Raw genomic sequence first — 57,671 nt, 5'->3', positions numbered from 1 at the left:
ATTGGTTTCACCTTCACGAAGGTTCATTCGCATAGTTCTGTTTACGCCATAAAATATAAAGAACACATTCAGGACACGTAAATAAAATAAATGGGCTAAACCTAAAACGTTCATCAATAAAAAATAAATGCCAATACCAAGGAATATCAAAAAACCATTGGTTATTTCTTTAGGTAGTTTCATAGTGGTTATTTTTAAAGAAGTTAATAGTAAATATTTGATAAACAGTGTTGTATATCAAATTTACTAAAAAAATAACTACGATGATTTAAAAAAGGCAAAAAGTATTTTAAGGTTTTATTTTAAAGCTGTTCAATAAAAGTTAAAGCCTCTTTTTTATCTTGATTTAATTGAGCAATAAGTAAGTCTAATGAACCAAATTTTTGTTCTTCGCGAAGATATTGTAATAATATAATCTCGATTTTTTGACCATAAATATCAGCATCAAAGTCAAAAAGATTTACTTCGATAGTTTGTTTTTGACCGTTTACCGTTGGATTAAAACCAATATTCATCATCCCAAAAACTTCTTTTTGGTCGATAATTGCTTTAACCACATAGGCACCATTTCTTGGAATTAATTTATAGTCTTCTTCGATTTGGATATTTGCAGTTGGAAAACCAATAGTTCGTCCTAATTGTTTTCCTTTAACAACTTCACCAGACAAAAAATAATCGTAGCCCAAATATTCATTGGCTAAATCCATATTTCCTTCGTTCAGCGCTTTTCTGATTTTTGTTGAACTCACAGAAACATCTTGAATTTCCTGAGCCGAAATTTGTTCAACTTCAAAACCATATTCAGCTCCAAAAGCAATTAAATCGTCAATATTGGCCGTTCTGTTTCTTCCGAAACGATGATCATGTCCAATAATAATTTTTTGAATATGAAATTGTTCTACTAAAATAGAATGTACAAATTCTTCGGCAGTTAATCTGGAGAAACTTTCGTTAAACGGATGGATAACAAGATTTTCTATTCCGGTTGCTTCCAGAAGTTTCGTTTTTTCAGCAATGGTATTCAAAAGTTTTATTTCTGATTTTTCTTGCAATACCATTCTTGGATGCGGAAAAAATGTGAGTACTAAACTTTCGTATTTTCCGTTTTCTGTGTTTTGAGTAATTCGTTCCAGAATTTTTTTATGTCCAATATGTACGCCGTCAAAGGTGCCAAGAGTTAAAATTGTTTTCTTGGTTGACTGAAAATCGTTTATAGAATGAAAGAGCTTCAAAACAAATAATTTAAGATGGTGCAAATTTATACTATTCTATTTTAAATTTAATGCTAAGCTTTATTGATTTTTTGACTGCAACTGGTTTCTTTTTGTTAAAACAAGTTAACTCGTCGATCAAAAAGTAATAATTGTCTTGTTTATGTAAGAATTTCATTTAATTCGCTTAATTTTGATAAATCAATTGTTGACTAGAGTATGAAAGAAAAATTACTTTTTTTATTTTTATTTTTTTGTTGTGCGGCTATTCACGCTCAAAGTGACGACTTGTGGCAAAAAGTAAGTCCAACTTCAGTCAGTAAAAAAGTAAATTCATCAGATTCTGAAACACTTTATTATAAACTAAATATTGATTTTTTAAAGGCAAAACTTTCCGCCACAACAAGTAAGTCAACTATTACATCAGAAATTACAATCCCAAATTCAAAAGGTATTTTAGAAAAATTCACTGTTTGGGAATCTTCAAATTTTGAACCGGAACTACAAGCAAAATATCCGGAAATTAGAGCCTATGAAGGAAGTGGTTTAGATGATAAATCGGCTAGAATTTATTTTAGCGTTGCACCAATCGGAATGCAAACAATGGTGTTTCGTGCCAATAAGCCATCGGAATATATTGAACAGAATCCTAACGATAAGTCTGGTTATGTTTTGTTTACCTCCAGGAATAATTTAGAATCTACTTCGCGAATGGTTTGTGGAGTTAAAGATGTTTTAGATAAAAATACATCAACAAGTAAAACGGCAAAACCAGCGGCAAATAATAAAGTATTTAAAACATTTCGTTTAGCACTTTCATGCACAGGAGAATATGCCGCTTTTTTTGGCGGAACAAAACTTGGCGCATTGGGAGGAATGAATGCTACTTTGTCAAGAGTAAATGGCGTTTTTAATAAAGATCTGGCTTTAAGAGTAGTTTTAATTGCTAATAATGATAATGTAATATACACTGATCCTGGAACAGATCCCTATTCGATTGCCAGTATTGGAACATCAGTTGATAAGACTGACGGTAATGATTTTTGGAGTAAAGAAGTTCAAAGTACACTTACAAGTGAAATTGGAGAAGCTAATTATGATATTGGACATTTATTTGGAGGTTCCGGCGGCGGCGGTAACGCAGGATGTATTGGTTGTGTTTGTGATAGCCCAACTGCAACGAATGCTATAGGAAAAGGAAGTGCTTATACATCACCTTCAGACGGAAGACCGCAAGGAGATAGTTTTGATATTGATTATGTAGCTCATGAAATGGGACATCAATTTGGAGCTGCTCATACGTTTTCATATAACTCACAAGAACGAACCAATGTAAATGTAGAGCCAGGAAGTGGTTCTACTATTATGGGTTATGCCGGTATTACAAAGGATTATGATGTTCAGAATTTTTCTGATGATTACTTTGCTTATGCTAGTATTCTTCAAATTCAAAATAATCTTTCGGCAAAAACTTGTTCCGTTAATACACCAATAACTAATAATCCTCCAACGATTGATGCCGGAATAGATTATACAATACCAATAAGCACTGCATTTGTTTTAAAAGGAACTGGCTCAGATCCAGATGGAGACACTGTCACTTATAATTGGGAAGAATATGATAGTGCAATAACAACTTCTTTTTCAACCAGTATTGCATATCCAACAAAACCAGACGGGCCTTTGTTTAGGTCAGTGCTTCCAAGTAGTTCACTAATTCGATATATGCCAAGTTTGAGTACAGTACTTCAGAATAAGTTAACCACAACTTGGGAATCTGTTTCCTCTATTGCAAGAACATTGCATTTTACATTAACAGGAAGGGATAATGCGGCGCAAGGAGCAGCACAAACTAACTCTGATGCAATGATTGTAAATGTGGTTGCTACTGCTGGGCCATTTACTGTTACTTCTCAAAATACAGATAATATAAGTTGGCCAAAAGGCTCAAGTCAAACTGTAACTTGGAATGTTAATAATACTAACACTTTGCAAGGTTCTTCAAATGTAAATATCAAATTATCTATCGATGGAGGTTTGACGTTTCCAATAACCTTAGCTTCAAGTACAGCAAACGATGGGTCAGAAGCAATTCAGGTTCCAACAAGCGTCGAAGCTTCAATAAATTGTAGGCTTTTGATTGAGCCAACCGAAAATATTTATTATGCAATAAATAGTAAAACCTTTGCTATAGGTTATACATCGACCACAACTTGCGATTCGTATAGTTTTGGAAACGCATTTTCAATTCCTTTTGGGTCAGCTTTTACCACAAAAACAGTCAATGTGCCGGCTTCTACAGGAATAGTCTCAGATGTAAATGTTATGGTGAATTTTACCCATGAAAGACTTTCTGATGTTGAAATTCAAATCGTAAATCCACAAGGAACAATTGTAAACTTGTATAGTAAAAGTTGCGGAGATATTCAATCTACCTTAATACTTCAGTACGATGATTCGGGAGTCAATTTAGATTGTTCAAAAACAACCAGTCAAATTGTGATTCCAGTTAACTTATTAAGTGCTTTTAATGGTCAAAATCCGCAGGGAACTTGGACTTTTAGAGTTCGTGACGCCGTTACAGGAAAATTTGGAACAATAAATTCGGCATCGTTAAATGTTTGCAATCAAACGTATACATTAGGAAACCCTGATGTTGAAAATGTTGCTTTTATATTATATCCAAATCCAAACAAAGGAAATTTTACAATTCAATTTAAAAGTGATTCAATAAATAGAGTTCAGATTTATGTACACGATGCTTTAGGTAAAAAAGTATATTCAAACTCATTTGATAGTACGGATTATTTTAATCAAAATATTCAATTGTCAAATGTGTCTTCGGGAATTTATCTAGTTACCGTTATTGACGGTGACAGAAGAACTGTTAAGAAAATAATTGTGAATTAAAACGGTTGTAATCCAAGCTTTAAGAGTTCGCAATTGCCATACAAACAATACTAATTTTTGCGCCCGGAATCTTTCGTAAAGCGCGGGAACAAGCTTCAAGAGTCGCTCCAGTAGTGAGAACATCGTCTATAAGTAAGAAATGTTTGTTTTGATTTTCTTTTGTTGAATGGATATCAAATATGCTTTCGATGTTTTCAGATCTTCCCAGTAAATTCTTTTTTGATTGAGTTTTAGAATATTTCTTTCGGAATAAAATAGTATCATCATATTTTAGATTTAAACCATTTGCCAGAGTTTTTCCAAAAATGGTAACTTGATTGTATCCTCGTTCCTTAAGTTTTCTAGGGTGGAGCGGAACAGGAATTACAATATCGAAAGCGTTTTCTAATTTTAAGCCTTTTAAATCTTCAACATACCAATTTCCCAAAACAGTACCAATTTCTTCATGACCTTTGTATTTTAGATTATGAATTAGTTCCTGAACGATTCCTTTTTTATTAAAATACAATAAAGCCGATGCATATTCGATGTCAATTTTGCCATAAAATTTCTTGACCGCTTGATTTTTTGGGTCTAAATGATATTGAGTAAGAGGCATTTCATGGCGACAAGTAGTGCATAAAACAGTTTCATTTGTAATTAGAATAGCGCGGCATCCACTGCAAATCTTAGGAAAAAAGAGATTGATTATAAAATTAAACACAAATAGAAAGAATTTAGTTACAAAAATAATCAAATCGATTCTTCAATCTTTGTTTTTTTTCTTTTTTTTAAACGTACTTTTTATATTTTTGCATCACTATGGCAAAACAAGAAGATATATTTAAGAATGTGGTTTCGCACGCAAAAGAGTACGGATTTATTTTTCCGTCAAGCGAAGTATACGATGGATTGAGTGCAGTGTATGATTATGCACAAAATGGTGTCGAGTTAAAAAAGAATATCCGTGAATATTGGTGGAAATCAATGGTTCAGATGAATGAGAATATTGTAGGCCTTGATGCTGCAATATTAATGCATCCAACAACTTGGAAAGCTTCAGGCCACGTTGATGCTTTCAATGATCCATTAATTGATAATAAAGATTCGAAAAAGAGATATAGAGCTGACGTTTTAGTCGAAGATTATGCTGAAAAGTTAAATCAAAAAGCTCAAAAAGAAATTGAAAAAGCAAGAGCTCGTTTTGGCGATGCATTCAATGAAGAAGAATTTGTTACAACAAATGCTCGTGTTATAGAATATCTTTCAAAATACAAAGAAATTTTATCAAGACTTGCAAAAGGAATGAGCGAAGATCTTCAGGATGTAAAAGCTTTAATAGAAGAATTAGAAATTGCTGATCCTGAAACTGGTTCTAGAAACTGGACAGATGTAAAGCAATTCAACTTAATGTTCGGTACTAAACTTGGTGCTTCTGCAGATTCGGCAATGGATTTATATTTACGTCCGGAAACAGCTCAAGGTATTTTTGTGAATTTCCTAAACGTTCAGAAATCTGGTCGTATGAAAGTTCCATTTGGAATTGCTCAAACAGGTAAAGCATTTAGAAATGAAATTGTTGCAAGACAGTTTATTTTCCGTATGCGTGAATTTGAACAAATGGAAATGCAATTTTTCGTTCGTCCGGGTGAAGAAATGAAATGGTACCACCATTGGAAAGAAACACGTTTAAACTGGCACTTATCTTTAGGATTAGGAAAAGAGAATTACCGTTTTCACGATCACGAAAAATTAGCGCATTATGCAAATGCCGCAGCAGATATTGAGTTTAACTTCCCATTTGGTTTCAAAGAATTAGAGGGTATTCACTCAAGAACAGATTTCGACTTAAAAGCACACGAACAATATTCAGGTAGAAAATTACAGTATTTTGATCCTGAATTAAATGAAAACTATGTACCATATGTAGTAGAAACTTCAGTTGGTTTAGATCGTATGTTCCTGGCTGTTTTTGCAACATCATTACAAGAAGAAACTCTTGAAGATGGTTCTACAAGAACAGTTCTTAAATTACCTTCGGTTTTAGCGCCAACAAAAGCAGCTATTTTACCGTTGGTTAAAAAAGACGGTTTACCTGATATCGCTAGAAAAATCATCGAAGATTTAAAATGGGATTTCAGTGTGGCTTATGATGAAAAAGATGCAGTAGGTCGTCGTTACAGAAGACAAGATGCACTTGGAACTCCGTTTTGTATTACTGTAGATCATCAGACAATCGAAGATCAAACAGTAACAATTCGTCATAGAGATACAATGAAGCAAGACAGAGTTAAAATTTCTGAATTAAAAGATATTATTGAAAACGAAGTTTCAATGAAAAATTGGTTGATGAAAATGTAGTTTTCTCCATTATGACCCTATAAATCCCAAATTCCTTAACGGAGTTTGGGATTTTTTTAATTTTAAATTAATGTATTTCATCGGACTTTTTTGCATTTCATCTTTATGTGTTAACATTTGAATGCAATGTATTAACAATGAAATAGTAGAATAGTTGAAATTCGTATTTTTAATTGCGAATAAAATGTCAAAAAAAAATTTTTCAAAAGTATTGATGAAGCTAGAGAGATAGTTGTCGGGGATTCATGAAAAAGCAATAGAAACTAAAATTGAAAAAGTATTCGTATATTATTATTGATGATGATGCTGAGAGTATTTTGAAAACCAGAACAATTGCAGAAGGTTTTTCAGAATTAACTTTTCTGGGATCGGCTACGAATTACCAACAAGGATTGCATTTAGTTTTGGAACATAAACCGTGCGTTGTTTTTTTAGAAATTGATCCGAATGAAATATCTAGTAATCTATCGCTTTTATTTATAAATGAACTTTATAGGTTCTTATCCTTTTTGCCCAAAATAATAATAACAACAACTTATAAAGAACTAGCCTTCGAGGCAATTCAATATAATGTTTTCGATTATATATTAAAACCTGTCCAATCAATAGATTTGTTGAAGACAGTACTAAAACTGGAAAAAGTTTTACATGAAACAGATTCAGTTGAGGTGCATAAAGAAGCGCCATGCGCGCTTCCTGCTGTGCAAGCACCAAAAAATATCGAAAGTCCGCTCATAATATGTATAAAATCATATGGAGATTATCGATACATAAATTCGGCAGATATTTGTTATTTCCAAGCCGATAATAATTCGACAGATATTTATTTAAATTCTGGCGATATGATAACAGCTTTTAAAACATTAAAGCATTTTGAGAGTATTTTGACTCATCCGTTTATTCGAATTCATAATAGTTATATCATCAATAAAAATTATATTTCGAGAATTCATAACGGAAGCTCAGTTTGTTACATAAAAAACTCTCCCAAAAAAATACCTTTCTCTAAAACCTACAAGTCAAATGTCGATCTAATTATTGCGGCATTTACAGAAGGTAATTATCTAGAAGTCTAAAAATTAGATATTTACATTGATTTGATACCCATTGACTACCAATTGGGTATGATTTACCATAAACTGGTTTTTTCGTATAAATTTTTTTCAATTGTAGAATTAGTTTTACACCATGATTCGCAGCAAGCAATCATTTTGAACCCTTAAAAAAAAATCATACATAAAAACCTCAAATCATGAAAAAAACAGCTTTAACATTCGGATTATTCTCTTTAGTATTAGTGACAACTTCATTTGTAACTCCACAAACAGTTTCACATTCTTATACTAATGGAGCAATGGATATTGATGGTGGACAAAGAGGAAATGACAGAAAAAAAACTGATGATTTCGCAATGTCTACAGATATCGATGGTGGACAAAGAGCAAATGACAGAAAGAAAACTGATGATGTTGTATTGATCGCAGATATCGATGGTGGACAAAGAGCAAATGACAGAAAGAAAACAGATGATATCGCAATGGTTTCAGATATCGACGGTGGACAAAGAGCAAACGACAGAAAGAAAACAGACGATTTTTCAGTATTGTCTTAAATTAAAAAGTTTTACATTGATAACCAATCTGTTGGTGCAATTGTAAAACTAGAATAAGAAATAAACAGAATAAAAGTAAAAGGTTACCAATTTTTTGGTAACCTTTTTTTGTATGTATAGTTTTAGTATTTTTGATGAAATTCCAAAAAGATATTGAAAAATAAGTACACTATATTGTTCCTTTTATTTGTTATCTTTTTTGGATGTACCAAGAAAGGTAAAGGATCAAAAGATTTAGCTTCACCAGAAGATAGCCTGGCTATTTATTTATCATTGGCAAATGATGATGACTTACCGTTTGAATCAAAGCAGAAATACAATAAAAAAGCATTTGATGTAATTGTAAATCAAGAAGATGATTCGCTTACAAGAGTGAATTTGTTTAAGGTTGCCAACCGATATTACAATATGAATGATTGGAAAGGTTACCAAAACACGACCAAACTTATTTTGCAAAAATCTAAAATGAGTAAAGATTCTGCCGGTACAGCTAAAGCTTATATTTATTTGGGCGATTTTTATAGGTCACAGGTAATTTCTGATAGCGCGTTTATGAGTTATTTTAATGCAGAGAAAATATTCTCACGTATTAATGACAAATTTAATCTCGCTAAAACATTTTTAAGCAAAGCACAATTACAATTTGACGAAGGTGATCTTTTTGAAAGTGAGATTACAGTTTTTAAAGCATTACGAATTTTAAAACAACAAAAAAATGTAAGCAATCAGCTTTATGATTGTTACAATCTTTTAGGAATATTATTCAATGAACGCGAAGAGTTTGACAAAGCCTTAGAGTTTCATAACAATGCTTTAACGACCCTTAACGACAAATCAATACCAAGCTGGCTTCAATTAAAGGCAAGTTCCTTAAATAATATAGGATTTGTATATTTAAATAAACATGATTACGCTAAAGCAAAAAAGTATTTTCAAAATGGCTTAGAACAAAAGAATTTATTAATAGATGACCCTACTTTATATGCTATGTTACTTGATAATTTGGCATATTCTAAATTTAAATTGAAAGAAACTCAAGGGCTTCCTAATCAATTTTACGAAGCATTAAAAATCAGAGATAGTTTAAAATTGACTTCGGGTATAATATTAAATAAAATACATTTGTCCGAGTATTATGCAGCAAATAACGATACTTCTAAAGCTGTTCAGTTTTCCAGACAAGCTTTGCAATTATCCAGAAATTCAAAAAAATTAAGAAATACATTAGAAGCCCTTAAGCAAATTACGGTTGTTGACCCACATAATGCGCCGGCTTATTCTAACGAGTATATTCAGATTAATGAAAAATTGCAGAAGGCTGAACGAAAAATGGGCGAAAAATTCTCGCGTATTGAGTATGAAACCAACGAGATAAAAGATCAAAATTCAAACCTGCAGGAAAAAAATAAAACATTAGTTTATATTTTTAGTATTTGTACTTTAGTTGGATTGTTTTTTTATGTTTATAAAACGCAACAAGCAAAAAACAGAGAATTACTTTTTAAACAACAACAGCAAATTGCAAATGAAGATATTTATAATTTGATGATTTCTCAGCAAAATGATATCGAATTAACAAGAATCAGAGAAAAGAAAAAAGTGGCTCAGGAGTTACATGATGGGGTTTTGGGCCGAATGTTTGGAGTGAGGATAAGTTTGGATAGTTTAGATAAAATAGATGAAGTACAAGCCGCGCCAAAAAGGAAAAAATACTTAACAGAACTTAAACATATAGAAGAAGATATACGTGAAATATCGCATGATCTAAACAGAGAGAAATCAGAGTTAATTAATAATTTTGTGGCAATTTTAAACAAATTGTTTGAAAACCAACAAAGCACTTATGATTCAGAATTAATAACATTTTTTGATCCACACATTAAGTGGGAATTAGTCAATAATACCGTTAAAATTAATTTATATAGAATTGTTCAGGAAGCACTTCAAAATTGCAATAAATATGCAAATGCCAACATCATTAGAGTAGAATTTAAAAGTGAAATTGATTATTTGTTTTTATCTATTTTTGATGATGGACTTGGCTTTAATGTAAAGAGAACAAAAAGTGGTATAGGAATACAAAATATTCAATATAGAGCTGCAGAATGTAAAGGTAACGCTACTATAAAATCTGCCAAGGGAGAGGGGACTCTTCTAATAATTAAAGTTCCAATCGATCAAAAAATTAACCTGCAAAACAATGACAATTGATTCACAAAATCCTATTCAGCAATTAACTAAACGAAATGTTTTAATTGTCGATGATCATCCTTTTATTATAGAAGGATACAAAAATGCGATAACGCGTTATAATCCGAAGGAATATGAGTTTCTTATTTCGCAAGCTCATGATTGCAAGTCAGGTTATGATTTAATTGAGGACGAGCAAACACCAGATTTTGATGTAGCATTTTTAGACATTAGCATGCCTGCTTACGAAGATAGAGATATTTTTTCCGGAGAAGATTTGGCAAAGCTCATTTTGAAAAAAATGCCAAATTGCAAAGTTATTCTATTAACGATGTACACGGAATTGCTAAAAATCAAAACAATTATTAGAACCATAAGCCCAAATGGTTTGATAATTAAAAACGATCTTACTTTTGACGAATTGCTTTTTGCATTTGATAAAGTAATGAAAAGTGATAAATACTACAGTCAGTCAGTTCAAAAAATGCTTAATCAATCAACGCATAATTCAATTGAAATAGATGAGTTTGATAAGCAGATTTTATTCCATTTGTCAAAAGGAACACTTATTGAAGATATGCCTCAGTACATTCCGATTTCGTTGAATGCGATTAAAAAGCGTAAACTTAGTCTCAAAGAATTACTCAAAGTAAAGGCTGGTACTGATGAAGAATTAGTAAAAGAAGCAAAAAGCAAAGGGCTTTTTTAATATAAAAAGTCAATAAAAAAAATCCAAATTCCAACGACATAATATGTATTGGAATTTGGATTTTTTTTATTGACTTTTTAAATAGATTATTCGCTTAAAGCATCCCAGCCACGAGCTTTCAAGGCAATTTTTGTGCTGGCGCGGGTAACTAAATGTATACCTTCACTTTCGTCTGCCATATGCCCAATGATCGAAAAGTTTGGATTTCCTTTAATTTTATCAAAATCATTAATGTCAATCGTAAATAAAAGTTCATAATCTTCACCACCATTAATAGCCACAGTTGTACTATCAATATTAAATTCTTCGCAAGTCGAAATAAACTGTGGATCTAAAGGAAGTTTATCTTCATATAAATTACAACCTACTTTAGATTGTTTGCAAATATGAATAATTTCAGATGATAATCCGTCTGAAATATCGATCATAGATGTTGGTTTAATTTCAAGAGCATGTAATAACGTTCTAACATCTTTACGAGCCTCAGGTTTCAACTGACGTTCGATTAAGTAGCTGTACATATCTAAATCTGGCTGACTATTTGGATTAACCTGAAAAACTTGTTTTTCACGTTCTAAAACCTGTAATCCCATGTAAGCAGCACCAATATCTCCTGTTACTACAAGAAGATCTGTTTGTTTTGCACCATTTCTATAAACTATTTCCTCTTCATTAGCTTCGCCAATTGCAGTAATACTAATAATCAATCCTTTTTGCGATGAGGTAGTATCACCACCAATAACATCAACTTTATATTCTTTTGCAGCGTGTGTAATCCCTTCAAATAATTCTTCTAAGGCTTCTAGTGGAAAACGGTTAGAAACGGCTACAGAAACGGTTATTTGCGTTGGTTTGGCATTCATCGCGCAAATATCAGATAGATTTACAACAACAGATTTGTAACCCAGATGTTTTAGTGGCATATAAGCCAAATCAAAATGAACACCTTCAATTAATAAATCAGTAGAAACTACGACTTTTTTATCCTTAAAATCAAGAACAGCAGCATCGTCGCCAATACTTTTTAGAGTGGATTCCTGAGTAACATCAAAATTTTTGGTTAAATGTTCAATTAAGCCAAACTCGCCTAATTGAGCTATACTGGTACGTTGCGGATTTTTATCTTCGATCATTTTTTCTATATTCCAATGTTTGTAAGTTGCAAAGGTACGAAGTTGATGATTTAATAACTATTATTAAAAAGGATTAGAACCATTTTTAGAGTTTATAGTAAGCGAATACAATTATCTTTTTAAGCTAAAATGAGATTTGAAAACATGCGATACACCATTTTGAGTGTAAAATGTTTGAAACCAATAATCTGAAGATGGGAGAGGGCCACCATTATAATTCCCATCCCATCCTGGACCAGAAGGACTTAATTGTTTGATGAGTTTTCCGTAACGATCAAAAATATTAATAACGGCATCATGCTGAAAAGCAAGATCTGTAATATTCCAAGTATCATTGTAACCATCATTGTTGGGCGTGAAAAATTTAGGATATTTGAGCACATTGGCAATTAAAATCTGATCGTCACATTTTCCTTTAATATCTCTTATAGAAATGGCGTGTTGCCCAGAATCGACATCGTGAAAGATATTATCAGTTTGAAAATTACCATCGTCCAATTGATATTCATAAATTCCAAAACCATTTGTCAAATTTACAATAATGTCAATAGTATCTGTAAAAGCATCCGTAACGGTTACCGTTGCAATAGCTGGACTTGATTTTTCGACTTTAACCGTAGTGGGATTGTAACCACAATCGTCACCAATATTCGGGGTGGTTTTTGTGGAAACAACAGTATAAGTTCCTTCTTGTGTGGCGGAATAAGTTGAACCCGAACTTACTTTGTTGCCCTCTAAAAACCAATCAATTGTATAATTGCTAGAATCAAGCCCAGAGTTTAATAGAGCAGGACTTAGTAGAACACCAGTTTGGTAATCGATACAAATTATTCCGTTTTGTAACTGTAAATTTTTCAAAGGATAAATTGTAATAGAAAAATCGTCTTGCGAAGTACAATTAGAATTTGTGGCAGACGTTGCATAGATATACATTCTTTGGCTCGTATTTATAGAAGTTCCAGCCAAGAAAATTGTTCCGCCTCCATTCGGTTCGCTGTAATAATCGCCAATAGCCAAAGCAGGCAAAGTATAACTCTGACAAATAGCAACATCTGGAGTATTTGTTAATACGGGAGCTGTAGAAATTGTGACTAAAAAACTTTTCTCGCTGGAGCAAGTCGATCGATTACCTGCACTGGCATAAACATAAAGGGTTTGAGAAGATGTTATTAAAGTTCCAGCGGGAATAACAGAACCTTGTCCTTGTGGTTGCGAATAATAATTGCCCAGTTTTAAAGCGGGTAACGTATAACTGTCGCAAACATTTATATCAGCAAAATCGCCAACATCTATACCATTGATATTAACGTTGAAAAAAGTTTCATTACTACACTTTGCAAAATCAGTCCATTCGTTATAAATGTATATCGTTTGATTGGTGTTTATGGTAATTCCTTCATTAAGTTGATTTCCTGAACCATTTGGACCTCCGGTTGCAGTATAATATTTTCCAGTTTTTAACGGTGGTAAAATAAAATCTGTACAAGTCACAACATCTGTAAAATTATCAATTGGCGGAAGAGGTCTTATTTCTACAACAAAATTATGTTCGTTTGAGCACTCAGCTCCTACAGCATAAATGTAAATTTTTTGAGTTTCGGTAATTACATCTCCGGCTTTGAGCATTAGTCCACCGCCATTAGTATCAGTAAAATAATTGCCATTTATTAAAGGAGGTAAAGTATAACTTTCGCATTCAAGCCTATCATTGGGTTTGTCTACTAAAGGCAATGGTTTTATAGTAATTTCGTATTTTAAGTTATTGGTACAATTAGGAAAAGTTGTGGTATTAGCATAATAATAAATAGTTTGTGATGTAGTAATAACCGTTTCGGTAGGAATATTTTTACCCTGACCATTTGGGCTGTCATAATAACCGCCTACTTCGATTGGAGGTAAGGTAAAACTGCCGCATTGCGTAATTTGAACAAAATTCGAAGAGTTGATAATATCAATTTTAAAAGAATATTCATTAGAACATCTTCCATCATTGGCAAAAACAAATACCGTTTGGCTCGAAGTTATTTGGTCTCCCGCATTCAACTGATTTCCTGAGCCGCCAGAGGATGCATAATAATTTCCATTTGTCAAAGGAGGTAAAGTATACAAATCGCATGTAACCACATCAGTGGGTTTGTCAATTAAAGGCAAAGGATGCACCACAAAAGGAACAGCTTCGTCGCGACAGACAACTCCATTAAATGCTGCATAATAATAAATAGTTTGACTGGTTGTCAAAGCTGTTCCCTCTGGGATCTGATCTCCCTTTCCTCCAGATTCTGTAAAAAATGCACCTGCAATTACGCGCGGAACAATGTAGGCGCCACAAGCGTCATTTCCGAATTGGAGTTCATAAATTAAAATTACATTGAAATAATTTTCATTCGAACAAATATTAGGAGCCGTTGCGCTATTGTAAATATAATAGACACCACCTGTTGTAATAACATCACCGGCATTCAGTTTAGTTCCCGTTCCATTTGGCCCAGTATAATAGTTTCCAAATGTAATTGGAGGCAAAGTATAACTATTGCAGGCAACAACATCTGAAAGTGCATCTACAACAGGAAGTGAATAAACGATGACATTAAAATTAGTTGTAGTGTAACAAATAGAACTAGCGGCACTTTCAATTCGTACCCAAATGGGTTGAGGTGATTGTGATAAAGTAGTGATAAAAGATTGCGGATTTGAGATTCTATTACTTCCTGTATTTGCACCTGCTTGAGTGGTGTAATAACTAAAATTAAAATCGGAAGGATTTAATCCGTCAAGAATAGTAGTTTCTTGCACTGTTAAATTGACCGAAACTCGCCCAGACTCCGTATTACAAACACTCAAATCTGCTGGTTTTTTAATAGTGATGGGTGGCGTTACCAACAAATCAAAAGAGATCAAATTGTTGCAATAAAAAGTTTTATTGTAAAGCGGTACCACTTTAATGTATATTTTTTTATTGCCAACACTGGTAAAAGAGTTTAATTGAATTTCTGGAATATTAGGACTGTTTGCATTAGCAGCTGCCAAAGATTCAAAATAATAGAGCATATACTCATTAGGATTAAGCCCCAGTTCGGCTAAATTATTTTGAGTTAAATCGTACTGATAAATTCCATTTGTAGTATAGCAAGCCGTTAGATTTTTTGGAGATTTTATTATCAAATCATTCACAATAACCTCGTCTTTTATAACACAGCCCGAAAGTGTTGCCGTAACGCCATAAGTTCCTGCTTTATTAAGCGTTAAAGAACTATTGGTTTCATTAGGAATTGCAACGCCATCAAGAGTCCATTCGTATACATAATTACCCACTAATCCAGATTGAAGCGTTATTTTTTCGCCCTCGCAAATGGTTCTGTCCGGACCCAAATCCATTGATGTTATAAAACTGCCACCTTTTATAAAAACTGCCGAATCATAATTACTGTCATTATAATCGCCAATTGCCAGCTTTATACTATAAGTCCTGTTTGGGATTACCGTCGATGATGCCGTTAAAACTTTAGTTTCGCCCCGCATATTAATTGCCGACGCTCCGGGATTGGTTACATTAAAATGGTCAAATAAATTGGCGTTTGATGACAAGCAAGACGAATTATATTGCTGATCTCTTATGTTCTTGACAGAAACAGGCGTATCTGTACCCGGAAGCACAGCAAGATTCTTAGAAAGTCCCGTAGTTAAATCAGTTAATATAAAGGCAAAAACATCGCTAAAACCGCATTGAAATTCCCCATATTCGTTGGAAGCAAAAAGAAAATCGAAACTAAAGTTACTCGACAAAGGCGTAAAATCAAATTGAATATAACTTACATCTCGAATAGGAACAAGTTGCCCATTACTGTCACTGATGTTTTGCAAATCAGGATCAGAAGTATTGTTTAGTTGGCTACTTTCATTTGCGCCTGTATAAGCGCCTTCGGTATATTTGGCGATTCCGTTTCGGATAATGATTCCGTCTGAGATAGGGAAATTAGGCGAATTACTGGTGAATTTACCAATACCCTGATGCGACGAAAATTTAAAATTAGTCTCGTTTGCGCAAGCATTTTGCATTAATTCTTGGCGAACTAGTTCCGGAATACTCAAAGTTGTGGTGTCTACTATAACTCCTTGAGATAAAGATATAGTCGAATAAAATAAAAAAAATAGAAGTAGAGGTAGTCTCATAATTCTGATTTTAATTATAGGGGGAGTTTAAAGGTACGAATGATTTTGCTTTTAATTATTGAAAACCAGTGTTTTATGTGTTTAATTGATGCGTATTTTAAAAAAATAAGTTTTAATAAGTTAGAGATTTAGATATAACCCGACAGGTTTGGTTCCGCATGATTAGTCCTGCAAGGTTTAACTCGTACAATAAATATTTAAAAGTTTTTTTTCCTGCTGACAAACTGTTGTCACCAACCCTCGATACTTTTGAAGTATTAAACAATTAAAACTTTTAAACCATGAAAACATTAGCAGCCCAAGTAATTACTCCCGAAGATTTGTTGAAGCACTGGCAAGGTCATCGTACTTTAACACGCAATACAATTGAAGCTTTTCCTGAAAAAGATTTTTTTGAATTTTCAATAGGTGGTATGAGGCCGTTTGCCCAATTAATTAGTGAGCTTTTAGCCATTGCAGTTCCTGGACTCAAGGGAATTGTAAATAGAGAAGTGGAGCCATTTAGCGAAAAAGCAACAGAAAAATTGATTTTTAAAGCGCAATATCTTGAAAAATGGGATGAGGCAACAGAAGAAATTAATAAGTATTGGGAAAAATTATCTATAGAAGATTTTAATGAAAATTTTAATCTTTTTGGTCAATACGAATTTCCAATAAATCAGAATATTTTATATTTTATTGATAATGAAGTGCACCACCGCGGACAAGGATATGTATACTTAAGAGCCTTAGGAATTCAGCCTCCTTTTTTCTGGGAAAGATAAAATCTTGAACCTTTGAAGTAAAAAAAACTCCTGAAAATTATTTTCAGGAGTTTTTTTATAAAAGTCTTTTTCTGTTGATTTCCAGTAATTCTAAAGCCCGTGTTTTTAATCTTTCCGGTTCCAGAATTGTGGCGTAATCTCCAAACATTAAAAACCAACGTGGAAAACCACTTTCGATATCACGACAGATAAAAGTCATTTCTATTTTTCCGTCGATTTCTTTTTCAGAAATATAGCCGTGATATTTTCGTTCTGTTGCCAGATAACGTGCTATTTTTTTTTCGATTAAGATTCTAACTTTGGTAGTTGGACAGGTTTCTGTTTTTTTTAAATAGGTCTCTAAAGAATCGTGTTCGATTGTGAAATCACATTCAGTTTTTTGAATTCCCTGAATTCTATCGGTTCTAAATTGGCGATAATCTTGTCGCAAGTGACAATAACCCAGAAAATACCAATTGTTGTTGTCATGAAAAACCCCAACAGGTTCAATGTTTCTATCGCTTGCCTGCTCTGCTTCGAGAGTCTTATAAGACAAAAGAATTTGTTTTTTCTCTGCAATACTTTCAAAAAGTACAGATAAAGTATTTGGCGAATTATCATTAAACAAAGGTTCTGTGTTTTGCATCACAACTTTCGATTCAATATTCGAAAGCCAGTCTTTATCTGTACTTTTTAATACCGATTTCAATTTAAACATTGCCGTTGCATAATGATTTCCCAGTGAAGGATCAGTAAATTTTTGCATCAATTTTTCGGCAGCAATAAAACTACTTACTTCTTCACGTGTAAACATAACAGGCGGTAATCTATAACCATCCATCAATGCGTAACCAACGCCAGCTTCGCTATAAATTGGAACTCCAGAGGCTTCAAGCGTTCGAATATCTCTATATATAGTTCTTAAACTAACATCAAAACGATCTGCTAATTCCTGAGCTTTTACAATTTTTTTAGATTGCAATTGAATAAGAATAGCGACAATACGGTCAAATCGTTTTGGAGTTTCGTCAAGCATTTTTTCTAGAGTCAAGGGTTTTGAGGTTCAAAGATACAAAGGTTTAAAGTTTGTAAAAACAAGAAAGCTGTCCCAAATTGGGACAGCTTTTTAGAGTAAATCGTTAAAACGAATTAGAATCTGTACAAAAGTCCAAATTTTGGTTGATCAAAGATGTTTTCAAATAAGTTAATGTTTAATTGAAACGTATTTGATGATGGGCCATTTTCTGGAGAAACACTATTATAAGATAAAATGTTGGCAAGCGTAAAAGTCACCGCAATGTTTTTGGTTAAAAAATAATTTAATCCAACATTAATATTGGCGGTAAGACTATTAGTGTCGTTGGAACCTGCATTGTTTTCGACCTTGTTTCTACCATATCCTAAGCCTGCTTCACCATATGCTTTAAAGCGTTTTTTGTCTAACTCTAAAACGTAGTATCTGGCAAATCCACCAATACCAAAGACATTGGTTTTGGTATTTGTAGATTCAAATTTGTCGCTTGAAAAATTTAGTTGTCCTCCAACAGCAAACTTGTCACTAAGAAAATAGCCAAATTTTGGATTAAAAGCATAAAAGTCCTCATCTCCGCCAGTAGTAATTTGTATAGAACCTTCTATAAACATATCACCATGAGCAAAAGTGATTCCTTTTGCAGTTTTCATTTCAGAATCGACTTGGTTCTCTTGTTGAGCATTTGCAAATGAGAATGTTAACATCGATAAAATAATAAATAATCTCGTTTTCATAATATTTGGTTTTTAGTGTTGTAAGATTAAAGTTATATTTTTTATGTTAAAATTTACTTTATATAATGCAAAACATGCTAAAAATCAAGCTATTATCTTTTTATTTTTTATTTTGTAAGTATTTACTTTCTGTTTTTAGGGCTTTAAAAAGTTATTTTTTTGTAGTTGGAGCATTACATAAAGGTTCGTGATGAAGGATAATATATAAAAACAAAAAACCCGACAACGTAAGTCATCGGGTTAAATCTATATTCTTTGCTCTTTATTCTATTTTCTAAAACAAGATCTAGTCATTCAATTTCAAAACAGCCATAAATGCTTCTTGAGGAATTTCAACATTTCCTACCTGACGCATACGTTTTTTACCTTTTTTCTGTTTTTCAAGAAGTTTACGCTTACGCGAAATATCTCCACCATAACATTTAGCGGTAACGTCTTTACGAAGTGCTTTAATAGTTTCGCGAGCAATAATTTTTGCTCCAATTGCAGCTTGAATCGGAATATCAAATTGTTGTCTCGGAATCAATTCGCGTAATTTCTCGGTCATTTTTTTACCAATGTTATAAGCGTTGTCTTCGTGAATTAATGCAGAAAGTGCATCAACCGTTTGAGCATTCAAAAGAACATCCAGTTTTACCAATTTCGAAGTTCTCATTCCAATAGGAGAATAATCAAAAGAAGCATAACCTTTAGAAACTGTTTTTAAGCGATCGTAAAAATCGAATACAATTTCGGCAAGCGGCATATCAAAATTCAATTCAACTCTTTCAGTCGTTAAATAGGTTTGATTGGTAATTTGACCACGTTTTTCGATACACAAACTCATTACGTTTCCTACGAAATCAGCTTTTGTAATGATAGTTGCTTTAATATAAGGTTCTTCAACTCTGTCTAAACGAGATGGTTCAGGTAAGTCAGAAGGATTGTTTACTACAAAAGGAGTTTCAGGATCTTTTTTGGTATAAGCCAAATACGAAACGTTAGGAACTGTAGTAATTACAGTCATATCGAACTCACGCTCTAAACGTTCCTGGATAATTTCCATGTGAAGCATTCCTAAGAATCCGCAACGGAAACCAAATCCTAACGCTGCAGAGCTTTCAGGTGTAAAAACTAACGAAGCATCATTTAATTGCAATTTTTCCATAGAAGAACGCAAATCTTCATAATCTTCAGTGTCTACAGGATAAATTCCGGCAAATACCATTGGTTTTACATCCTCAAAACCAGTAATCATATTAGTAGTTGGCGTTTTAGCATCTGTTAGTGTATCACCAACTTTTACCTCTTTGGCTTCTTTAATTCCAGAAATTAAATAACCAACGTCACCAGCAGAAATTACATTTTTAGGAACCTGATTTAATTTTAAAGTTCCAATTTCGTCAGCAAAATATTCATTGCCGGTAGCCATGAATTTAATTTTTTGCCCTTTTCTAATTTCTCCATTTACAACTCTAAAGATTACTTCAATTCCACGAAACGGATTGTAATGTGAATCAAAAATCAAAGCTTGTAATGGCTCATCCACATTTCCTGATGGAGGTGGGATTTTTTCGATAATGGCAGCTAAAATATTTTCAACACCAAAACCTGTTTTTCCAGAAGCATGAATAATATCTTCTAATTTACAGCCTAGTAAATCGATAATATCATCACTAACTTCTTCTGGGTTAGCACTTGGTAAATCTACTTTATTTAAAACCGGAATAATTTCAAGATCATTCTCAAGAGCCAAATATAAGTTAGAGATTGTTTGTGCCTGAATACTTTGTGCAGCATCGACGATCAAAAGAGCACCTTCGCAGGCGGCAATAGATCGAGAAACTTCGTATGAAAAGTCAACGTGACCAGGAGTGTCAATTAAATTTAAAATATATTCCTCGCCTTTATAAGTGTATTCCATTTGTATGGCGTGACTCTTAATGGTGATTCCACGCTCGCGCTCCAGATCCATGTTGTCAAGCAATTGTGCTTTTTCTTCACGAGCTGTAACGGTTTGTGTAGCGCCCAATAAGCGGTCTGCCAGTGTACTTTTACCGTGGTCAATGTGTGCAATAATGCAAAAGTTACGTATCTTCTTCATTTTAATATGTCAATTCTCTAAACGAGTTTAAGTAATTTCCGGGTATAAATTTGCGCTAGAGCAATTGCCTTAGAGCATGTTATTAAGGCGCAAAGATAGCGCAAAGTTTTGGATTCTGGAATGTAGATACACGATAGTTAGATTCTGAAATCATAAACCACCGTTAAAATTCAAAATTAAACCCTTTTTCTGTTAATTTCTTGTAGATATCCTGATCGAATTTATACAGTTTTGCGGCTCTGTGTGAGACATCTTGTTGTTTTTCGTCGAGAGCAACCAGTAATTTCATGTGCAAAATTTTTCTGCGAAAGTTAGATTTATCCAATTCGATACCTAAAATTTCTTCATACAAATGCATTAATTGTAAAAGTGTAAACTTTTCGGGCAACAAATTAAATCCAATTGGAGCTTGCTGAACCCTGCTTCGCAGCTGCATCAAACTAAAGTTAAGAATTTCGTTATGATCAAAAATTAAATTCGGGATCTCATTAATCTTATGCCATTTACATTCTCTAACCATTAAACTGGCTTTTATATTGTAGTCTTCTCGATTTACCAATGTATAATAACCAATCGTTACAACTCTTCTTTCGGGCACACGATTTGGATTTGTAAAAGCTTTTAGTTGTTCCAGATAAATATTGTCCAGACTTGTAAGTTCATATACAATTCGGTGTGCAGCGTCATCGGCACTTTCTTCTTTCTTCATATATCCACCCAAAAGTCCCCATTTTCCAATACTTTCCCCTTCGGCATGCTGAACCAAAAGTACTTCGAGACTTTCTTTATTAAAACTAAATATAACACAGTCAATAGTGATTCCATCAATAGCCGTTGAGGTACTATTATGATCTGTTTCAGTATTGTTTTTAGAAGATGAGAATGTCATTTGTTATGATTATAAGCAAGTATTAAAATTCAAAACTAAATCCTTTTTCGGTTAGTTTTTTATAGATTGTTGGGTCAAATTGGTACAATTTTGCGGCTCTGTGCGAAACATCTTGTTGTTTCTCGTCTAGCGCGACCAATAATTTCATGTGTAAAATTTTACGTCTAAAGTTTGATTTGTCCATTTCAATTCCTAAAATTTCTTCGTACAAATGCATCAATTGTAATAAAGTAAATTTTTCAGGCAAAAGATTAAATCCTAAAGGAGCCTGACGTACTCTGTTGCGAAGATGTTGCAGACTATAGGATAAAATTTCGTTATGATCGTAAATCAAATCCGGAATAGTATTGATTTTATACCATTTAGCGTCAGATGCGGTAAAACCCGCTTTAATGTTATAATCTTCTCTTTTTACCAAAGCATAGTATCCGATAGTTATAACACGTCGCAAAGGAAAACGATCCGGATCACCAAATGCTTTTAGCTGTTCCAGATAAATATTGTCAAGTCCGGTAAGTTCATTCAATAAACGATGAGCAGCATTGTCAGTACTTTCTTTTTTATAAATCCAACCTCCCGGAAGTCCCCATTTTCCTTTACTTATTCCTTCTCCATGTTCTACCAAAAGCACTTCTAGACTTCCTTCATCAAAACCAAAAATAACACAGTCAATTGTGATCGCGTTCATTGCGGTTTGCTCTGTTTTTAAAGCTGAATCGTCGGATACATTTTTGACCATATGTTACTAAAATTTTGACAAATTAAATAAATTAAATGACGCGTTGCCTTTGCAAAAGCTTTATATTTTTTCTAAAGAAGCAATTTTCTGACAATCAATCATTTATAATTCTAGTGAAAAATCTGCTTTTAAATGATAATCCTTAAATAACTGATTGTCAAACTGCTAATTCTTTATTTTTTTGATATTTTTTTATTCTGTTTAGTGGGATATTTTGCTGTATTGATAATAGTTGACTCTGTTTAATTTGAAAAACAAAATAATACCCCTAATATTTTGCTAATATAGAAAAAATGTTTTACACTTGTAGTCAAAATAACCATAAGATAAATTCAATTTGACTATAAGTTTTAAAACGACCAAATATTTCTCGCCTGAGAAAATTATAGTACAGCTATTTTTGAGAGTATTGGGAGTTTATAAAAGTTGAGAATTCAACAAAAAAAAGACGGTCAAGCTGATCAAATTATCTTCAATAAGAATGAATAAACTTAAATACAACTAACTATAAATTTAACCAATTCTTAATTATTATGAAAAGCAAATATTGTATAAAAACAACAATGCTTCCGTTTTGTATGGCGCTGCTGCTAAGCGTCTTTGCAATGCAGTCTGGTTTTGCGCAGGAACAATCCCAGTTTGTAAGCGGAAATGTAAAATCGGCAGATGATGGTATGGGAATTCCGGGTGCTTCCATAGCAATCGAAGGAACGAAAACGGGAACATCAACAGATTTTGATGGAAATTTTAAACTGGAGGCAAAAGCGGGCAACGTAATTGTAATCAGTTTCATGGGATTTAAAACACAACGCATTACAGTTGGAACTCAAAAAACAATTAATGTTACTTTATTAACAGAAGCGGCAGACTTAAAAGAAGTTGTCGTGATAGGTTATGGTTCTCAAAAGAAAACACTGGTAACCAATGCCGTTACTCAGGTTAGCGGAGATAATCTTGCCAAAACGAATACTACAAATGCATTGCAGGCACTTCAGGGTCAAGCGGCGGGACTTCAAATTACTTCTACTTCAGGGCAACCGGGAGAAGCTTTGAAAGTAGTGATAAGAGGAGTTGGTTCTGTAGCGGGGAGTAGCCCGTTGTATGTAGTTGACGGAATTCTTACGGGTGATATTTCTTATTTAAGTAACTCTGATATCGAATCTATTTCTGTACTTAAAGATGCTGCTTCTGCTGCAATCTACGGTTCTCAAGCTGCAAATGGAGTTGTTTTGGTAACTACTAAAAAAGGAAAAAGAGGAGCTCCTGGAAAAATTACTTTCGATCAATATTACGGAGTACAATCTGTAGCTAGAAAAGTAGATTTATTAGATGCAACAGAATATGCTACAATATTAAACGAAGCAGCGGTAAACTCTGGTAAAAATCCTTATTTCACCAATAGTCAAATAGCCGGATTAGGAAAAGGAACGAATTGGATGGATAAAATGTTGACAGACAATGCTGCAACTAAAAACTTTTCTTTTGGTGCTTCGGGTGGTTCAGATACCTCAGTATATTCTACATCATTGTCTTATTTAGGACAAGAAGGAGTTGTTGGAGGTAAAGATTTATCTAACTACGGACGTTATAATTTCAGATTCAATTCTGAACACAAACTTTATAAAGACGTCGTAACAATTGGACAAAATTTAAGTTTTGCTTACGTCGATAAAAATGGTATTGGTGTTGGTAATCAATACAACAATGCATTAAGAAGTGCTTTTCAGGTTTCGCCTTTATTGCCAATGTACGATAAAAACGGAAATTATTTTGATACCACAAACAGCACAGAACCTTGGATAGCTGGTACAGCAAATCCTTATGCTTTAATGGAGTATACCAATCAAAATGAAAGTAATAATCAAAAATTATTAGGGAATGTTTATTTGCAAATTGAACCTATAAAAAACCTGACATTTAAAACTACTTTGGGGCTTGATTATTACGTGTCTGAAGGACATTCGTACACGCCTAAATATCAATTGTCAATTTATGCAAACACTGCTTTTGATAAAGTAAATCAAAACATGAGCAAAAATAAAAGCATTACATGGGATAACTTAGTGTCTTATAAATTTAATGCTGCCGAGAATCATCATTTTGAAACAATGGTTGGTACATCGTTTATTAATTACGACGCAACTTCAGTAGAAGTTACCAATGCAGATTCTGTTTTTAACGATTTAGAACATGCCTGGATAGATAATACTACAAACAAAGACGGAGCTAAAATTGCGATTAAAGGTAAAAAAGAAGAAAATAAGTTAATGTCTTATTTTGGAAGATTAAACTACAATTATAAAGAAACCTACTTATTAAATGCTACCATTAGAGCCGATGGATCTTCTAAATTTGCTCCGGGAAATCAATGGGGTTATTTTCCTTCAGTATCTGGAGGTTGGGTAGCTTCAAACGAAGATTTTTTAAGAGATTCAAAAGTATTCAACTTTCTTAAACTAAGAGCGAGTTGGGGACAAGTTGGTAACCAAAGCATTAGATCGTTTCAGTATTTAGCATTAATTAAATCAAATAATACGAATTACAATTTTGGAAATGAAGAAGGCGTTCTGACACCTGGTGCTTATCCGCAAAACATATCAAATACCAATGTAAAATGGGAAACGTCAGAGCAAATTGACCTTGGTTTAGATGCAAGATTTTTAAACAATGCATTGAATGTAACTTTTGATGTGTACCAAAAAACAAATAAAAATTGGTTAGTTCTAGCACCAATTTTGGCAACTGCCGGTGCCGATGCACCCTTTATTAATGGTGGAGATGTCGTGAATAAAGGAGTCGAGTTAAGTTTAAATTACCAAAATAAAATTGGAGATTTTAATTATAGCATTAGTGCAAACGGTGCTTATAATAAAAATGAAGTGGGTAAAATACCAACTGTAGACGGACTTATTCACGGATTAAACAATGAACTTTATGATAATGCCGGTGAGTTTTACAGAGCAGAAAACGGACAGCCTTTAGGTTATTTCTGGGGATATAAAACAGGTGGTGTTTTTCAGAATCAAGCGCAAATCGACAATTATAAATCAGCAAATGGTGTGGTATTACAGCCAAATGCAGCTCCTGGAGACATTATTTATGTAAACACAAACGGAGATGATAAAATAGACGCAACAGATAAAACCAATATTGGAAATCCAAATCCGGACTTTACGTATGGTTTCTCATTGTCTGCAAGTTACAAAGCATTCGATTTTTCATTAATGGCAAATGGAGTAGCAGGAAATCAACTTGTACAATCGTATAGAAACCAAGCAGGTGCTTATGGAAACTATACTTCTGCAATATTAGATCGTTGGCATGGAGAAGGATCTTCGAACACAATACCAAGAGTAACAGAAGACAATAGAAACTTCACACAATTTTCAGATTTGTATGTTCAAAACGGAGATTTCTTAAGAATTAGCACGGTTACATTAGGATTCGATTTAGCGAAACTGAAACAATCAAAACCATTTTTTGCAAGCCAGTTCAGAGTTTACTTTTCAGTATTAAACCTTTACACTTTTACAAAATACAATGGTATGGATCCTGAAATTGGATTTGGTTCTTCAAATGATGATCAAAAGTTTTCATCAGGTGTAGATGTTGGGTATTACCCGAGACCAAGAACATTCATGTTGGGATTAAATGTTAAACTTTAATAAATAAAAAGATGAAAAATACATATCTATATATTTTCTGTTTGAGTTTATTGTCGCTGGGTTCTTGCAGTTTAGAAACAGAACCTTTAGTACAACAAACAGATACAAATTTTTATAAAACAACAGATGACGCTTATGCAGCATTAGTAGGTTGTTATGATGGAATGCAAGTAGCAACTGGAGCAGGAGGATTAGGAATTCCTGTTATTAGCGAAGTAATGTCTGACGATTGTTTTGGAGGAACTGGAAATTCAGATGGATACAGTTATGCGGCTATTGATGAGTTTGATATTACACGTTCTCCTTCCGATATTGATTTATTGAACAACAACTGGATTGCATATTACAAAGCACTTTTTCGTTGTAATGTTTTCTTATCTAAAATAGATCAAATCGACTGGAAAGGAAATACTGTTTTAAAGAATACTTACGAGTCAGAAACGAAATTTATCAGAGCTTATCTTTATTTCGAAATGGTACGTTTGTGGGGAAGTGTGCCGTTGTTAACAGCTCCTTCTACCGAAAATATTCCGCAAGCAGCACCAGAAGAAATTTATAAGGTAATCGCACAAGATTTAGTATTTGCTGCAAACAACTTACCAAGCGGTGCATATACGTCTACAACTAGCGGACGTATTACAAAATGGGCTGCAAAATCACTTCTTGGACGTGTATATTTATACTACACAGGATATTACGGAAAAGCAGATTTAGCCGGAGTAGTAACTAAAACACAAGCTTTAGGACACTTAGAAGATGTTATTGCAACTAGTGGTCATGGTTTAGTAGCAGATTTTTCTACTTTATGGCCAGCAGCATCAGTGGATAAATATGCAGGAGAAAACAACAAAGAAATCGTGTTCTCTATAAAATATACATACACAAGTGATTATAACGGAAATACAGATGGTAACCATTGGTTAGTAATGTTTGGAATGAGAGAATTCTCATCTTACCCTTACGGACGTGGATGGGGAGTTACTGTAAATTCTAAATTATGGAAAGCTTACACCGCTACAGATACAAGACGTGTAGCCACAATGATTGGAATTGACGAAGAAAAAATAAAATTCGACAAGCTAAACAGTCAAAGAGAATATACAGGTTACTACAACAAAAAATATTCACCAATGGTAGACAAAGACGGAAAAGATCTTCCGCTTACTATGGGAAGTCAGTTTTGGGATATAAGTCAATTTCAGGATTATGTAGTATTAAGATATTCTGATGTTTTATTAATGGCTGCAGAGTTAGGAAGCGGAAATGCTCAGGCTTATTTTGATGATGTTAGAAAAAGAGCTTACAAAGAGAATTTTGTTTCTCTACCCGTAAATTTCGATAATATCATGAACGAAAGACATTTAGAGTTTGCACTTGAAGGTATTAGATATTACGATTTATTGCGTCAGGGAATTGGAAAAGCTTCTGGAACAATTGCAGAAACGACAACATTGTTAAGTGGTGGAGTTGCAGGAACAAAAACAATTTCGGCAGCAAAAATCCAGGCAACAAAAGGATTGCAACAAATTCCAAATACACAAATCACATTGTCTGGCGGAGTTTTAAAACAAAATGCTGGTTGGTAATTTTAACTAAAAAATGAAAAAAATGAAAAATATAAAATTAGTAATTACATCATTTTTGATGTTAGCAGCACTAATGCTAGTATCATCTTGTTCCCCAGAAACCTATTCGCTAGACGAACCATTGGCTAAATCCGATATACACTACGAAATAACTCAGGATTTTGTAGTAGACCCAGGAGGAAATACCGTTTTACTAAAAAACACAACTCCAGGAGTTGTGCTTACTTGGGATTACGTTACAGGAAAATCCAGCAAAGCAACAGAAACAGTAAAATATGCCTTTAAAGGAAATTACACTATCAAGATTACTGCCGTAACAGGCGGCGGAATTGTCGAGTTAGACCCTGTAACCATTACAGTAACCAAGGATAATTTAAGTTATGTAAACGATCCGCTATGGACTGCATTATCTGGTGGAGTTGGTAAAAAGAAATCGTGGATAGCAGACAATGGTAAATATGGTTTAGCTCAAGGCGCAATGTCTTATGCAGATCCGAGTACAGTAGTAGAGTGGAATAAATTTACTCCAAACTGGGAACCGGCTGGTAATGCAAATTCTAGTACAGATGCAGATATGCATTGGGGAAGATACATGACATTTAGCCTTGATGGAGGACCTTTCATGACAGTTAGCGAAGCTAACGGAACAACGGTTCAAAGTGGATCTTATTTCTTAGATATTAATGCACACACTTTAACCACAACCGGAGCAACTATTCTAAGACCAGATAATTATATTGCTAATGCAAGTAACTGGAGCAACGGTTTAAGAGTGCTAACACTTACTGAAAATCAATTAAGAATAGCAGTACTTAGAACCAATAGTGAAGGTCAATGGTGGTATATTTGGAACTTTGTTTCTAAAGATTATGCAGACCATTATGTTCCTGTAGTAACAGATCCAGTTCTTGACGAAGGCTTTAATCCTACTTTTGCTCCAGGCGAATTGTTAACCATGTTAACAGGAGGAACAGGCGCAGGAAGAGTTTGGAATCTGGACGGAAAAGGAAATCCAGTTGACTGGGTTGGAAAAGGAATTGGTTGGACAACTGGCGCTTCAAGCTCTTACAATTGGGGATGGAATGATGATTGGACAGCAATCTCAGGTAATTCTTGGATTCGTTTTGATCAATGGGGAGGTAAACTTAATTATACCCGCAGTCAAAATGGAGTTGTAACTTCAGGAATTTTTACCATCAAAGCAGCAACCAATGAAATTGATTTAGGAGGAGAAACACTTCTTCAAAATTCAACAAGCTGGATGAATCCAACTGCACATGTTATTAAAGTAGTTAAAGCATATAATAAAGATTATTTGCAAAAAGGTATTTGGTTAGGAACATCGTACGATACATCTAAAGATGAATGGTTCGTTTTCCATTACATAATTCCTTAAATTATACATTTTTAGTTTAACAATAACCTGAAAGAAGTGTTGAACTGCTTTCAGGTTATTTTAAAATCTCTAATACTATGTTTCAGTTTACTTTATATAAAAAAATAGGATTACTTTTTGTCAGCTTTCTGTTACTAACAGGATGCAAAACATCAAGTGATGAAAAATTTATTAATCGAAAAGTTTCTTTTAATTCAGATTGGAGTTTTCATTTAAATGATAGTATAAAAGACAAAGATACTATTGGCGCTTCGACACAATGGCGAACACTAAATGTTCCTCATGATTGGAGTATTGAAGGAAAATTTGATGAAAAAAGTCCGGCCGGATATGGCGGAGGATCATTAAACGGAGGATTAGGCTGGTACAAAAAAACATTCAAAGTTGCTGCTGCAGATAGTAGCAAAGTCACTTCAATTACTTTTGATGGCGTTTACAAAGACAGCGAAGTTTGGGTAAACGGACATTATTTAGGAAAACGTCCAAATGGATATATAGGTTTTCAATATGACATCTCCTCTTATTTAAATTATGGAGACAAAAACAATGAAATTATTGTAAAGGTTGACAATTCAAAACAACCCAATTCACGTTGGTATTCAGGATCAGGAATTTTTAGAAACGTCTGGATCGAAACCACAGATAAACTACACGTTGCACAATGGGGAACCTATGTGACAACACCAAAAGTTACGACCGAAAATGCTTCGGTAAATTTTGAAACCACAATTCAAAATCAGAATTCAGATTCAAAAAAAGCAACCGTAACAACAACTATTTTTTATGGTGTCGGAAGTGATCTTAGAAGAATAAAATCGACTAATCAAAATATAACAATTGGTGCAAATGCCAATCAAACTATCAAACAACAAATCGAAGTGCCGAATCCTATTTTATGGTCGGTTGAAAAACCAGAATTGTATACAGCAGTTACGGAAATTTCGCTTGACAATAAAGTTGTAGATGAGTATAAAACGAAATTCGGAATCAGAGATTTTAAATTCGATTTAAATAAAGGTTTTATTTTAAACGGAAAACAAGTTAAAATAAAAGGAGTTTGTATGCATCACGATTTAGGGCCATTAGGTGCAGCAATCAATACGCGTGCCATCGCACGTCAGTTAGAAATCCTGAAAGAAATGGGCGTAAACGGAATTAGAACATCACACAATCCGCCTGCTCCCGAACTTTTAGACTTATGCGATAAAATGGGTTTCATTGTCATGGATGAAGCTTTTGATATGTGGAAACAAACCAAAACCAAATACGATTACGGAAACGATTGGGACAAATGGCATAAAAAAGATTTAGTAGATCAATTGCTTCGCGACCGTAATCATCCAAGTATTTTTATCTGGAGTATTGGGAACGAAATTCCAGAACAATGGAGTGAAACTGGCATAACAATCGCAAAAGAATTGGCCGCAATAACACGTCAATATGATAAAACACGTCCGCTAACCGCAGCGATGAATCCGCCGGTAAATATGAATATTGACGACGTAACATTACAATTCGAAAAGAAAAATGTTCAAATTAATCCACTTGCCGCATCCGGTATTTTAGATTTAATAGGTTACAATTATGCACATCAAACCTATGAGCATCATCAAAAGAATTTCCCAAACACACCTTTTATCGCAACCGAAACAACTTCGGGTTTACAAACTCGCGGATATTATGATGCAGTTTCAGATGTCAATAAAAAATGGCCAGTACGATGGGATTTAAAATTTACCGATGGAAATCCCGGAAACACCGTTTCAGCTTATGATCAAACGCAAACACCTTGGGGTTCAACACACGAAGCAACTTGGAAAATTATCAAAAAACATGATTATCTTTCAGGAATGTATATTTGGACAGGTTTCGATTACATCGGAGAACCAACACCTTACGAGTGGCCGTCTGTAAGTTCTTATTTCGGAATTGTAGATTTAGCCGGTTTCCCAAAAGACGTTTATTATATGTATCAAAGCGAATGGACAGATAAAACCGTGCTACACATTTTTCCACATTGGAACTGGAAAGCAGGACAAACCGTAGACGTTTGGGCATATTATAATAAAGCAGATGAGGTTGAACTTTTCCTTAACGGAAAATCAGTAGGCGTTCGTAGTAAAAAAGGAGATGATTTACATGTAATGTGGAGAATACCTTTTCAAGCCGGAACACTAAAAGCAATTTCTCGTAAAGACGGAAAAACAGTTCTGGAAACCGAAATCAAAACAGCCGGAAATCCAGATAATCTAAAACTTACTGCAGATAGAAGTACAATTAAAGCCGATGGAAATGATTTGTCATTTGTTACAGTTGATATTTTAGATGCAAAAGGAACTTTAGCGCCAAATGCAAATAACGAGATCAATTTCTCATTAAAAGGAAATGGAAAAATCGTAGGCGTTTGTAGCGGTGATCCAGTTAGCCACGAACCGTATAAAGGAAATAAACATACGGCTTTGGCAGGAAAATGTTTAGTTATAGTTCAATCCGAAAATAAAACAGGAAGATTAGAATTAACCGCTAAAGCTAATGGACTAAAACAAGCCACAATTGTAATTACAACAGAATAAGTTTTCTAATTTTTGAAATTTAAGTATAGCCACAGATTAAAGGATTAAAAAGATTTAAATCTGCATGATCTGCGAGAGAAAAGAAAAAAATCCTTTCGAATTCTTTTAATCTGTGGCAAAAAATAAAAAATAACTAATGAAAAAATCACATTTAAAAACCTTGTTTTCGATTTGCGCTTTTGGACTTCTTACAATTCCAAATGCCTCAGCTCAAATCCAGAATGCAGATGTGTTAAACGCACCAATAGACATCAGCAAAGATTTTCAGAACTATCTGAACACTTTTTATTTCGCAGACGAATTGGCTTCTTTTGATCCTGCAACAGCAAAAGGAACCATCAAATATTTGAGATACAATTATAAAACACGTCAGGCATTCAACAACATGATGATGAAACCTGATGTAGAAAAAGCAAACGAATTTCCAACAACAGAATATGCAGAATCTCCTGTTTTGCCATTTCAAATTCAGTTTGTTTCAGACAGAACCATTAGAATCAAAACTACTTCAGGGCCACAATTTCATCCGGAAAAAGAATCCCTAATGTTGATTAACGGTGTTGCGCCAAATCATCCGGAATTATGGAAATATGCTAAAATAGAAGGCGGTCACAGCTATACAAGCAAACACGGAAGAGTTGAAATTTTGACAAAACCTTGGCACGTAAAAATCTATGATGAAAAAGGAAAACTGCTGACAAGTACACTTCACGATACTGATTTTAAAAATACCTATACACCAACACTTCCGTTCTCGTATGTGCGCAGAAACAGCGATTATTCGAGAAGTATGGGCGCGGCTTTTAGCTTAGAACCAGATGAAAAAATATTTGGTTGCGGAGAATCATTCACGCAATTCAATAAACGCGGACAAAAAGTTGTTTTATGGACAGATGATGCCAACGGAATCCAAAATGAAACCATGTACAAACCCGTTCCGTTTTATATGAGTAGTCGTGGTTACGGAGTTTTCATGCACCATTCGACACCAATAACAGTTGATTTTGGAAAATACTTTGGAAGTGCAAACGAAATGTACATTGGAGACGACGAAGCAGATTTGTTCTTCTTTATCGGAGAGCCAAAAGACATTTTAGACCAATACACAGATTTAACCGGAAAAGCTGCAATGCCACCACTTTGGTCTTTTGGTTTTTGGATGAGCAGAATTACCTATTTTACAGAAAAAGAAGGTCGCGAAGTAGCCAAAGATTTACGTAAATATAAAATTCCAACAGACGTAATTCACTTCGACACTGGCTGGTTTGATGTAGATTGGAGAAACAATTACGAGTTTTCAAAAGATCGTTTCCCGGATGCTCAAAAAATGATGTCAGATTTAAAAGACGACGGTTTCCATGTGTGTCTATGGCAATTACCCTATTTCTCACCAAAGAACACTTTGTTCCCTGAAATAATGGAAAAAAATCTTGCAGTTAGAGATCGCAAAGGAAATCTTCCGTATGAAGATGCCGTTTTAGATTTCTCAAATCCCGAAACTGTAACTTGGTATCAATCAAAACTAAAACATTTATTCGATCAGGGCGTTTCGGTTTTCAAAGTTGATTTTGGAGAAGCAGCTCCGCCAGACGGAATTTACCATTCAGGAAGAACAGGCTTTTATGAACACAATTTATACCCTTTAAGATATAATAAGGCTGTAGCCGAAATTACTCAAAAAGAAAAAGGCTACACTTTAATCTGGGCAAGAAGTACATGGGCAGGAAGTCAACGTTATCCGTTACATTGGGGTGGAGATGCAGAAACTTCAAACGGAGCAATGTCGGCAGAATTACGCGGCGGACTTTCTTTAGGATTAAGCGGATTCAGTTTTTGGAGTCATGATGTGGGAGGATTTGCCACAAAATCACCGGAGAATTTATACAGAAGATGGGCGCCTTTCGGAATGTTTACTTCACACGTAAGAAGCCACGGAGAACCTCCGCGCGAACCTTGGTTGTACAGTAAAGATTTCTTAGAAGGATTTAGAAAAGCCGATAATATGCGTTACGAATTAATGCCATATATCTACGCTCAGGCCAAAGAAAGTTCTCAAAAAGGATTACCAATGATGCGTGCTCTATTTGTAGAATATCCAAATGATCCGGGTGCTTGGTTAGTAGACAATGAATATTTATTTGGATCAAGCATTTTAGTTGCACCACTTTTTGAAGAAGTTACAGAAAGAGATGTTTACCTTCCGGAAGGAACATGGATTGATTATCAAACTAAAAAAGTATACCAATCAGGATGGCATAAAATTAAGGCGGGCGAAGTGCCAATCGTAGTTTTAGTAAAAGATGGAACGGCATTGCCTCATATCGCATTAGCGCAATCTACAAAAGATATGGATTGGAGTAAATTGACGTTGAAAGTTTATGCAAGCGACAAAATAACTTCGGCGACAGCCAAAGTATTTTTACCAGACGGCGATGCAGTACAAGAAATAAAAGTGACCAAAAACGGAAACAATTTCGATGTAACATCAAACCCGTTACAAGGAAAAACGACTCTTAAAACAGAGTGGATAAAATAAAGAAATGTATGCCACAGATTACACAGATTAAAAGGATTAAAAATTGAGAATTAAAAATCTGCTTAAATCTGTGAGATCTGCGTGAAAAAACAAACACAAAGAATTTTAAAAAAAATCATTTTAATCTGTGTAATCTGTGGCAAAAAAAAATAATCCCAAAAGGATAAAAATAAGTTTTTGTTGAGTTTTTAAATCGGGCGAAAGCCTTGCAACGCCCGATTTACTAAAAATGAATTAAGAAAAATATCATGAAAAATTACCTCATTCTTCCCGCCTTATTACTTTCAATTTCGATTGGATATAGTCAGAAAAACAAAAATGCTTACGAATTGGCATCGCCAAACGGGCAAAACAAAATCAAATTCGAGTTAGTAAAAAACGCTCCAAAATATGCTGTTTCACACGGAAAAACCGAAGTGATAACACCATCAGATATGGGTTTTTTATTAAAGGGAAATGAAAACTTAAGTTCTGATTTTGAAATCAAAAATGTAAAAAACAGCACTTTCGATGAAACTTGGACACAAGTTTGGGGAGAAAAGAAAAACATAAGAAATCATTACAATCAGCTTTCGGTCGAATTACAGCAAAAAAGCGGAAACAAACGTAAACTTGAAATTCAGTTTCGTGCTTTTGATGACGGAGTTGCTTTTAGATACGTATATCCAAAACAAAATGTAAAAGACAGTATTTTCATTATGGATGAAAAAACGACTTTTAACTTAAAAGAAGATGGAAAAGCTTGGTGGATTCCGGCAAACAGAGAAAACCGCGACGAATATCTTTTTAAAGATGCTCCCGTAAGTACCTTAGATACTGTTTTAACACCACTTACAATCGAAAGCAAAAGCGGATTAGCTTTGAGTTTTCACGAAGCAAACTTAGTTGATTTTGCCAGTATGACTTTGGTAAACACAAGTGGAACACAACTTAAATCAGATTTAGTGCCATGGGCAGATGGAGTAAAAGTTCGTGTAAAAGATACGTTTACATCTTCATGGAGAACATTACAAATTGGCGAAAATCCATCAGACTTAATTACCTCTTATTTAATTTTAAATCTGAATGATCCAAACAAATTAAAAAATACCGCAAGTTATTTTAAACCATACAAATACTTCGGAATTTGGTGGGGAATGCACATTGGTAAATATACTTTTTGGGAAAGCGATAAACAAGGCGCAACAACCAAACACGCCGAAGAATATATCGACTTTACAGCCAAAGAAGGATTTCATCATTTATTGATCGAAGGCTGGAACAAAGGTTGGACACCTGCTTGGTACGAAAACCATATGCATATGTTTAGCTTCACCAAAAGTGCAGATAATTTCGACTTAGAAAAAGTAGTAGAATACGGAAAGAAAAAAGACGTAGAACTTATTGGATACCACGAAACAGGATCAAACTTAATTAACTATTTAAAACAAGTTGATGAAGGTTTTGCATTGTACAAAAAACTAGGAATTCATTCCGTTAAAATTGGTCACGTGGGTTCTAAATTGAACATGAAAGAAATGCACTTCGGACAATTTGGAGTAAATTATTTCAGATATATTTTAGAAAAAGCAGCACAATATGATTTAGCAGTTTTATATCATGAATCAATAAAAGATACAGGAGAACGCAGAACTTTCCCAAACATGGTTTCGAGAGAAGCGGCGAGAGGTCAGGAATACAACGCTTGGAGCGAAGGAAATCCGCCAAACCATTTAACGATTCTTCCGTTTACAAGATTGCTATCAGGACCAATGGATTATACACCAGGAATTTTTGATGTTGAGGTAAAACAAGGATATCCAGGGAAAGGAGTACACGGAACTGCAGCGCAACAATTAGCATTATATGTTACGATTTACGCACCAATACAAATGATGGCAGATCTTCCTGAAAATTATGAAGGAAAACCAGCATTACAATTCTTAAAAGACGTTCCAACAGATTGGGAAGACACTAAAGTATTAGAAGGAAAAATTGGAGCATATATTACAACAGCTCGTAAGGACAGAAACAGTAACGATTGGTTTTTAGGAACAATTACAAACGAAAATGCAAGAGACGTAAATGTTTCATTATCATTTTTAGATCCAAAAGCAACATATGAAGCTCAGATTTATGCAGATGCCGTTGGAACAGATGAAACACATAATCCGGCAGAAATTGCAATTTCTAAGAAAACCGTAAAAGCGTCAGATTCTCTAAAATTACATTTAGGAGGAGCAGGAGGAGCAGCCGTTAGATTTAAAAAATTGTAATTATTGATAAATAGATTTAGCTATTCCAAACCTGACAGGTTTTTAAAACCTGTCAGGTTTACCAACGTAACGATTAAAAATAAATATCATTTTAAAATGAAAAATTTTTCAGCAATACTATTCATTTCATTACTTCTGATCAATGTAAAATTGATTGGACAAAATGCGACTGCTGAAGAACGAATCATAAAAGTCAATTACAACAAAACAGCAGGAAAACTGAACACCATGTTCAAAGAATGTATTGGAGCAGGAAGAGCAAACGAAGGTTTACGCTCCGATTGGCAACAACAATTGGCAATGACCAAAAAAGAATGCGATTTTAAATACATCCGAATGCATGGTTTATTGTCTGATGATATGGCAGTTTATCGCGAAGATTCAAAAGGAAATCCCGAATACAATTACCAATATATTGATGCTTTGTACGATTTTATATTGAGTATTAAAATGAAGCCTTTTGTCGAATTAGGATTTATGCCATCGGCTTTAGCGAGTGGAAAAGAAACTATTTTTTGGTGGAAAGGAAACGTAACACCACCAAAAGATTATAAAAAATGGGAAGATTTAATTCGAAACCTAACCCAACATTTCAAAGAACGTTATGGAGATGAAGAAGTAAAAACATGGTATTTTGAAGTTTGGAACGAACCCAATTTATCACCGGGTTTCTGGACAGGAACTCAGGATGAATATTTCAAATTATACGATTATGCGGCCCGCGGAATAAAAAGTGTAAATCCAGCTTACAAAGTTGGAGGTCCCGCAACAGCAGGAGCAGCTTGGGTTCCGGAAACAATTGAGTTTTGTACTAAAAATAATGTTCCGTTAGATTTTATTTCAACACATACTTACGGAGTAAAACAAGGATTTTTGGATGAATTTGGCACATCAGGCACGATATTGAATAAAGACGAATCAAGTATAAGTGGAGATGTGATAAACTCACGAAAACAAATTGCAAATTCGGCTAAGCCAAATCTCGAATTACATTATACAGAATGGAGCACATCATATACTCCCGCAGATCCCGTTCATGACAGTTATCATTCGGCAGCCTATATACTTCAAAAACTAAAACAAGTTGGCAATGCCGCAAACTCCATGTCGTATTGGGTTTTTACCGATATTTTTGAAGAAGCAGGTCCAAGATTTACACCTTTTCACGGAGGTTTTGGATTGTTGAATACGCAAGGAATCAAAAAACCGGCTTATTTTTCCTATTCCTTTCTAAATAAATTAGGCGAAACAGAGCTTCAAAATAAAGACACCTCTTCATGGGCAACTAAAAATTCTAAAGGAAATGTTCAAGTATTGCTTTGGGATTTTACGAATACACATCCCGGAGATTCGATGAACAATCAAACCTATTATATAAAAGATTTACCATCAAAATCAAAAGGAATTGTAAAAGTTGAAGTCGATGGTTTGCAAAAAGGAAATTACATTTTAGAAATTTATAAAATAGGTTATAAAACTAACGACGCTTACGCAGATTATTTAGCGATGGGAAAACCTTCTCAACTTTCAAAACAACAAGTTGAAACCATTAAGAAGAAAAATAATGGCGCTTTGATCACATCAGAAAAAGTAACAATTGATTCAAAAGGAACATTCAACAAGAATATAAAAATTAATGAAAATGATGTTTTCTTATTGAATTTGGTCAAACAATAATTATCAAAAAAACTATCTAAAAACTAAAAATAAATTTATTAAGCATGAAAAATAAAATCATATACCTCTCAGTGGCATTGACTTTAGCACTATTTACATCATGTAAAAACGACGCAAAAAGTTCTGATTCGGCTGAAGTTCAGAAAGAATATGCAGGAAAAGAAATAAGCTCAGAACATGATGCAGAAATCGATAAGTTGGTTTCTCAAATGACGCTTGAGGAAAAAATAGGAATGCTACACGGAAACACTATGTTTACTTCAGGAGGAGTAAAACGTTTAGGAATTCCAGAATTAAAAATGGCCGATGGGCCTCTAGGAGTTCGTGAAGAAATTTCGCGTGACAATTGGGCTCCCGCGGGACTGACCAATGATTTCGCAACCTATTATCCAGCCGGAGGAGGTCTTGCTGCAACCTGGAATCAGGAAATGGCCTATACATTTGGAAATAGCGTTGGACAAGAATTACGCGCCAGAGATAAAGACATGTTGCTTTCTCCAGCTATTAATATCGTCAGAACGCCACTAGGAGGAAGAACATACGAATACATGTCTGAAGATCCATTTTTGAATAAAAAAATAGCTGTGCCGTTAATTGTTGGTTTACAAGACAACGATGTTATGGCTTGCGTAAAACACTTTGCGGCAAACAATCAGGAAACCAACCGAGATTTTGTCGATGTACAAATTGACGAACGTACACTTCGTGAAATTTATTTACCAGCATTTGAAGCTTCAATAAAAGAAGGTCACGCTTATAGTGTAATGGGCGCTTACAATAAATTTAGAGGAGAATATTTATGTGAGAACGATTATATGTTGAATAAAATTCTTCGTGACGAATGGGGATTTAAAGGAGTTGTAGTGTCAGATTGGGCTGCGGTTCACTCTACAGTAAAATCTTTAAAAAGTGGATTGGATATCGAAATGGGAACACCAAAACCATTCAATGAATTTTTTCTTGCCGATAAACTAATCGCTGCTGCAAAAAACAAAGAAATCTCAGAAGCAGAAATTGATGTTCATGTAAAAAGAATCCTGCGTACTTTATTTCAAGTAAAAGCAATGGGCGCAAAAGATCGTGTAAAAGGAAGCATCGCAACCGAAGCACATTATCAGGACGCTTATAAAATTGCAGCAGAAGATATCGTTTTATTGAAAAACGAAAATAATGCATTACCATTAAAATTAGACGGAGTAAAATCAATCGCCGTAATTGGAAACAATGCAACAAAGAAAAACGCTCTTGGCGGATTTGGTGCAGGAGTTAAAACCAAAAGAGAAATTACACCACTTGAAGGTTTAAAAAACAGATTGCCATCATCAATAAAAATCAATTATGCCGAAGGATATTTAGAGCGTTACGATGAAAAAAACAAAGGGAATTTAGGAAATATTACCTCAAATGGTCCTGTAACAATCGATCAGTTAGATCCGGCAAAAGTATTAGAAGCAGTAGAAGCAGCTAAAAAATCTGATGTTGCCATCATTTTTGCAGGTTCAAACCGTGATTACGAAACAGAAGCATCGGATCGTAGAAACTTAAAATTACCATTCGGACAAGAAGAATTAATTCAGAAAGTATTGGCCGTAAATCCAAGAACAATTGTTGTAATGATTGCCGGGGCTCCGTTTGATATTGATGCAGTGAGCAAAAAAACTTCAGCATTAGTTTGGAGTTGGTTTAATGGTTCTGAAGGAGGAAATGCTTTAGCCGATGTAATTTTAGGAAAAGTAAATCCATCAGGAAAATTACCTTGGACAATGCCAAAACAAATCATGGATTCTCCAGCACACGCCACAAATAGTTTCCCTGGAGGAAAAACCGTTAATTATGCCGAAGGAATTTTAGTAGGATACCGTTGGTTTGATACTAAAAAAATAACACCATTATATCCTTTCGGATATGGATTGTCGTACACCACTTTTGCTTTTGATAATGCAAAAACCGATAAAACTTCATACGCACAAAACGAAACAATCTCAGTTTCTGTAAAAGTTAAAAACACTGGAAAAGTTGACGGTAAGGAAGTCGTTCAGTTATATACATCTAAATCAGATTCAAAAATAACTCGTGCTGCACAAGAATTAAAAGGCTTCCAAAAAACATTGGTAAAAGCAGGCGGTTCAAGTACAATTACAATTAAAGTTCCGGTAAAAGAATTAGCTTATTATGATGTAGCTACGAAAAAGTGGACAGTAGAACCAGGAAAATATACATTGAAATTAGGAAATTCTTCAAGAGATATCAAAAAAGAAATTATAGTGACAATCAAATAAATTTCACATTAACTGTAGGTGTTTTTAATGACTTTAGAATGGCAAGTACTACTTGACGAGTTATTTTCTCAAACACATTTAATGATGTTTAAAACAAAACAACTTAACTAACCTAAACAACCAAATGAAATGAAGAAAATAATTGACCATTACATTTTAAGAACACTTTTGTGTTTATCATGTATAAGTATTTGGGCCTGCAGTTCTGACAAAGAAATTAAAGATCCCACAGATCCAATCGTTAAAAACCTTACGGTTGACATCAATAAAATTGATTTTCAAAACAAAGGAAATAGCGCCGAGGTTATCGTTGGAACAAATACCACAGCTTGGACAGTTGCAGCAGATGCAGCTTGGTTAAAATTTACGCCAACTACAGGAGTATCTGGAAGAACAACCGTAACAATTACAGCCTTAGAAAACACAACAGCTGTAACAAGAACAGCCGTAGTTACAATTAGTTCAAGCGAAGCTGCTTCGGTAAAAATAACCGTTTCTCAAGTAGGCGCAGTAAGTACAGGATTATATCCAAGTTACAATACAAACCCAATTGCCGCAGATCAATCCGGAATGTCGAGCACAGCCGTACAATTGGCAGCAAAAATAAAATTGGGATGGAATATAGGGAATACTTTAGAAGCAACAGGTGGCGAAACCGCATGGGGAAATCCAAAAGTAACCAAAGCCTTAATCGATGCTGTAAAAGCAAATGGTTTCAATGCCGTTAGAATTCCGTGTTCATGGAATCAAAATTTAGCAAACGCAGCTACAGCACAAATTCAAACCGCATGGTTGAATCGCGTAAAAGAAGTGGTACAGTATTGTGTAGACAACGATATGTATGTAGTAGTAAATATTCACTGGGACGGCGGTTGGCTGGAAAATAATATTACCGAAGCCAAAAAAGTTGAGGTAAATGCAAAACAAAAAGCTTTTTGGGAACAAATTGCAACAAGTTTACGCGGTTTCGATGAGCATGTGCTTTTTGCAAGTGCGAATGAACCAGCAGTTGAAGATGCTGCACAAATGGCAGTTTTAACCTCTTATCACCAAACATTTATCGATGCAGTTCGTTCTACAGGAGGAAAAAACGCCTATCGTACATTAGTAATTCAAGGACCAACAACAGATATCGATAAAACAAATAAATTAATGACCACTTTGCCAACAGATACAGCAACAAGCCGTATGATGGTCGAAGTGCATTATTATTCACCATGGAATTTTGGTGGATTAACGAAAGATGAATCTTGGGGAAAAATGTTTTATTACTGGGGAGCAAATTACCATTCAACAACAGATACGGGACGAAATGCAACTTTTGGTGAAGAAACAGATTTAGAGAAAAGTTTCAAATTAATGAAAACTCAATTTGTCGATAAAGGAATTCCAGTTTTGTTAGGAGAGTTTGGCGCAATTCGCCGCACTACATTAACAGGAGATGCTTTAACTTTACATTTAGCATCAAGAGCCTATTATTTAAAAACAGTTGTTAAAACAGCTAAAGCAAACGGATTATTGCCTTTTTATTGGGACGAAGGAAATCTTGGAAACGAAGGTTTCGGAATTTTTAAACGAAGTGATAATACGGTTTTTGATACTCAGGCATTAAATGCTTTAAAAGACGGATTACTGTAAAATAAATAAATTTACCATATAAGTGATATAAGGAAACATAAGTGCAGAGAATACTCAAAACTTAAATTTTCTTATATCACTTATGTGGTTTAAACCATAAAACAAAATGAAGAAAAATCTAATCTTTCTTTTTTTGATGATTAGCATAATGTCAAACGCTAATGTCAAAATGCCTTTAATCTTTTCTGACGGAATGGTTTTGCAACGCAACAAAGAAATTCCGGTTTGGGGTTGGGCCGATGCTAATGAAAAAGTTGAGGTACATTTTAACAAACAAACCAAAACTACACAAGCCGATAAAAACGGAAAGTGGATAATTAAATTAGCAGCCGAAAAAGCCGGTGGACCTTTTGAATTAGTTATTACAGGAAAAAATAAAATCATTATAAAAGATGTTTTGGTTGGTGAAGTCTGGATTTGTAGCGGACAATCAAACATGGAATTTCAGGTTTCTAAAACTAAGAATGCCGAAAAAGAAATAGCCGATTCTAATTATCCAATGATTCGTCATTTTGGCGTAGCGCAGGATTTAAGCGGAAAACCAAAAGACGATTTAAAAGCCGGAAAATGGGAAATTTCAAGCAAAGAAACAGTTGGTAATTTTACAGCAGTGGGATATTATTTTGCTAAGAAATTATATGCCGAATTAAAAATTCCAATCGGGATCATCAATACCTCTTGGGGCGGAACCAATGTAGAAACCTGGACAAGTCGAGAAGCATTTCAAAAAAGCGATGATTTTAAAACCATGATTGCCGAAGTTCCAACATTAAATATCGATTCTATTTCAAAATTGTATGCAAAATCAATGAAAGAAAGAGTCGAAAAAATTCAGGGAACACCAGTAAGTACCGCAAATGAAATTTCGTTTAAAGAATCATCATTCAATGATTCCTCTTGGGGCGAACTCAGTGTTCCCGGATTATGGGAAAATCAATCTTTAGGCGATTTAGATGGCGTAGTCTGGATGCGAAAAACAATAACCCTTTCAGCAGAAGACATCAAAAATAAAGCAATTTTAAGTCTTACAAAAATTGATGACGAAGACATAACTTATGTAAACGGAATCGAAGTAGGTAAAAATACACAATGGGATGCTAAACGTGTTTATGAAATTCCAACAAATATCCTGAAAGAAGGAACAAATACAATTGCCATACGAATTGTCGATAACAGCGGAGGCGGGGGAATTTATGGTGATGTTGCCGATTTAAAATTAATTCTTGGAACTAAAATAATTCCGCTTGACGGAAAATGGAGATACAAAGTTATTGTAGTCAAAACGTCATTATCGCCAAATAGCTATCCATCGTTATTGTACAATGCAATGGTAAATCCGTTAGTTCCATATGCAATTCAAGGCGTTTTATGGTATCAGGGCGAGGCCAATGTTTGGAGAGCTAATCAATACAAAAAGGCATTTCCGTTGATGATTACAGATTGGAGAACAAAATTCAAGCAAGGTGATTTCCCTTTTTATTTCGTTCAATTATCAACTTTCAATGAACAGAACGGAAATAGTAAAGTAGGAAGCCGTTGGGCAGAACTGCGCGAAGCACAAGCCGAAACCCTAAAATTGCCAAATACAGGAATGGCCGTAACCACAGATATTGGAAATGCCAAAGACATTCATCCAACAAACAAACAAGACGTTGGTTTGCGTCTGGCTGCAATTGCGCTCAATAATGTTTACAGTAAAAAGCAAATCTACAGCGGACCAACTTATAAAGCTCAGAAAGTAGAAGGAGATAAAATCATTCTAAGTTTTGATAACATCGGGAGTGGATTATCAACTTCAGATAATACAGACAACGTAAAAGGATTGGAAATCGCAGGAGCCGACAAAGTTTTTCATTCCGCGAAAGCGATAATCAAGAATAACACGATTATAGTTTCAAGCGAAAATGTAAAAAATCCCGTAGCTGTACGTTACGGTTGGGCAGACGATGATACTGAGATCAATCTTTACAACAAAGAAAAATTTCCTGCATCGCCTTTCAGAACCGATAATTGGGAAATGATTACCGCCAACGAAAAGTATAAAGTCAGTAAATAAAATATCATGATGAAAAAAGCTGTTTACTTATTCATAGGCATAATTTCGCTTACACTCCATGCGCAGCAACAAAACGCAAAAGTGAGTGATGACACTTATCAAAACCCAATATTTGCAGGCGATTATCCAGATCCATCCATAATTAGAGATGGTGAAGATTACTATATCGTACATTCATCCTTCAATTATTACCCTGGATTATTAATCTGGACATCGAAGGATTTAATAAATTGGAAACCCGTAACACACGCGCTTAAAAAAAGTGTTGGTTCTGTTTGGGCACCTGATTTAGTAAAATTCAACAATAAATTTTACATCTATTTTCCGGCAAACGAAACCAATTATGTAGTGTCAGCCGATAATATAAATGGACCTTGGAGTGATCCTATAGATTTAAAAATTGGTAATATCGATCCGGGACATTTCGCAGACGAAAAAGGCAATCGTTACCTTTATTTTAGCAATGGCGATTATGTGCCGTTGTCTAAGGACGGACTTTCTGTTAGTGGAGCAGGAAAACATGTTTACGACGGATGGAAAATTCCAACAGAATGGTCTATAGAATGTTTTTGTATGGAAGGTCCAAAAGTGCTAAAACATGGAAATTACTATTATTTAACCGTTGCAGAAGGCGGTACCGCTGGGCCAGCTACAAGTCATATGGTAATATCAGCCAGATCAAAATCGCCTTTAGGACCTTGGGAAAACTCACCTTATAATCCAATTATAAAAACTAACGACAGTTTAGAAAAATGGTGGTCAAAAGGACACGCAACATTAATAGACGATGCTAGCGGAAAATGGTGGATGGTTTTTCACGGTTACGAAAATGGTTATTACAATATGGGGCGTCAAACACTGCTACAACCTGCAGAATGGACAAATGACGGTTGGTTTAAAAGTCCTGAAAACATCAAAACCGAAGAACCAATAAAAAAGCCAGCAGGAAAAACAACCAAAAGCAACTTTACACTTTCGGATACATTTTCTGGAACAGAACTTCGACCACAATGGCAATTTTTTGATCATTATGATGCCGAAAGATTTAAGATAACACCAAGCGGAATAACAATAAAAGCAAAAGGCAACAATATTGGCAATAGTTCTCCGCTTTTATGTACACCATCAGACCATTCGTATACCGCAGAAGTTGAGGTCGAGATTGAAGGAAATGCCACAGCGGGATTAATCCTTTTTTACGACACAAAATTGTACACTGGTATTGCGGCAGACAGTCAAAATGTTTTAGCCATATTACGATCATGGCAATTCCCTACTCAAAAAGGAGTGAACAAAAAGCATTTATTTCTTCGCTTAGAAAAACAACAACAACTCGTGAATATGTTTTATAGCATTGACGGAAAAGAATGGATAAAAATTGAAAATTCAGCCGAAGTATCGTCCTTTAATCACAATGTTTTAAGTGGTTTTATGAGTCTTCGTTTAGGACTTTCTTCCGTTGGAGAAGGTCAGGTTACGTTCAAGAATTTCATTTACAAAGCGACGAATTAAGTTCGAAATAAAATTTACAATGATTATTTGGGCGTGACCGCATCCTGATAAGAGGGTAAATTTAGTTTGCGTGTATGCGCCCTCTTATCAGGATGCGGTCGGGCTATCCGCGCTACTTCGGTAGCTAGCTCCTATCCCTCACGCGTACAAATTGAGTTTAAATATTCTGATAATAAAGATGTAAATCAAGATTACATTTAACAATCAATTTAAATCTCGTGAAAAAAACTGGAGGGTATTTGTGCGATGTTTCACAATAACAAATTAATATTGTGGAAGTATCCCAAGTTTCTGGGTTAATTCAAAATTTAAAAACAACATATCGTATGAACTTAAACTTCATAAAAAAAGCACTTTTTGTTTTTGTTTTCTCCTTTTTCTACACAAACATAACCGCGCAATCCAAGCAAGTTTTGTGGTACAATCAACCCGCGGAATTTTTTGAAGAAAGTCTGGTTTTAGGAAACGGAAAAATGGGAGCAACCATTTTTGGTGGTGCAAACTCCGATAAAATTTATTTAAACGACATCACACTTTGGTCGGGCGAACCCGTAAATGCCAACATGAATCCAGAAGCTTACAAAAATCTTCCGGCAATTCGTGAAGCCCTTAAAAACGAAAACTACAAACTAGCAGAAGAATTAAATAAAAAAATTGAAGGTAAAAACTCCGAATCGTATTCGCCTTTGGGAACATTAGAAATCAATAATTCCGAGAAAGGAAAAGCAGTTAATTACCATAGAGAATTAGATATTTCGAATGCAGTATCAAGGGTTAGTTACGAAATGAACGGTATAAAATTTACCCGTGAATATTTTGTGTCGGCACCAGATCAAATTATGGCAATCAAATTGACAAGCAGTGTAAAAGGAGGTTTAAATTTTGATATTACTTTAAAGAGTTTACTAAAATCAAATGTTGAAGTAAGAAATAATATTTTGGTAATGACCGGAGTTGCTCCAATTCATGAAAATCCCGGATATACAGTTTTGCCAAAATACCTGGAAGTAAAAGAAAGAGGGACAAGATTTACAAGTTTAATCCAAATCAAAAAAACGGACGGAAAAATCACAAGTTCCAGAGAATCTTTAAGCTTAAAAGATGCGACGGAAGCTATTATTTATGTTTCTGTTGCCACAAGTTTTAATGGATTTGACAAAAACCCAGCAATTGAAGGATTAGATGATGTATCAATTGCACTACAAAAGCTGAATAAAGCTTTTGCAAAACCATTCAATGAATTAAAAGAAACTCATATTGCCGATTATCAGAAATATTACAATAGAGTAACTTTAGATTTAGGAAAAACAACCGCACCAGATTTACCAACAGACGAGCGTTTGTTAAGATATTCAGAAGGAAAAGAAGATAAAAATCTTGAAATATTATATTTTAATTTCGGACGATATTTACTGATTAGTAGTTCAAGAACTTTAGGAGTTCCTGCCAATTTGCAAGGACTTTGGAATCCATATCTAAATCCGCCTTGGAGCAGTAATTACACCATGAATATCAATTTGGAAGAAAATTACTGGTTGGCAGAAAACACCAATCTATCCGAAATGCATTTGCCACTTTTAAGTTTTATTAAAAACCTTTCAGTTACCGGAAAAGTAACGGCAAAGACTTTCTATGGTGTAAATGAGGGCTGGGCTTCTGCTCATAATTCTGATATCTGGGCAATGACAAATCCTGTTGGAAACTTTGGAAAAGAAGACCCAAGTTGGGCTTGTTGGCCATTATCAGGAGCTTGGTTGAGCACACATATTTGGGAGCATTATGTTTTTACACAAGATAAAAATTACCTAAAAAAGGAAGGTTATCCGATTATGAAAGGCGCATCACAATTCTTTTTAGGATGGATGGTTTTAGATAAAAACGGAAATTTAATTACGTCGCCGTCAACCTCTCCGGAAAATAAATACATTGCACCAGATGGTTTTATTGGAGCAACAATGTACGGAGGAACTGCAGATCTAGCCATGATTAGAGAGTGTTTTGAGAATACAATTAATGCTTCAAAAGTTTTAAATATAGACAATGAATTTAGAGGAAAGCTCGAAAAAGCACTTTCTAAATTCCATCCGTATCAAATTGGTAAAAAAGGAAATTTACAAGAATGGTATTTTGATTGGAATGACGAAGAACCACAACACCGTCACCAATCGCAATTATTTGGATTATTTCCGGGCGATCAAATTACGCCATTAAAAACTCCAGAATTAGCCCAAGCCGCTAAGAAAACACTCGAAATAAAAGGAGATGAAACAACAGGTTGGTCAAAAGGGTGGCGCATAAATCTTTGGGCAAGACTTTGGGACGGAAATCGCGCTTACAAAATGTACAGAGAATTATTAAGATATGTTGATCCAGACGGAAAGAAAACCGAGAAACCAAGACGAGGAGGAGGAACATATCCTAATTTATTCGATGCACATCCGCCGTTTCAAATCGATGGAAATTTTGGTGGAGCTGCGGCCGTTGCCGAGATGTTAGTTCAATCTAATGAAAATGAAATCAGATTATTGCCAGCTTTGCCAGATTCTTGGGAAACAGGAAATGTAAAAGGAATTTGTGCCAGAGGAGGATTTGAAATCGAAATGTCTTGGAGTAATAAAAAACTGGATAAAACTTTAATTTCTTCTAAAATAGGAGGAAAAACAACATTAATTTTCGGAGATAAAAAACAAGATATCACCTTGAAAAAAGGAGAAACGCTGGAAATAAACTGGTAGAATAGTTCTAAACTCAATCTTTGTCAAACCCGACAGTCCCGAAGCCTCGGGATAAAATCTGTCGGGTTTAATCGTTGCGGAAATTACTTTTTTTCAGAAGTCTCGTTGGTTTTTTCTTCAGAAGCTTTAGCATGCTCTTCTTTAAAACTATCATACCATTTCTCGATAGAAGGATAAACAAAAGCAGCAACCTTTTTTATCGGATTGTAAAAAATAGATTTGTCTAGTGTTTCCTGTTTTGCGAGCATATTATTGAAGTTTATTTTCTCAAAAAGAACAATAATAACACTTAAAATCAAAATTGTTTTTAAAACTCTGAAAAAACCTCCGCCTAGTTTATTTGCCCAACCTAAGAAAGCAAAATCGGCAATTCCGGTAAGGATTTTTGCTAGGAAATAAACACCAATTACAACCAAAATAAAAGTTAGAATAAAAGCAGTAACCTGAATTGTATTTGGATTCCAGGAAACGTGTTTCATAATAATTTCTTTCATTAGGGAAGAAAATTTTATCGCTAAATAAATTCCTAATAATAAAGAAACAAAAGAAGCAACTTCTACAAAAAGACCATTTTTGATGCCTTTGTATAAACTAAAAGCTAAAAGTGCTCCCAAAATAATATCTAAAAAACTCATATTTTCTGTCGTTTTATTGAGGCGCAAATATATATCTTTTTTTAGGTTCAGAGGTTCAGAGTTGCAAAGGTTCAGAGGTTTTTTTAGGTAAAAACTCATTCACTTAGTTCCTTGGTATCTTAGCAACTTTTCTATGTCTATATTTTTTAAGGTCTTTGGCTTTGAAGTCCGTATCTTTGCAATAAAAATTTTAGAGTTTAGATTGTTGATTTTAGATTTAAATAATCGTTAAATCATTGTTCAATCTAAAGTCTAAAATTTAAAATCATAAATAAAATGTCAAGAGATACACAACTAAAAGAGCGTTGGGAAAAGCTCGTCAATATACTTTCAAATCAATTTTCGCAAGGAGAAGATTTAGATTTGGATGCCATAATTTACCTAATTGGAGTTCAGGAACTCGGAAAAGTACATCGTGAATTCAAAAAAGATGAAAAATTAAACCTAATGCACATCGCTATTTGCCGATTATTAGAGCCTTACGGATTTTATGAATTCGATTTTTTTGATGCCGAAGGTTGGCCGCATTACAAAGTAAAAGAAGAATTACCATCATTAAAAGCCGGAGAACAATCTGTTTTAATGAAAGAAGCGATTGTAAGTTATTTTTTAGAAAGAGAACTTATTGAATAGTGATTTTAGATTTTAGAGTGCAGATTTTAGATTTGGGTGAGAAAGCGAGGATAAAGTTTAAGAATACTTCTTTCGTCTAACCTCTAACATCTCACTTTTTTATTTTAAATTTGTATTCTCAATTATTGAATGAAAATGATAGATAAGATAAAAGATTATATTGGTGAAGCGCAAGCTTTTTCAACTGAAAACGCGGCGGAGCTAGAAGCATTTCGTATAAAATTCTTAGGAAAAAAAGGAGTTTTAAATGATTTTTTCGCCGAGTTTAAAAACGTACCAAACGATCAGAAAAAAGAATTCGGACAAGTCATAAATGCTTTAAAAACAGCTGCTGAAGATAAAGTAAAAGCAATTGTTGAAGCATTAGAAAGCAAACAAGAAACAAAAGGAGTTTTTGGCGATTTAACGCGTGCTGCAGAACCTGTTATTATTGGTTCTCGCCACCCTATTTCGATTGTTAAAAATCAAATTATAGATATTTTTGCCAACATTGGTTTCAACGTTTCCGAAGGTCCGGAAATCGAAGACGACTGGCATAATTTTACGGCATTGAACTTGCCAGAATACCATCCTGCGCGTGATATGCAGGATACATTTTTCATTCAGACCAATCCTGATGTGTTATTGCGTACGCATACATCATCTGTTCAGGTGCGTTACATGGAAAATCATAAACCGCCAATTCGTACGATTTCTCCGGGACGTGTGTTTCGTAACGAAGCTATTTCGTCGCGCTCGCACTGTATTTTCCATCAAGTAGAAGGATTATATATTGATAAAGAAGTTTCATTTGCAGATTTAAAACAAACGTTACTTTATTTTACTAAAGAGATGTTCGGTAAATCTAAGATTCGTCTACGTCCGTCATATTTCCCGTTTACAGAACCAAGTGCTGAGATTGATATTTACTGGGGTTTAAAAACCGAAACAGATTATCGTATTACAAAAGGAACTGGTTGGTTAGAAATTGGTGGTTGCGGAATGGTTGACCCTAATGTTCTTAAAAATTGCGATATTAATCCTGATGAATATAATGGTTTTGCTTTTGGTATGGGAGTAGAGCGTATTGCAATGTTACTATATCAAATTGGTGATATTCGTATGTTTTACGAGAATGATGTACGTTTCTTAGAGCAATTCAAAGCAAATATTTAATTTTAAGTCAAAAGTCATAAAGTCGAAAGTCGAAAGTCTCAAAGTAATGACTTTATGATTTTCGACTTTATGACTTTTGACTTTTAAACTTTTGAGTAATATGAAAAAAGATATAACAATCCCGGAAATGCAAAATGTATTTCTAGCCGCCGTTCAGGAATGGAGCGACGATTTTATGGAGAAAGTGTGGTATGCTTATCTTGTAAACGACAGCGATTTTAATATAGATAGCGTTATGGTGGTTTCAAAAGCTTTTGGAACTATTGATGGTGAAATGAAAAAAACATCTATTTTACGTCATGCATTTGTTGAGGTTCCTGCTGTTTCAGTAGTAAAAATCGAAATGATCGAAAAAAGTCTATTGGTTTTAAATAACGAATTTTCAGTAACTTTTTTCATCGGAAACACTTTATACGACAAGAAATTCATCTTCAAATCAAACTTAATAAACGAAAACGATACGGAAGAAGTGCCAATTCTTTTTGTTGAAGGAGTGATGGTGAAGTAGAGTAGTTTTCAGTCGCAGTTTACAGTCGCAGTATTCAATTCAATGGTCCATAAAAAAGTCGGGAATAATTTTTAATTATTCCCGACTTTTTTACTTTTTACTGTAAACTGCGACTGAATACTAAAACCTATTGCGGTAACTCGGGCGGGCGCATTTTGTAGGCACCAGTTGATAAACTTGTAATGAAAGCTTCTAGTGCATCTAATTCTGATGCGTTTAATTTTAGTTTTTGAATGAGTTTAGACGTTGTTGGGAATAAAGTATCATTTTGTTGACTTTCTTTTCTCTTTGGTTGTGGCATCCCGGCATTATACATGTTTAAAACACCACGTAAATTTGGGAATAAACCATTGTGCATATAGGGCGCATTTTGTGCTACCCCACGTAAAGACTGCGTTTTAAACTCGCCAACATTTTCGGCTTTTTTAGTCACGTTATAACGTCCAAGATCTTCATATTCTCTTCCGTAATAAGTCAGACCAATGTTATGGAATTTATTATCAGAGAAATTAGCCGTATTGTGACAATTGATGCAACGTGCTTTGGTACGAAATAGGTGCAAACCTTGAACTTCTTTATTGTTTAGTTGTGTAGAATCGCCCGCGACAAATTTGTCGAATCTGCTTTTCGGACTTATTAAGGTTCTTTCAAAAGTGGCAATGGCTTTTAAGATTTCTTCCTGATTGAGTTTCTCTTTTCCAAAAGCTTTTTGAAAATGTGTTCTGTAACCTTTTATTTTATTTAGTCTTTTCGTGGCAAGATCAATATGAAAGTTCATTTCTTTAGTATCTTTTATAGGAAAGCTTGCCTGATCTTCTAGCGTTGCTGCTCTACCATCCCAAAAGAAAATTTTCGCATAAGCAATATTCATTAAACTAGGAGAATTTCGAATACCTTGTAATCTTCCTTCTCCATAAGAAACTCTTCTGGCATCGCCCCAATTCAATTCGGGATCGTGACAATTGGCACAAGAAATCTGCCCTGATTTTGATAATCTAGGATCAAAGAATAGAATCTTACCTAATGCAGCTTTTTCTTCGGTATACGGGTTGCTTTCTGGAAATTCAGGTTTGCCTAAAGTTCCAATATCTTCAAAACCTTGAGCATAAACTAGAGAATCTACTTCTGGTTTTGGCCATTTTTGATAATCTCCGCTGCTGTATAGCCTTTTTAATTCGGAAATAGAAAGCGTTGGATCAATCTTAGCATAAGAAACAATAATAAGTGATAGTACCATTATCCCAATGGCAATAAACTTTGTTTTCATTTTTAGTAATTTAATTGTACACCACATTGAATCCAATAAGTTGTATTGGTGTTGATAATGGCGTTGTAATTATTTTGTTTTTTTAGAGCTAGTTTTTCTTTTAAGTTGGTAAAGAATACGACTGTTTTATTGTTTTTTACCGGATAGCTATATTCTAATCGTATTGCAGGAGCAAAATAATTTGTTGTGCTTACGACATAATCATGTATGATAACTTCATTAAAAAAAGTTGCACTACTTCCGCCCGAGGTGTCGTAATATTCAAGTTTAGATGATGGTAATGGAAAATACATATTAAAACTTACAGCGGTGTTTAGTTTACTCTTTTTAAAAGCAAAGTCTCGACTTCCAAAAATTCCCGTATTAAGCGAATTTATTTCAATATCTGTTATTGCCATGATATCATTGTATTGGTTTTGTTTGTAAATAACATCCAATCCAAATAAATAGTCAATGTTTGATGTTGTTTTTTTTGAAACAGTAGTTAACCAATCAACTGTTTTTAAGGCATTTTTGTAGTTGTATCCGTTATTTTTCACATCAAAATTACGAGCTTCGCTTTTGTCAAATTTTAGAGTTGATTTAATTTCTTTTTTATTCCATTTATGAAAAGCAAATAATTCAGCATGATTGATTTTTGTGTCAAGTTTCATTCTTTGATATTCCTGAAGGTTAAAAACACTGGTGTAAAAAATTGTATTCGAGTTTTGATTGTAATAGAGTGCAGTTAATATTGTGTTTTTGTTCGAAAAGGTATATCCTAGACCAATCTTATCAGTTAGCTCTTCATATGTAAATTTATAGCCTTCCTGGTCAGATTTAAAGTAATTTAAGATCCTGCCATAACCAGCATTAAATCGTAAATAAGTTTCTGGATATGCTTCAAAATTTAAACTTTTATTGTTATAGGTATAAACGTAATCTTTGATGTTTTGGGCATAATTACCTAATACGAACGCTTTTTGGTTGGCGGTAATTTGATATCCAATTTGAATTTCACCGCTTAATTTTCTATTTGTAATTTGAGGTCTTGGATCTAATGTTCGACTATATTTTTCTGCAAGATAATCGCCTTTAAATGCAATTGATAAATGATTGGTAATTTCTTTCGAGAAACCTCCGCTTACTTTATAAACCTGATTTTGCCAATCGGCCTTTCTTGGTACAAAAAAGTAATGTGGCATAATAACTTCTTGATTTTCTGATCTATCTTCTGAAAGTACCCAGCCAACATTTTTTTCTTCGATTTTTCTAATAGAGAAATCACCAAACAATTTCCATTTTGATTTTGTTGTAAAATGTCCCTGAGCTAAAAACTGATAGGTATTTACTTCGTTCGCAATTTGTTTTCTGGCAAATTCATTTTGCTGATGTTCATAAGACACTTCGGTAAAAGTAAAATCTTTGATGTTTTGATTCGTATATGCAATTGGATATTTGAAAATCTGATTTTTAATTTGATTGTCAAAAATCTGATTTGTAATAACGATGCTATCTTGTGCTTGTATTAAATAGATATTTGAAATAAAGAAAAGAAGTAATGCCCAATATTTCAGGGCATTACTTTTAATTTTAAAATCTTTGAAATTTTTGATTTTCATTAATGAAAATTTTTAGTTGAATCCTCTTGGATTTGCAGTTATTTCGACAAAATCATTACTTGAATTGTTTGTGTCTTGTAGAATGATTCTTCCGGCAATTGTAGTTTTAGTTTTTCTTATTACTGATTTAGAAGAGAAGAAACCAGAAGGCAAATAAGTGGTTCCTCCGTCTATTTGAGTAGCTAACTTTTTAGGAATAAAACCAGCTCCTAAATCTTTTGTCGTGTCTACACCGTCTACAATTGCTGAATTTGGGACTTGTAAATATAAAGTTGCATCTCCTTTTGGATTTTTATATTTTTTTAGAGCAGCAAAATCAGTATTTGTCATTTTAATAATGGCATAACCTTGTCTTCCGTTTGTATCCAAGATCATATCTTTATTTTTATTTCCCCAATAAGCAATACCTAAATCGGGTACAGCCGGATTCTGAATGTCGTATTGGTAGGTATCACCTAAAAATGTTCCTAGGAAAGCTTCAAAATCAGCATTACTTAAATCTAATGTCAATTCAGGATTTAAAATACTCACAGATTTACCTGAGTTATCCATATAATTAGATTTGTGATTTATTGCAGATTGTGCAAGTACAAGACTTTTACCAGGTTGTACAGGATATTTTGTTCCGTCGCCCGGAATAACAAAAATATTTGAAGCATAAACGTAATCAGTATTTGCTTTGTCACCAATAGTCATCTCGGCCGATTTACTCCAATCGTATTGCCCATTAGCCAAAGTATAAGTATAAACAGTTGTAGTAAATGAACCATACAATTGCGCAATGTATAATCCGTCTGCATATTGAACAGTATTTGAATTGTTGTAGATTTCGATAAATTGATCTCTGATAGAAGCTCCTTTTTGAGTGTCAGAACCTCCGTAATGTATTTGTTTGATGACAAAATCTCCTACTTTAGAAGTTTTCATTACAATGTTGACAGTAACTGTTAGGTTGTTTACTAATAAACCACTTTGAGAACCATTAAAATTAATTTCGGTTTCTGTAGGAGTGTATCCAAAGGTATCGCTAAACTCGGCTGATTGCATTACTTTAGTTGCCGAAACAGAATAAGTTCCCGGTAGTATTTGATTAAATTGAGCAACACCATTGTCGTCTGATTTTACGGTATATTTATTTCCGGTTTCATTGTTAACGATCGTAACGCTTGAACTTTTAGTGATTTGATTATTGAAAGTTTCATCATATTTAACCGAAATAGAAAAACTAACTGGTTTTAATGCCTCATCTTCATTATTGCTACAAGATTGCATTAGTAATCCTAATGTTAGAATTATAGTAAAAAGGAATGTTTTTTTCATGGTGATATATATTTAGTTTAAAATTCGTAGTTTAATTTAGTTCCAAACGAGAAATCGGCTGTAGTGCTCAAAGTTCTTTGGTTAGTAACATTGAAATAAGTTGGCTTAAGATTTAAGAAATTTGTAGCATAAAAGGATATACCAAAACCGTTCTGAAAATCTTTTGAAATACGTAAATGAAAGTTGTGTATAGGACGTTGTAGTTTAGTTTGTATCTCTGGGAGTTCTTTTATGAGATGTCCATATTTTTGAATACTGGATCTGTCTGCTAGAGGAATTTCGTGATATATAAACTGACTGTCTAAGTAACCATCAGGAAAATCGCCAACATTCTGTTTTTTGTTCTGAGCCAGAATATGTTCCGTTCGCACAGAGATTAATAGTCCTACCGATGGAATATGATAATTAAAGTTTGAGCCCAATGTAAAATTATCCTGATTTGTAGGTCTGGTTTTATAAACACCATATCTCTCTGGAGATAATAAATTGGTAGAAGCAAGATAATATTGAGAATCTGAAAAATCGCTGGTGTACACGTAAGATGCATTAAAGCTGATGTCGAGATTTAAAGGTTTTATTTTTCTAAAATTTACAGTAGTCTCAATACCTTTATCTTCAGATGTTGATTGGTTTGTAATACTATGATTGAAATAGTAAAAGTTTTCAGTACCTACAATTTGATAGGTTGGTACCTGAGTTCCTACTATGGTAACTTCTGCTTTAGGAATTACTCTGTAAACTGGAATATCCTGACTTACAAAACCATTGAATAATTTATTATAATATCCTGTCACATTTATACCAGCAAATGGAAGAGTAAGATCGAAGCCAGCTTCTGTACGGTATGATTTACTTGGTTTCAAGTCTAAGTTATCTCCGGGAGTGATTATGGTCTGGATCCATGCTTTTTGATAAACTCCCGGATAAGTATAGATACCAGTTCCAATAAGTTTATCTAAATAACGATCACCAGTATATAATTGATTTAATGAAGGAGCTTTTGACGATAATCCAAATCCACCCCTAATTCTCAATGCTTTATTAAAGGAAAAAGAAGAGTTGATTCGGGGTTGGAGCAGCAAATTTCCTAACTGATTGTCGAATCTTAATCCCAGATCAATATTTAAAATTTGATTGTTTTCAAATTTCTTAAATATTCTGTTTTCCGCGTAAGCCGAAATTTGATTTTCTGTTTTGGTGTTATTAAAGTTGTAATCTCTGTATGCCAATACACTAGAACCTTCCCTGTTAAGCGTATAAAAATTTAGTAAACCTGTGACCTCATTTTTTCTTCCTGCTCCTTTATTTGTGCTCGTTCTGTTAGAAATTCCAAAAACCAAACTATGAATCCATCCTGCTTTATTTGTCAAAGTTTTTGTGGTTTCCAAAGTCAAAAATGTCGAGATCGGAATACCTTCAACAGTACTTACACTAGTGTATTGAGAAGGTACAATAACAGCATCATGAATACCTTCTTCATAAGAATCTGTTGCTGCCGAAGCCGGTACATTTACCCAACGCTCTCTTCTGGAAAATTGTTTGTCATAACTAAAACTAGTATTCACATTGATACCATCTACCCATAAATTTTTAGGTTTCCACATTAAGTTATTTGAAATCGAAAACCCTTTTTTCTGGTTTCTAACAACTTGTGCACTAATATCATCAGGATCAGCTTTAGCATCATCCAGATTCATCCTAAAATTTGTGGTTAATGTGTTTTTTACGGTAGAATTATTGTTTTTATACTGCCATGATATGTTTCCATTAATTCTTTCATAGTCTAATAAATTATCTCTCGCGTCTGCTTTAGAATCTAAATAATTCAAGCCAACATTCATAGAATTGTTTGTATTAAATCTGTAACCTTTTGTTAGATTTAACTCAGATGTAGCATCTCTAATAGAGGCAGAAACGCGATAAGGACTACTTCCAACTTTAGTTGTAATTAAAACTAAACCTGAGGTCAAATCCCCATATTTTGCTGAGGGAATTCCTTGTATAATTTTTATTTCTTCAATATTGTTTGTTGAAATTTCTCTTAAATCAATACCAGAATTTGGATTAGTGAAAATGTTTGTTGGGGTTCCAAAAGCATTTCCTAAACCGGAATTAGGATTAAAAGCCTGCATGTTTTCGTTGTTAGAA

At 34.1% G+C, this 57,671-nt stretch carries 37 protein-coding genes (2 of these 37 running past the window's edge); 22 read left to right on the top strand and 15 right to left on the bottom strand.

Features of this window, described 5'->3' with window-relative positions:
- Both IW18_RS14820 and IW18_RS14815 read right to left on the bottom strand, forming a co-directional pair.
- Positions 1 to 183, bottom strand: partial view of a hypothetical protein gene (locus IW18_RS14820; protein ID WP_041518645.1) — the 5' portion only. The gene continues 255 nt to the left of window position 1, outside the view; only the first 183 of its 438 coding nucleotides appear in the window; it begins with the start codon at positions 181 to 183; its stop codon lies beyond the left edge, outside the window.
- Between the two features lie 119 nt (positions 184 to 302).
- A complete protein-coding gene (locus IW18_RS14815; protein ID WP_041518644.1) occupies positions 303 to 1,232 on the bottom strand; it encodes a bifunctional riboflavin kinase/FAD synthetase in 930 nt (309 codons plus the stop codon).
- A 198-nt stretch (positions 1,233 to 1,430) separates the two neighbouring features.
- Here IW18_RS14815 and IW18_RS14810 point away from each other — a divergent pair, with 198 nt between their 5' ends.
- The gene (locus IW18_RS14810; RefSeq protein ID WP_041518643.1) at positions 1,431 to 4,121 is read left to right on the top strand and encodes a zinc-dependent metalloprotease; all 2,691 of its coding nucleotides are present in this window, start codon (positions 1,431 to 1,433) and stop codon (positions 4,119 to 4,121) included.
- Positions 4,122 to 4,140: 19 nt separating this feature from the next.
- Here IW18_RS14810 and IW18_RS14805 read toward each other — a convergent pair whose 3' ends face one another.
- A complete protein-coding gene (locus tag IW18_RS14805) occupies positions 4,141 to 4,824 on the bottom strand; it encodes a ComF family protein (protein WP_041518642.1) in 684 nt (227 codons plus the stop codon).
- A gap of 98 nt (positions 4,825 to 4,922) precedes the next feature.
- On the opposite strand from IW18_RS14805, the gene IW18_RS14800 reads away from it, so the two are divergent.
- The 5 genes from IW18_RS14800 (at position 4,923) to IW18_RS14780 (ending at position 10,972) form a co-directional block, all read left to right on the top strand.
- Entirely contained in the window at positions 4,923 to 6,461 is a 1,539-nt protein-coding gene (locus IW18_RS14800; RefSeq protein ID WP_041518641.1) for a glycine--tRNA ligase, read from the top strand.
- A gap of 269 nt (positions 6,462 to 6,730) precedes the next feature.
- A complete protein-coding gene (locus IW18_RS14795; protein ID WP_041518640.1) occupies positions 6,731 to 7,537 on the top strand; it encodes a LytR/AlgR family response regulator transcription factor in 807 nt (268 codons plus the stop codon).
- A 176-nt stretch (positions 7,538 to 7,713) separates the two neighbouring features.
- A complete protein-coding gene (locus IW18_RS14790; protein WP_041518639.1) occupies positions 7,714 to 8,073 on the top strand; it encodes a hypothetical protein in 360 nt (119 codons plus the stop codon).
- Between the two features lie 153 nt (positions 8,074 to 8,226).
- Positions 8,227 to 10,284, top strand: a complete 2,058-nt coding sequence (locus IW18_RS14785; RefSeq protein ID WP_041518638.1) for a tetratricopeptide repeat-containing sensor histidine kinase — start codon at positions 8,227 to 8,229, stop codon at positions 10,282 to 10,284.
- Positions 10,274 to 10,972, top strand: a complete 699-nt coding sequence (locus IW18_RS14780) for a response regulator (RefSeq protein WP_041518637.1) — start codon at positions 10,274 to 10,276, stop codon at positions 10,970 to 10,972. Before IW18_RS14785 ends, IW18_RS14780 begins: the two co-directional genes overlap by 11 nt.
- Positions 10,973 to 11,058: 86 nt before the next feature.
- Here IW18_RS14780 and thiL read toward each other — a convergent pair whose 3' ends face one another.
- Complete coding sequence (gene thiL / locus IW18_RS14775) at positions 11,059 to 12,105, bottom strand: thiamine-phosphate kinase (protein ID WP_041518636.1); 1,047 nt, start codon at positions 12,103 to 12,105, stop codon at positions 11,059 to 11,061.
- A 111-nt stretch (positions 12,106 to 12,216) separates the two neighbouring features.
- Complete coding sequence (locus IW18_RS14770; protein ID WP_084607956.1) at positions 12,217 to 16,275, bottom strand: T9SS type B sorting domain-containing protein; 4,059 nt, start codon at positions 16,273 to 16,275, stop codon at positions 12,217 to 12,219.
- A 281-nt stretch (positions 16,276 to 16,556) separates the two neighbouring features.
- Here IW18_RS14770 and IW18_RS14765 point away from each other — a divergent pair, with 281 nt between their 5' ends.
- Positions 16,557 to 17,039 (top strand): DinB family protein, encoded by a 483-nt coding sequence (locus IW18_RS14765; protein ID WP_041518634.1) that lies wholly within the window; start codon positions 16,557 to 16,559, stop codon positions 17,037 to 17,039.
- A gap of 55 nt (positions 17,040 to 17,094) precedes the next feature.
- On the opposite strand, the gene IW18_RS14760 is transcribed toward IW18_RS14765, so the two are convergent.
- The 5 genes from IW18_RS14760 to IW18_RS14740 form a co-directional block, all read right to left on the bottom strand.
- A complete protein-coding gene (locus tag IW18_RS14760; RefSeq protein WP_041518633.1) occupies positions 17,095 to 18,054 on the bottom strand; it encodes a helix-turn-helix transcriptional regulator in 960 nt (319 codons plus the stop codon).
- Between the two features lie 113 nt (positions 18,055 to 18,167).
- The gene (locus tag IW18_RS14755; RefSeq protein WP_041518632.1) at positions 18,168 to 18,785 is read right to left on the bottom strand and encodes an outer membrane beta-barrel protein; all 618 of its coding nucleotides are present in this window, start codon (positions 18,783 to 18,785) and stop codon (positions 18,168 to 18,170) included.
- Positions 18,786 to 19,071: 286 nt separating this feature from the next.
- Positions 19,072 to 20,868, bottom strand: a complete 1,797-nt coding sequence (lepA, locus tag IW18_RS14750; RefSeq protein WP_041518631.1) for a translation elongation factor 4 — start codon at positions 20,866 to 20,868, stop codon at positions 19,072 to 19,074.
- Between the two features lie 163 nt (positions 20,869 to 21,031).
- Positions 21,032 to 21,757 carry an NUDIX hydrolase gene (locus tag IW18_RS14745; RefSeq protein WP_041518630.1) on the bottom strand — a complete coding sequence of 242 codons (726 nt, stop codon included), beginning with the start codon at positions 21,755 to 21,757 and terminating at the stop codon, positions 21,032 to 21,034.
- Positions 21,758 to 21,779: 22 nt separating this feature from the next.
- Positions 21,780 to 22,496, bottom strand: coding sequence for an NUDIX hydrolase (locus IW18_RS14740; protein ID WP_041518629.1), 717 nt, complete (start codon positions 22,494 to 22,496; stop codon positions 21,780 to 21,782).
- 533 nt (positions 22,497 to 23,029) lie between these two features.
- On the opposite strand from IW18_RS14740, the gene IW18_RS14735 reads away from it, so the two are divergent.
- The 12 genes from IW18_RS14735 to IW18_RS14680 all read left to right on the top strand — a co-directional run bounded on the left by IW18_RS14735 (position 23,030) and on the right by IW18_RS14680 (position 48,404).
- Positions 23,030 to 26,161: a SusC/RagA family TonB-linked outer membrane protein gene (locus tag IW18_RS14735; RefSeq protein WP_052480176.1), complete on the top strand. Its 3,132-nt coding sequence runs from the start codon at positions 23,030 to 23,032 to the stop codon at positions 26,159 to 26,161.
- A gap of 11 nt (positions 26,162 to 26,172) precedes the next feature.
- Positions 26,173 to 27,747, top strand: a complete 1,575-nt coding sequence (locus IW18_RS14730) for a RagB/SusD family nutrient uptake outer membrane protein (protein ID WP_052480175.1) — start codon at positions 26,173 to 26,175, stop codon at positions 27,745 to 27,747.
- 22 nt (positions 27,748 to 27,769) lie between these two features.
- Complete coding sequence (locus IW18_RS14725; protein ID WP_240475564.1) at positions 27,770 to 29,143, top strand: hypothetical protein; 1,374 nt, start codon at positions 27,770 to 27,772, stop codon at positions 29,141 to 29,143.
- 77 nt (positions 29,144 to 29,220) lie between these two features.
- Entirely contained in the window at positions 29,221 to 31,716 is a 2,496-nt protein-coding gene (locus tag IW18_RS14720; protein ID WP_041518628.1) for a glycoside hydrolase family 2 TIM barrel-domain containing protein, read from the top strand.
- Positions 31,717 to 31,852: 136 nt separating this feature from the next.
- Entirely contained in the window at positions 31,853 to 34,252 is a 2,400-nt protein-coding gene (locus tag IW18_RS14715) for a glycoside hydrolase family 31 protein (RefSeq protein WP_041518627.1), read from the top strand.
- A 248-nt stretch (positions 34,253 to 34,500) separates the two neighbouring features.
- Entirely contained in the window at positions 34,501 to 36,507 is a 2,007-nt protein-coding gene (locus tag IW18_RS14710; RefSeq protein WP_041518626.1) for a glycoside hydrolase family 97 protein, read from the top strand.
- A gap of 96 nt (positions 36,508 to 36,603) precedes the next feature.
- Positions 36,604 to 38,184, top strand: coding sequence for a GH39 family glycosyl hydrolase (locus IW18_RS14705; protein WP_041518625.1), 1,581 nt, complete (start codon positions 36,604 to 36,606; stop codon positions 38,182 to 38,184).
- Between the two features lie 44 nt (positions 38,185 to 38,228).
- Positions 38,229 to 40,463, top strand: coding sequence for a glycoside hydrolase family 3 C-terminal domain-containing protein (locus IW18_RS14700; protein ID WP_041518624.1), 2,235 nt, complete (start codon positions 38,229 to 38,231; stop codon positions 40,461 to 40,463).
- Between the two features lie 129 nt (positions 40,464 to 40,592).
- Positions 40,593 to 42,101, top strand: coding sequence for a cellulase family glycosylhydrolase (locus tag IW18_RS14695; protein WP_084607955.1), 1,509 nt, complete (start codon positions 40,593 to 40,595; stop codon positions 42,099 to 42,101).
- Between the two features lie 106 nt (positions 42,102 to 42,207).
- The gene (locus tag IW18_RS14690; RefSeq protein ID WP_041518623.1) at positions 42,208 to 44,157 is read left to right on the top strand and encodes a sialate O-acetylesterase; all 1,950 of its coding nucleotides are present in this window, start codon (positions 42,208 to 42,210) and stop codon (positions 44,155 to 44,157) included.
- A 6-nt stretch (positions 44,158 to 44,163) separates the two neighbouring features.
- The gene (locus IW18_RS14685) at positions 44,164 to 45,669 is read left to right on the top strand and encodes a family 43 glycosylhydrolase (protein WP_240475563.1); all 1,506 of its coding nucleotides are present in this window, start codon (positions 44,164 to 44,166) and stop codon (positions 45,667 to 45,669) included.
- Positions 45,670 to 45,995: 326 nt separating this feature from the next.
- Entirely contained in the window at positions 45,996 to 48,404 is a 2,409-nt protein-coding gene (locus IW18_RS14680) for a glycoside hydrolase family 95 protein (protein WP_041518671.1), read from the top strand.
- Positions 48,405 to 48,487: 83 nt separating this feature from the next.
- On the opposite strand, the gene IW18_RS14675 is transcribed toward IW18_RS14680, so the two are convergent.
- On the bottom strand, positions 48,488 to 49,039 hold the full coding sequence (locus IW18_RS14675; protein WP_041518622.1) for a CvpA family protein: 552 nt from the start codon (positions 49,037 to 49,039) through the stop codon (positions 48,488 to 48,490).
- A gap of 276 nt (positions 49,040 to 49,315) precedes the next feature.
- Between IW18_RS14675 and IW18_RS14670 the strand changes: the two genes are divergently transcribed.
- From IW18_RS14670 to IW18_RS14660, 3 genes are all read left to right on the top strand, one after another.
- Complete coding sequence (locus IW18_RS14670) at positions 49,316 to 49,672, top strand: hypothetical protein (RefSeq protein WP_041518621.1); 357 nt, start codon at positions 49,316 to 49,318, stop codon at positions 49,670 to 49,672.
- Positions 49,673 to 49,807: 135 nt separating this feature from the next.
- Positions 49,808 to 50,827, top strand: coding sequence for a phenylalanine--tRNA ligase subunit alpha (gene pheS / locus IW18_RS14665; RefSeq protein ID WP_041518670.1), 1,020 nt, complete (start codon positions 49,808 to 49,810; stop codon positions 50,825 to 50,827).
- Between the two features lie 100 nt (positions 50,828 to 50,927).
- Positions 50,928 to 51,335 carry a hypothetical protein gene (locus IW18_RS14660; protein ID WP_041518620.1) on the top strand — a complete coding sequence of 136 codons (408 nt, stop codon included), beginning with the start codon at positions 50,928 to 50,930 and terminating at the stop codon, positions 51,333 to 51,335.
- A gap of 127 nt (positions 51,336 to 51,462) precedes the next feature.
- Here IW18_RS14660 and IW18_RS14655 read toward each other — a convergent pair whose 3' ends face one another.
- The 4 genes in view from IW18_RS14655 to IW18_RS14640 are tightly spaced (at most 17 nt apart) and all read right to left on the bottom strand, a layout consistent with a single transcriptional unit that may run on beyond the window.
- Positions 51,463 to 52,602, bottom strand: a complete 1,140-nt coding sequence (locus IW18_RS14655; protein WP_041518669.1) for a cytochrome-c peroxidase — start codon at positions 52,600 to 52,602, stop codon at positions 51,463 to 51,465.
- Between the two features lie 2 nt (positions 52,603 to 52,604).
- The gene (locus IW18_RS14650; protein WP_041518619.1) at positions 52,605 to 54,203 is read right to left on the bottom strand and encodes a DUF6850 family outer membrane beta-barrel protein; all 1,599 of its coding nucleotides are present in this window, start codon (positions 54,201 to 54,203) and stop codon (positions 52,605 to 52,607) included.
- 12 nt (positions 54,204 to 54,215) lie between these two features.
- Positions 54,216 to 55,523, bottom strand: coding sequence for a DUF4876 domain-containing protein (locus IW18_RS14645; RefSeq protein WP_041518618.1), 1,308 nt, complete (start codon positions 55,521 to 55,523; stop codon positions 54,216 to 54,218).
- A gap of 17 nt (positions 55,524 to 55,540) precedes the next feature.
- Positions 55,541 to 57,671: the 3' portion of a TonB-dependent receptor gene (locus tag IW18_RS14640; RefSeq protein WP_041518617.1), read on the bottom strand. The gene runs 545 nt beyond the window's last position; only the last 2,131 of its 2,676 coding nucleotides appear in the window; its start codon lies off the right edge, out of view; its stop codon occupies positions 55,541 to 55,543.

The organism is Flavobacterium hibernum (assembly GCF_000832125.1).
GTDB classification, from domain to species: domain Bacteria; phylum Bacteroidota; class Bacteroidia; order Flavobacteriales; family Flavobacteriaceae; genus Flavobacterium; species Flavobacterium hibernum.
Note: the sequence above shows the minus strand (reverse complement) of the source record. Positions and strands in the feature narration are given on the sequence as shown.

What these genes read in the sequence shown, in the direction of transcription:
- IW18_RS14810 (WP_041518643.1), top strand. Translation starts at nt 1,431, where the DNA reads ATGAAAGAAAAATTACTTTTTTTATTTTTATTTTTTTGTTGTGCGGCT.
- IW18_RS14800 (WP_041518641.1), top strand. Translation starts at nt 4,923, where the DNA reads ATGGCAAAACAAGAAGATATATTTAAGAATGTGGTTTCGCACGCAAAA.
- IW18_RS14790 (WP_041518639.1), top strand. Translation starts at nt 7,714, where the DNA reads ATGAAAAAAACAGCTTTAACATTCGGATTATTCTCTTTAGTATTAGTG.
- IW18_RS14780 (WP_041518637.1), top strand. Translation starts at nt 10,274, where the DNA reads ATGACAATTGATTCACAAAATCCTATTCAGCAATTAACTAAACGAAAT.
- thiL (WP_041518636.1), bottom strand. Translation starts at nt 12,105, where the DNA reads ATGATCGAAGATAAAAATCCGCAACGTACCAGTATAGCTCAATTAGGC.
- IW18_RS14770 (WP_084607956.1), bottom strand. Translation starts at nt 16,275, where the DNA reads ATGAGACTACCTCTACTTCTATTTTTTTTATTTTATTCGACTATATCT.
- IW18_RS14765 (WP_041518634.1), top strand. Translation starts at nt 16,557, where the DNA reads ATGAAAACATTAGCAGCCCAAGTAATTACTCCCGAAGATTTGTTGAAG.
- IW18_RS14760 (WP_041518633.1), bottom strand. Translation starts at nt 18,054, where the DNA reads ATGCTTGACGAAACTCCAAAACGATTTGACCGTATTGTCGCTATTCTT.
- IW18_RS14755 (WP_041518632.1), bottom strand. Translation starts at nt 18,785, where the DNA reads ATGAAAACGAGATTATTTATTATTTTATCGATGTTAACATTCTCATTT.
- lepA (WP_041518631.1), bottom strand. Translation starts at nt 20,868, where the DNA reads ATGAAGAAGATACGTAACTTTTGCATTATTGCACACATTGACCACGGT.
- IW18_RS14745 (WP_041518630.1), bottom strand. Translation starts at nt 21,757, where the DNA reads ATGACATTCTCATCTTCTAAAAACAATACTGAAACAGATCATAATAGT.
- IW18_RS14740 (WP_041518629.1), bottom strand. Translation starts at nt 22,496, where the DNA reads ATGGTCAAAAATGTATCCGACGATTCAGCTTTAAAAACAGAGCAAACC.
- IW18_RS14735 (WP_052480176.1), top strand. Translation starts at nt 23,030, where the DNA reads ATGAAAAGCAAATATTGTATAAAAACAACAATGCTTCCGTTTTGTATG.
- IW18_RS14730 (WP_052480175.1), top strand. Translation starts at nt 26,173, where the DNA reads ATGAAAAATACATATCTATATATTTTCTGTTTGAGTTTATTGTCGCTG.
- IW18_RS14725 (WP_240475564.1), top strand. Translation starts at nt 27,770, where the DNA reads ATGAAAAATATAAAATTAGTAATTACATCATTTTTGATGTTAGCAGCA.
- IW18_RS14720 (WP_041518628.1), top strand. Translation starts at nt 29,221, where the DNA reads ATGTTTCAGTTTACTTTATATAAAAAAATAGGATTACTTTTTGTCAGC.
- IW18_RS14715 (WP_041518627.1), top strand. Translation starts at nt 31,853, where the DNA reads ATGAAAAAATCACATTTAAAAACCTTGTTTTCGATTTGCGCTTTTGGA.
- IW18_RS14710 (WP_041518626.1), top strand. Translation starts at nt 34,501, where the DNA reads ATGAAAAATTACCTCATTCTTCCCGCCTTATTACTTTCAATTTCGATT.
- IW18_RS14705 (WP_041518625.1), top strand. Translation starts at nt 36,604, where the DNA reads ATGAAAAATTTTTCAGCAATACTATTCATTTCATTACTTCTGATCAAT.
- IW18_RS14700 (WP_041518624.1), top strand. Translation starts at nt 38,229, where the DNA reads ATGAAAAATAAAATCATATACCTCTCAGTGGCATTGACTTTAGCACTA.
- IW18_RS14695 (WP_084607955.1), top strand. Translation starts at nt 40,593, where the DNA reads ATGAAGAAAATAATTGACCATTACATTTTAAGAACACTTTTGTGTTTA.
- IW18_RS14690 (WP_041518623.1), top strand. Translation starts at nt 42,208, where the DNA reads ATGAAGAAAAATCTAATCTTTCTTTTTTTGATGATTAGCATAATGTCA.
- IW18_RS14685 (WP_240475563.1), top strand. Translation starts at nt 44,164, where the DNA reads ATGATGAAAAAAGCTGTTTACTTATTCATAGGCATAATTTCGCTTACA.
- IW18_RS14680 (WP_041518671.1), top strand. Translation starts at nt 45,996, where the DNA reads ATGAACTTAAACTTCATAAAAAAAGCACTTTTTGTTTTTGTTTTCTCC.
- IW18_RS14675 (WP_041518622.1), bottom strand. Translation starts at nt 49,039, where the DNA reads ATGAGTTTTTTAGATATTATTTTGGGAGCACTTTTAGCTTTTAGTTTA.
- IW18_RS14670 (WP_041518621.1), top strand. Translation starts at nt 49,316, where the DNA reads ATGTCAAGAGATACACAACTAAAAGAGCGTTGGGAAAAGCTCGTCAAT.
- pheS (WP_041518670.1), top strand. Translation starts at nt 49,808, where the DNA reads ATGATAGATAAGATAAAAGATTATATTGGTGAAGCGCAAGCTTTTTCA.
- IW18_RS14660 (WP_041518620.1), top strand. Translation starts at nt 50,928, where the DNA reads ATGAAAAAAGATATAACAATCCCGGAAATGCAAAATGTATTTCTAGCC.
- IW18_RS14655 (WP_041518669.1), bottom strand. Translation starts at nt 52,602, where the DNA reads ATGAAAACAAAGTTTATTGCCATTGGGATAATGGTACTATCACTTATT.
- IW18_RS14650 (WP_041518619.1), bottom strand. Translation starts at nt 54,203, where the DNA reads ATGAAAATCAAAAATTTCAAAGATTTTAAAATTAAAAGTAATGCCCTG.
- IW18_RS14645 (WP_041518618.1), bottom strand. Translation starts at nt 55,523, where the DNA reads ATGAAAAAAACATTCCTTTTTACTATAATTCTAACATTAGGATTACTA.